This is a genomic window from Streptomyces sp. NBC_00523, from assembly GCF_036346615.1.
Classification (GTDB): domain Bacteria; phylum Actinomycetota; class Actinomycetes; order Streptomycetales; family Streptomycetaceae; genus Streptomyces.
The window spans coordinates 2108972-2164647 of sequence record NZ_CP107836.1 but is presented as its reverse complement, the minus strand read 5'-3'; the positions used below and the strand labels follow the sequence as shown (position 1 = coordinate 2164647).

Below are 55676 nucleotides of genomic sequence, written 5' to 3'. Positions count from 1 at the left end.
CGAGCCCCACCCCGACCGTGGCGAGCACCTGCTCGCGCGGCCGGGTGTAGAGCGGGCGGACGACCGCGAGTTCGAGGAGCACGGCGGCGACGGTGCCCACCGCCGTACCGAACAGGACCGCGAGGACGAACCCGGCGCCGCCGGGGCCCGCGCCGGGGAGATTCCCGGACGCGGCCCACCAGGTGCCGTACGCGCCGATCGAAAGCAGCGCCCCGTGCGCGAAGTTGAGCACGTCCATCAGGCCGAAGATCAGTGAGAGTCCGGACGCGACCAGGAAGTAGAGGGCCCCCAGACCGAGACCGGTCATGGTGAGCAGGACGAGGGTGGACATCAGGAATCCGCCTTCACGGAAGGGTGTGCGGTGACCGGGCCGTGGCCCACACCGAGCAGCGTGCGGGCCGCCTCCGGGTCGCCCAGCAGCTCGGCGGCCGGGCCCCGGTGGGCGGTGCGGCCGTCGGCGAGGACCACGCAGTGCCCGGCCAGCCGGCGCACCACGGCGAGGTTCTGCTCGACCAGGAGCACCGGCACCGCCTCGGCGGCCCGTTCCAGCACCTGGGCCACCTCGGTGACGACCTTCGGTGCCAGGCCCTTGGTCGGTTCGTCCGCGATGATCAGCCGGTTGGCGTTGAGCAGGGTGCGCCCGATGGCCACCATCTGCTGCTGACCGCCGGACAGCGTCCCGGCCAACTGCCGCGCCCGCTGCTTGAGTTCCGGGAACAGCTCGTGGACCAGGCCGTACGCGGGCTCGCCCGCGCCGCGCCGTTCGGCCAGGCGCAGGTTCTCCGCGACGGTCAGCCCGGCGAAGATGCCCCGGTCCTCGGGGGCGTAGCCGATGCCGCGCCGGACCAGCGCGTGCGTGGGCAGGCCCGCGGTCTCCTCGCCGTCGAGCCGGACGCTCCCGGCGCGCGGGACGAGCCCGAGGATGCCCCGGACCGTGGTGGTCTTCCCGGCGCCGTTGCGCCCGAGGAGCGCGGTGACGCCGTGCGCGGTGACGTCGAGGTCGACGCCGTGCAGGATGTGCCGGCCGCCGATCAGGACCCGCAGGTCCCGTACGTCCAGGAGGGGTTGCTCGGTCACAGGCCCTCCCCGAGGTACGCCTGCTGCACGACCGGGTCGGCGGTGACCGCCTCCGGGGTGTCCAGGGCGAGCAGCCGGCCGTGGTGCATCACGGCGAGCCGGTCGGCGAGGCCGAGCAGGACGTCCATGTGGTGTTCGACCATGAGGACCGTGCGCCCCTCCTCGCGGTGCAGGGTGCGGATGAGTTCGGTCAGCGCGGGGACCTCCTCGGCGCTCACCCCGGCCATCGGCTCGTCGAGCAGCATCAGCCGGGGTTCGCCCACCAGCAGCACGGCCAGCTCCAGCTTCCGCTTCTCGCCGTGCGACAGTTCGCCCGCCGTGGCCTTCGCCCGGTGGCCGAGGCCGGTGCGTTCCAGGACACCGGCCACGTCGGCGGTGTACGGGTCGGCGCGCCGCCACAGCCGGTACGAGCCGCCCCGGGCGGCCTGCGCGGCGAGCCGGACGTGGTCGGCGACGGTCATCGCGGGCCACAGGCTGGACGTCTGGAAGGTCCGGCCGACGCCGCGCCGGGCCCGGACGTGCGCGGGCCGGTCCGTCATCTCGGCGCCGTCCAGCTCGATCCGTCCGGCGGTCGGCAGGTTGAGCCCGCTGATCAGGTTGAACAGGGAGGTCTTGCCCGCCCCGTTGGGCCCGATGAAAGCCAGGAACTCGCCCTCGCGGACGCTCAGCGAGACGTCCTCGACGATGGTGGCGCCGCCGACGCTCCAGCCGAGTCCTTCCAGCCGGAGCACGGGCGTCTCCCGGTCCGCCGGGCTCGTCCGCCCGAGGGTGTGGGGTGCGGTCACGGTTCAGCCCGCCGCGGGCTTCACGGGCGGCGCGACGGCGTCCAGCTGCTCGGTGTCCAGCAGCTTCGGCTCGGCGGTCTTGCCCTTGCCGTCCAGCCTGGCCACGAACATCGGCTGGAGCAGCGCGTGGTCCTCGCCGCGCACCCGGGTCTGTCCCTTGACCCCGTCGAAGCTCCAGCCCTCCAGGGCCTTCACCATCGCGGCGGTGTCGGTGGCGCTGCCCTCCTCGACGGCGTGCACGATCATCTGGGCGGCCGTGAAGCCGTCCGGCGTGAACAGGTCGGGCTTGCCGCCGTCCTTCTTCACCGCGTCCAGCATCGCCTTCTCCACGGCGTTGTTCCCGCCCGCGCCCGGGAAGTAGTGCGCCAGGAACGACACCTTGGACCCGGCCGCGCCGAAGATCGGGTACGAGGCGGTGCCGGCCAGGCCGGTGACGACCTTGCTCGCGCCGAGCACGCCCTGCTGGTCGAGGGCGGTCCACAGCGCCGGGGCGGTGGAGCCGGCCCAGGCGACGAAGACCAGGTCGGGGCCGCCCGCCTTGACCTGCCGGGCGAACGGCGTCAGGTCCGTCGCGCTGGGCGGCGCCAGCACCGAGCCGACCTTGGCGCCCTTCCCGCCGAGCACCGCCTTCACGGCGGCCACGTTGGCCTGGCCGAAGGTGGAGTCCTGGGCGAGCACCGTGACCTTCTTGCCCTTGGCGTCGCCGAGCATCGTGCCCGCCGTGAGGATGTCCTGGTAGGACTGGCGGCCCGAGCGGAAGGTGTAGTCGTTGATCCCGGTCACCGCGTCGGTGGCGGCCGGTCCGCTGACGTACAGCACCTTGTTCTGCGCGGCGAGCGGGGCCATCTGGAGCGCGACGCCGGAGTCGGTGGTGCCGGCCAGCACCTTGTAGCCCTTGCCGATGAGGTTCTTCGCGGCGGAGACCGCCTTGCCCGGGTCGCCCGCGTCGTCCTGCTCGGTGACCTCGATGCGGTGTCCGGCGACCTCGCGGGTGCCCTTGGTGGCGTAGTCGAGCCCGGCCATGAAGCCGTCGCGGTACTGCTTGCCGTAGTCGGCGAGGAGCCCGGTCCTGGAGTAGACCAGGCCGACCTTGACGGCCGCGTCGTCGGCGGACTTCGCGGAGTCGGACCCGCCCGCCTTCCCGGCGGCGGTGCAGCCCGTCAGCAGCAGGCCGGCTGCGGCCAGGACGGCGACGGTACGGATGTCACTGAGGGATCTGCGGGCTCTGCTGGCGGTACGGCTGCGGGGCATGGTGACCGGCTCCTCGGCGTGTTCCTGTGATGTCGCCGAACCGTATGAACACCGCGCCGCCGTCGATATGGTGCAGGGCACCCCACCTCGCCCCCGGGGCGTGTGGGCGCCGCACATGGCAGTCGCCCGGACGGTCCTAGCGCGCGCCCGGGCCGACCAGCCGGCACACCGTCTCGATGTCCGTGCGCACCTGCGCGATCGACGCCCGGCCGGCGAGCCAGGTGATCAGCGCGGAGTGCCAGGTGTACTCGATCACCCGCACGGCGGAGAGCTGCCCCGGCGTCGGGTGGCCGGTGCCCATCGCGTCCAGGATGATCGCCGTCGTGAGCCGTGAGACCGCGTCGGCCTCGCTGCTCGCGGACCGGTCCGCGAACGTCAGGGCGCGCACCATGGCGTCCGCCAGCTGCGGTTCGCGCTGCATCGCGCGGAACGCCCGCAGCAGGGTCTCCGCGACCCGGGCCGCCGGGTCGTTCCCGGCCGGGGGGTGCTCGCGGAGGGCGGTGTGCAGAAGCTGGAGGCGGTCGCGCATGGTGGCGAGGAGGAGGTGGATCTTGGACGGGAAGTACCGGTACAGGGTGCCGAGGGCGACCTCGGCCGCCTCCGCCACCTCGCGCATCTGGACGGCCTCGAAACCGCCCTGGCCGGCCAGCTCGGCGGTGGCCCGCAGAATGCGGCGGCGGCGGGCCTCCTGGCGTTCCGTCAGGGGCGGCGATGCCGGTCTGGCTTCCGCTGTCATGTGTCCCGTCCCGTGGCCAGGGTGTCTGCCGTGGCGTGAATCACCTGATCCGGCCGTTGCACCGTCGCTACCTGCCGGTAGATTCGTAGCTCATTGAACTACCCAGTCTGAAACTTGTTCTAGATTAGCGCCAGCGGTTACGCTCCGGCGAACACGCAGTGAGAAGGGGGCCGAGTGTGACCGCTGAGGCCGTTGAGTCGGGCCCCCGTACGGGCGTCGCCGCACCGGGCACGGGCCCCGGCGACGGACCCCTGCGCATCGCGCTCCTCACCTACAAGGGCAACCCCTTCTGCGGCGGCCAGGGCGTCTACGTACGGCACCTCGCCCGCGAACTCGCCCGGCTGGGCCACCGCGTCGAGGTCATCGGCGCCCAGCCCTACCCGGTCCTCGACGAGGGCGTCCCGCTCACCGAGCTCCCCAGCCTCGACCTGTACCGGCAGCCCGACCCGTTCCGCACCCCGAGCCGCGGCGAGTACCGGGACTGGATCGACGCCGCCGAGGTCGCCACCATGTGGACCGGCGGCTTCCCCGAACCGCTCACCTTCAGCCTCCGGGCCCGGCGCCATCTCGCCGCCCGGCGCGGCGAGTTCGACGTCATCCACGACAACCAGACCCTCGGCTACGGGCTCCTCGCCGACCTCGGCGCACCCCTGGTCACCACGATCCACCACCCCATCACCGTCGACCGGCAGCTCGACCTGGACGCCGCGACGAGCCGCCGCCGCCGGGCCTCCGTGCGCCGCTGGTACGGGTTCACCCGCATGCAGAAGCGGGTCGCGCGCCGCCTGCCCTCCGTGCTCACCGTCTCCGGCTCCTCCAAGCAGGAGATCGTGGACCACCTCGGTGTCGACCCGCGCCGCATCCGGGTCGTCCACATCGGGGCCGACACCGATCTGTGGTCGCCGGACCCCTCGGTCGCCGAGGTCCCGGGCCGCATCGTCACCACGTCGAGCGCCGACGTCCCGCTCAAGGGCCTCGTCCACCTCGTGGAGGCCCTCGCCAAGCTCCGTACCGGCAACCCCGCCGCCCACCTCGTCGTCGTCGGCAGGCGCGCCGAGGACGGGCCGGTCGCCCGGGCCATCGAGCGGCACGGCCTCGCGGACGCCGTCGAGTTCGTCAAGGGCATCAGCGACTCCGAGCTGGTCGACCTGGTGCGCGGCGCGCAGATCGCCTGCGTCCCCTCGCTGTACGAGGGCTTCTCGCTGCCCGCCGCCGAGGCCATGGCCACCGGCACCCCGCTGGTCGCGACGACCGGCGGCGCCATCCCGGAGGTCGCCGGACCCGACGGGGAGACCTGCCTCGCGGTCGCGCCCGGTGACCCGGGGGCCCTCGCCGACGCGCTCGGCCGGCTGCTCGGCGACGCGGAGCTGCGCGCCCGGCTCGGGGCCGCAGGCCGTGAGCGGGTGCTCGCCCGGTTCACCTGGAAGCAGGCCGCCATCGGCACCGCCGAGCTCTACCGGCAGGCCATCGCCGCCCGCGCCGCCACCGGCCCCGGTGGCCGGCGGTGACCCCGGTCCTTGTGCCGGGCCCCTGATCCCGTTCCCCCGACCCACCCCCGACCGCGAAAGCAGGCACACGTGCTGACCGTGGACTTCACCCGCTTCCCGCTCGCCGCAGGCGACCGCGTGCTCGACCTCGGGTGCGGCGCCGGACGCCACGCCTTCGAGTGCTACCGGCGCGGCGCCCAGGTGGTGGCCCTCGACCAGAACGGCGAGGAGATCCGCGAGGTCGCGAAGTGGTTCGCCGCGATGAAGGAGGCCGGGGAGGCCCCCGAGGGCGCCACCGCCACCGCGATGGAGGGCGATGCGCTCAACCTGCCCTTCCCCGACGAGTCCTTCGACGTCGTGATCATCTCCGAGGTCATGGAGCACATCCCCGACGACAAGGGCGTCCTCGCCGAGATGGTCCGCGTGCTGCGGCCCGGCGGCCGGATCGCCGTCACCGTCCCGCGCTACGGCCCCGAGAAGGTCTGCTGGGCGCTCTCCGACGCGTACCACGAGGTCGAGGGCGGCCACATCCGCATCTACAAGGCCGACGAGCTCCTCGGTAAGATGCGCGGCGCCGGCCTCAAGCCGTACGGCACCCACCACGCGCACGCGCTGCACTCCCCGTACTGGTGGCTCAAGTGCGCGTTCGGCGTCGACAACGACAAGGCGTTGCCGGTGAAGGCGTACCACAAGCTCCTGGTCTGGGACATCATGAAGAAGCCCGCCCTGACCCGGGTCGCCGAGAAGCTGCTCAACCCGGTCGTCGGCAAGAGCTTCGTGGCGTACGCGACCAAGCCGCACCTGCCCCTCGCCGCCGCAGCAGCCGCCGAGGCCGAGGCGTGAGCCTTCCCGAGCGGACCGAACACCTCGTCCTGCCCGGAGTCCTCACCGCCGCGCAGGCCGCCGAGACCGTCGCCGCGGTGCGCGCCGTGCAGCGCCCGGACGGCGCCATCCCGTGGTTCCGCGGCCACCACCTCGACCCGTGGGACCACACCGAGGCCGCCATGGCCCTGGACGCGGCCGGCGAGCACACCGCCGCGGAACGCGCGTACGAGTGGCTGGCCCGCCACCAGAACGCCGACGGCTCCTGGTACGCCGCCTACCACGACGGCGACGCCGGTCAGCCGACCGACCGCAGCCGGGAGACCAACTTCTGCGCCTACGTGGCCGTCGGCGTCTGGCACCACTACCTCGCCACCGGCGACGACGCCTTCGTGGACCGGATGTGGCCCACGGTCCACGCGGCCGTCGAGTTCGTCCTGCGCCTCCAGCAGCCCGGCGGCCAGATCGGCTGGAAGCGGGAGGACGACGGCACGGAGGTGACGGACGCGCTGCTGACCGGGTCCTCCTCCATCCACCAGGCCCTGCGCTGCGCGCTGGCCATCGCCGAGCGCCGCGAGGAGCCGCAGCCGGACTGGGAGCTGGCGACCGGGGCGCTCGGCCACGCGATCCGCAGCCACCCGGAGCGCTTCCTCGACAAGAGCCGTTACTCGATGGACTGGTACTACCCGGTCCTCGGCGGCGCCGTCACCGGCGCGGCGGCCAAGGAGCGCATCGAGGAGGGCTGGGACCGCTTCGTCGTCCCCGGCCTCGGGGTGCGCTGCGTGCTGCCCAACCCGTGGGTGACCGGCGGCGAGAGCTGCGAACTTGCCCTGGCCCTCTGGGTGATGGGCGAGTCCGACCGGGCGCTCGACATCCTCCAGTCGGTCCAGCACCTGCGGGCCGAGGGCGGCATGTACTGGACGGGCTACGTCTTCGAGGGCAACCGCGCCTTCTGGCCCGAGGAGCACACCTCCTGGACGGCCGGTTCGCTGCTGCTGGCGGTGGCCGCGCTCGGAGGGGACGAGGCGACCACCGCCGTGTTCAGCGGGGACCGGCTCCCGAAGGGGCTGGAGCCGGACTGCTGCGGCTGAGCGGTTGACGGGGGAGCGTCAGCGCCGGACGCGGCCCGCGATGGCGTGCCCGATGAACAGGTACACCAGGGCGGCCAGGCCGTAACCGGCGACGACGTTGGCCCATGCCTTGTCGAACGTGAACAGGTCGTACGACCAGCCGGCGAGCCACCTGGCGGTGTCCCGCACGAACTCGACCAGCTCGTTGCCGCGGTTCGCGTCGAGCAGGTACATCAGGATCCACAGGCCGATGATGAAGGCCATGACGTCCGCCACGAGGGCGATGACACGTGCTGCGGTGAAGCCGTTGCCTCTGCTGTAGGACATGGTCTCCGCTTTGCCGCTCGGGCGCGGCCGAAACCCGTCGGCCGGACTCGTACGGCCGCGCAGCGGTGGCGGGTTGCCCGCGGCGCGGCGAGCCTGGCGGGGAGTGCCGGGCCCCGGCACCCGCCCCGCCCGGCCAGGGAGGCCCGCCGTGCCCCGACCCGTACCGCTCCGCCGCCTGCTCCTCGCGCTGCTGCTGGCCTGCGCCGTGCTGGCGGGCACCACCGCGTGCGGGAGCGACGACAAGGACGGCGGTACGAGCAGTTCGGCGTCGCCCACCGGCACCTCTTCGGCCGAGGCGCAGAAGTGGGCCAAGACGAGGTTCGTCGCCAACGCGGGGCTCGCCGCGGGCGCCACGTACCAGTGGGTCGTGAAGCCTTACCGGGCCGGGAAGTTCAAGAAGGGCGCCGACGGGCGCACCTTCGCCCTCGTCAAGGCCGGGCTCGCGGGCACCTTCGCCTACAACCGGCTGAAGGCCGCCACGGAGAACGCGAAGGGCGACCCGCTGCTGTCGAAGGCCGTCGCCCCGCTCACCGCGGGCATCGCCTCGCTCAAGGGGCTCTCCACCAAGCTCCGCAAGGGCGAGGCGGGAGCGGGCGACATCGGCATGTTCGAGGACGTCATCAGCGGCATCAAGGACGCCGGGAAGAGCGCGGGCGCCGAGGTGAAGGACAAGGTCCCGTCCACCTCGCAGCTCGGCGGATAACCGCATGTGAACCGGGGGCGGTCGCACTAGGGTGCGATCATGGGACTTCTGGCGCACGAGCGCTACTGCGATGAAATCGTCCGGCTCACCGGGGAGTTGAGGGCGAGCCTGCGCGGCGCCGATCTCGGCGCGACCGTGCCGACCTGCCCCGACTGGACCCTGCGCGAACTGGCCGAGCACGTCGGCCGCGCCCACCGCTGGGCCGGTGAGATCGTCCGCACCCGGGCCGCCGAGCCGGTGGCGGAGGAGAAGGTGCCGGACAACAGCCCCGGGAGCGACGACCCCGCAGCCCTCGACGCCTGGCTCGCCGAGGGTGCCGCCGGTACCGCCGACGCGCTGCGGGAGGCCGGGCCGGACACCGAGGTGTGGTCCTGGGCCTGGGACCACAGCGCGGGCTTCTGGGCCCGCCGCATGGCCCTGGAGACCGTCGTCCACCTCGCCGACGCGGCCCTCGCCGCGCAGGTCCCGTACACGATGACGCCCGAGCTGGCCGCCGACACCGTCGACGAGTGGCTGGAGATCGTGACCTTCGCGCAGGCCGACGGCGACCGCGAGGTCGCCCAACTGCGCGGGGCCGAGCGCTCCCTGCACCTGCACGCCACCGATGTGCCCGACGCCGAGTGGCTGATCGAGCTCGGCGCGGAGGGCGTCACCTGGCGCCGGGCGCACGGCAAGGCGGACGTGGCGCTGCGCGGGCCGCTCACCGAGGTCATGCTCGTCTTCAACCGCCGCCTCGCCCCGGACAGCGACCGGGTCGAGGTGCTGGGCGACGCCGGACTGCTGGACTTCTGGCTGGCGCGCACCTCCTTCGGCTGAGCGGGGCGCGCCCGGCCGGTGTGCGGGCCGGGCCCGGCTGGGCCAAGCTGGACGGGCGGCCGCCGGCCGTCCCGTCCCGCGAGGAGGTGCCGATGGACCCGGTCCGGGCCCTGGAACGGATCGCCTTCCTGCTGGAGCGCGGCAAGGCGGACACCTACCGCGTCCAGGCCTTCCGCACCGCCGCGCGCACCGTCGCCGCGATGGACGACGGCGAGGCGGAGCGGCGCGTGGCCGACGGCTCGCTGGAACGGGTCAAGGGCATCGGCCCCCGCACCGCCCAGGTCGTCCGCGAGGCCGTGGCCGGGGAGACACCCGGCTATCTGGACCGGCTCGAAACCGAGGCTTCCGAGGCCGGACCCCTCGCGCGGGGCGGCGAGCACCTGCTGTCCCTGCTGCGCGGCGACTGCCATACGCACTCCGACTGGTCGGACGGCGGCAGCCCCATCGAGGAGATGGGCCGCGCGGCGGCGGAACTGGGCCACGACTGGACGGTCCTCACCGACCACTCGCCCCGGCTCACGGTCGCGAACGGCCTCTCGCCGGAGCGGCTGCGCAGGCAGCTTGCCGAAGTGGCCGAACTCAACGAGCGCTGGGCGCCGTTCAGGCTGCTCACCGGCATCGAGTGCGACATCAACCTCGACGGCTCCCTCGACCAGGAGGAGGACCTGCTCGAACAGGTCGACCTGGTCGTGGTGTCCGTACACTCCAAACTCCGCATGGACGCCGCCCCGATGACCCGCCGCATGGTCGCCGCCGTCCGCCATCCGCAGGCGAACGTCCTCGGCCACTGCACCGGCCGCCTCCTCACCGGACGGGGCCGCCCCGAGTCGTCGTTCGACGCCGACGAGGTCTTCGCCGCCTGCGCCGATTCGGGCACCGCCGTCGAGATCAACAGCCGCCCCGAACGGCTCGACCCGCCCCGCGCACTCCTGCGCCGGGCCGTGGCGGCGGGCACCCTGTTCGCCGTCGACACCGACGCGCACGCACCGGGCCAGCTGGACTGGCAGGCGTACGGCTGCGCCCGCGCCGAGGAGTGCGAGGTCCCGCCGGAGCGCGTGGTCACCACCTGGACGGCCGACGAGCTGCTGCGCTGGACCCGGAAGGGCAAGGTCCCGAAGCGCGCGGCCGGCTGAGCGCGGCCCCGGGCACGGCAGCGGCCCCCCGCCCGGAAGGGGCAGGGGGCCGCTGGGACGGACAGGGGGCGGGCTCAGCCGCGCTGGATGCCCGTGGTGTCCTGGAGGACGCCGCGACGGCCGTCCTGCGTCTGGGCGATCAGCGCCGAACCGCGCTGCTCGACCGCGAGGTACCAGGTGCCCGGCGCCAGCTCGGCGATCGGGGACTGCGAACCGTCCTCGTTGTACAGCTGGCGGGCTACCGGCACCGCGAACCAGAACGGGGTGAAGTCACCGGAGCCGCCACCGGCCGCCGGCGCCGCCGGGGCCTTCTGCGCCTCGGGCTGACCCGGCTGGCCCGGCTGCTGCGCACCGTACGGCTGCGGCTGGCCCGGCTGCTGGCCGCCGAACGCCGGCTGCGGACCGCCCGGGTAGCCGTAGCCCTGGCCGGGCTGGGCACCGTACGGCTGCTGCACGGCCTGCGGGTTCGGGGCACCGGCGAGCGGGGCCTTGAGGGCCGGGACCAGCGGCGAGGCGACCGCGCCACCGGCCAGCGCCAGGGAGGCGATGAAGCCGAGGATCAGTCCGGCGCCCGCGTCGATCTGGCCCAGGTCGATGATCGTCCAGAACAGGTTCCACGCGGTGAACACCGTGGCGGCGACACCGAACTGGGCGAGGTCGAGACCCACGACCTTGCGCGGCTGGGGCTGGGAACGGGAGAGCACGATCAGCGCTGCGCCGATCACTCCGACCATGTAGACGCCGATGCCGTTGCCCAGCATGTCCCAGGAGTTGGGGGCGTCGGCGGCGGCGTTTCCGTAGTCGTAGTAGTCGAGGAACGAGGCGATGAACAGCACGACCGCTGCTCCGATCACCACGCCATCGCCTCGAGTGAGGGAGCGGATATTCACGTGAAGGTCCTTAGTCGATCGTCTCGTCGGGGCGGTCGTCGCTGCCGCCGGATACACGGCGGGCAAGGCTCGAAGCTCGGGAACGGCTCCCCATCGTAGGGATGAATCTATCGTCTGGCCCGGCGGGTTGTGTTCCTGCCCGGTTGGTGCGGGAACATCCTCCCGAATTCATCGCAGAATCACCCCTTGACTACCCCTTGAGGTAGCTGCTGATGCCGTCCGCGATGCCCTGGGCGGCCTTCTGGCGCCAACCCGGGCTGGTGAGCAGGGCGGCGTCCTTGGGATCACGCATATTGCCGCATTCGATGAAGACTTTGGGCACGGTCGACAAATTCAGTCCGCCGAGATCCTTGCGCACGTCCAAACCCGTTTTGCCGCCCACGTAATTGGAAGGGGAACTTCCGGTACTGCGCACGAACAGTCCGGCGATACGGGTGCCGAGATCGCGTGAAGGCTCAACGATCTTCGAGGTGTCCGCGCCCCCGCCGCGCACGAGTGCGGGAAGGATCACATGGAACCCGCGGTTTCCCACGGCCGATCCGTCCGCGTGCACCGAGACCACCGCGTCCGCGTGCGCCTCGTTGCCGATCCGCGCGCGCTCGTCCACGCACGGCCCGAACTCCCGGTCCCCGTCGTACGTCAGGAGCACCTTCGCGCCCTGCGCCCGCAGCAGGTCCCGCAGCCGGTGCGCCACGTCGAGGGTGAACTCCGCCTCCGCGTAACCCCCGTTGGTGGCGGTCCCGGTGGTGTCGCACTCCTTGTGGCCGGTGCCGATGTCGACCTGGCGGTTGATCGCGGCGGTGTGCAGGTGGTTGCGCGGGTTGTGCCCGGGGTCGATGACCACGGTCCTACCGGACAGCGGTCCGCCCGGAGCGGGCGGCGGCGTCGTGTGCGAGGGGGACTTCACCGGGGACTTCGACGGCGAAGGGGCGGCCTTCGTGGGCGCCGGTGACGGCGAGGCGGGTGCGGCCGGGGTGGTGGCCGCACCGCCGCTCGGCCCGGCCTGGGCCTGCGCGGTGCCGTCCCCGTCGCCGCAGCCGGCCAGGCCCAGGCACAGCAGGGCAGCGGCGGCGGCGATCCGGAGCGGGTGGCGCGGGGTGGGGGGAAGGCTCTCGTGGTGACGCACCCGGCGATGCTACCGGCCACCCCTTGCCCTGTCCGGGGCGTCCGCGGACCGGCCGGGAACGCCCGTAAACGGGTCTTTGTTGTCAGATGCCCGGTCCGGTGCGGCGCAGCACGCGCAGCGAGTCCGTGACGGAGACCTCGGTGAACGCGCCCGATTCCAGCGCCCCCAGATACACCCGGTACGGGGCCTGGCCGCCGTGGGCCGGGTCCGGGAACACGTCGTGGATCACCAGCAGCCCGCCTTCGGCGACGTGCGGGGCCCAGCCCTCGTAGTCGCCGTTCGCGTGCTCGTCGGTGTGGCCGCCGTCGATGAAGACGAAGCCCAGCGCGCCGCCCCAGACCGCCGCCACCTGCGGCGAGCGCCCCACGAGCGCCACCACGTGGTCCTCCAGGCCCGCCGCGTGCAGCGTCCTGCGGAAGGTGGGCAGGGTGTCCATCCGGCCGACCTCCGGGTCCACCACGGTCGGGTCGTGGTACTCCCAGCCGGGCTGCTGCTCCTCGCTGCCCCGGTGGTGGTCGACGGTGAGCGCGGTGACGCCGGCCGCTCGCGCCGCGTCGGCGATCAGGATCGTGGAGCGTCCGCAGTAGGTGCCGACCTCCAGCAGCGGCAGGCCCAGCGCGGCGGCCTCGGTGGCCGCCTCGTACAGCGCGAGCCCCTCGACCACCGGCATGAAGCCCTTGGCGGCCTGGAATGCGGCGAGAATCTCCGGCTTGGGCTCGGCGGCCACGGTGTTCCTCCTGGTGGGACGGGTAGGGCGCCATCGTGCCGTACGCCCCCGCCGAAGGTACCGGCGGGGGCCAGGGGGTGCCTGGCCAATCCCCGCAGGGGTGCCTGGCGTGGCTCGGGTCAGCAGCTCTGCCAGAGGCGGGTCATGACGCGGACGCCGAAGCGCAGGCCCTCCAGCGGGACGCGCTCGTCCACGCCGTGGAAGAGGCGGCCGTAGTCGAGGTCGTGCGGCAGCTTGAGGCCCTTGAAGCCGAAGCAGCGGATGCCCAGGTGGGTGAAAGCCTTGGCGTCCGTGCCGCCGGGGTTGCAGTACGGCACCGGGTGGCCGTCCGGGTCCTCCGCGCGGACCGCCGCGCACATCGCGTCGACCAGCGGGCCGTCGAACGGGGTCTCCATGGCGATGTCGTGGTTGACCCACTCCCGGCTCACCGAGGGCAGCAGCAGCCGGTCGATCGTGTCGATCAGCTCCTGCTCGTGGCCCGGCAGGAAGCGGCCGTCCACGCGGGCGGTGGCCTTCCCCGGGATCACGTTGGTCTGGTAGCCGGCGCTGAACATCGTCGGGTTCGCCGAGTTGCGCAGCACCACCTGCATGAAGTCGGCGACCGGGCCGAGGCGGGCGAGGCTGCCCTCGATGTCGTCCTCGTCGAACTCGACGCCGTAGAGCCGGGCGGCCTCTTCGAGCAGCGCGCGCACCGGCTCGATGAGCCGGACCGGGAAGGTCTCGCGGCCGATCCGGGTCAGCGACTCCGCGAGGTCGGTGACCGCGTTCTCGTCGTTGGGGGACGAGCCGTGGCCGGCCCGGCCGGTGGCGGTGAGCTCCATCCAGGCCATGCCGCGCTGGGCGTTCTCGATGGGGTACAGCCGCCGGGTGTCGTCGATCGCGAAGGAGAACCCGCCGCCCTCGCCGATCGCCTCGGTGACCCCGGCGAACAGCTCCGGGCGGTGCTCGACCAGCCAGTGCGCGCCGAACTTGCCGCCCGCCTCCTCGTCCGCGAGGAAGGCGAGGACCAGGTCGCGCGAGGGGGCCGTGCCGGTGCGGGCGAAGTGCCGGGCGGTGGCCAGCATCACCGCGACGGTGTCCTTCATGTCGATCGCGCCCCGGCCCCAGAGGTAGCCGTCGCGGATCTCGCCGGAGAAGGGCGGCACCTGCCACTCGGAGGCGTCCGCCGGGACCACGTCCAGGTGGCCGTGGACCAGCAGGGCGCCGCGCTCGGGGTCGCGGCCGGCGATCCGGGCGATGACGCTGGCGCGGCCGGGCGCCGACTCGACCAGCTCGGAGCCGATGCCCACCTCGGCCAGGCGGGCCACGACCCACTCGGCGCTCGCGCGCTCGGTGCTCGTCGGGTTGGAGGTGTCGAACCTGATCAGCTCGGCACAGAGGGCGATGACCTCGTCCTGGGCCTCGTCGGAGGCCGGGACGAGTGCGGTGCCGGGTGCGGTGCTCATGCTGCTCCCACAGGGGTGGTGGTGCGGGCGGCCGGGGCCGGGCCGTCCTGCTCGTCGGCGAGGACGGAGGTGCCGTAGGGCTTGATCCAGCCCAGCAGGCCCAGGGCGCTGTACAGGACGAAGGCGGTGGCCAGCGAGTTCAGGGCCGGGATGCCGCCGTCGTAGAACTTGCCGACGCAGAACGCGGCGATCCAGATCGCGATCGACATCGGCACCCAGGTCGGCGAGTGCGCCGGCAGGGTCTGGGCCTCCCGGGTCTCGTCCAGCGGCTTGCGCATCCGCTTCACGACCCAGTACTCGGCCACGATGATGCCGCCGATCGGCGGGATGGCGACGCCGAGGATCGTCAGGAACTCGGTGAAGTGGCTCATGATCCCGACGGCCGACAGGACCGTGCCCGCGATGCCCAGGACGATGGTGACCGCGCCGCGGTGGACGCGCTTGTTGAAGACCACCTGGAAGAAGTTGACGACGCCCAGCGAGGAGCCGTACAGGTTCCAGTCGTTGATCTTCGCCGTGGACATCAGGACGACGAGCACACCGAAGGCGCCGGAGGTGGAGAGCACGATGTGCGAGACCTCGTTGCTCTTCACCAGGTGGCCCAGGAGCACACCGGTCAGGCCGACGATGTACTCGGAGAGGATCATGGACGAGGCGCTCTGCAGGAAGACGTGCGAGCCCTTGCGGTTGTAGCGGGTCATCTCGGGGGAGACGATCGCGCCCGTCATGTAGCCGCCCGCGATGGCGGTGGCGGCGACGGCCAGCGGGATGGTGTCGCCCGGCGGCGGCGAGTGGACCAGGTCGCTGAACGAGTGGTCGTTCAGGGTCCGGATCACGGAGAAGGCGACCATGGCGAAGAACAGCGGCGTGACGACCTTCGCGAAGTTCGCCATGTACTTGAAGCCGAAGATCACCAGGGCCGTGATCGCGATGCCCGCGAGCACACACCACATCCAGGACGGACCGCCGACCAGCGCCGAGACGCTGTCACCGAAGATCTTGTTCTGGACGCCGAACCAGCCGACCAGGCTGACCGCGATCACGAAGCTGACCAGCGCCGAGCCGTTGCGTCCGAAGCCGACCCAGCGGGTCAGCATCGGCGTCGCCAGGCCCTCGCGCATCCCGGCCAGGCCGATCGCGAAGATCACCACCTCCAGGATCACCGCACCCAGCGTGAACGCGAGGAACGCGTCGCCGAAGGTCATCCCGACGCCGATGGTGGCGCCGAGCGTGAACTGCGAGATCGAACCGGACTGGGCCAGCCACTGGAGGAGCATCGACCAGAAGCCGAACCGCTTGTCGCGCGGGACGCGCGAGAGCGCGTAGTCGTCGCTGCCGATGCTCTTGGGCGCGGGCGCCACGGCACCGGACTGCGGGGCGGCTGCCATCAGGACTCCTGGGGGGTACGGCCGAAGGTCTGCAAGTGGGTCAGCGAGCCGTAGCGGCTGACGAGGTTGTCGAACTCCACCGCGTCGTGGAAGTCCAGCCGGCCGTCGCCGTACGCCTTGGCGACCTCGACGGCATAGCGGGCGGCGGACGCGATGTCGCTCTCGTGACTCGCGCCCGTCCCGCAGCCCGGCACCGCCGCGGCCGAGGTGATGGCGAGGCCGATCACGGGGGCCGCCGTCGCGGTGGAGGGCTGGAGGATCGAATTGATGTGGTGTGCCCCATTACCGTACGGGGTGATGTCCTGGGTGGTCACCGGGTACGTGACCAACGGCTCACCGGTCACCACGGCCAGCAGCTCCCCCAGCTGCTCGTTCACGCGGAGCACCCAGCCCTCCTTGACGGTGGGCGACAGGGCGAGGCCCTTGTGGTTGATGATGCGGTTGCCCTTGGTGGTGTCGATGGAGAGCACGGCCTCCATCTCGCCGGTCACCTCGTGCCGGTTCATCGTGGCGATGTCCACCGGCGAGCCCATGAACGGCACCGGGTCGTGCGGCTCGGTCGGCGCGTCCGGGCAGATGTGGGTGGCGATGATCACGTCGCCGGGCAGCACATCGCCCCGGCGGCGCATGTCGAGCAGCTTGGCGGCGGCGGCCAGCGCCGAGATCGCGCCGTCGGCGTCGGAGACCAGACCGGTCACCTCGGGCCGGGCGCCGATCCCGCCCAGCCGGCCGACGACGCCCAGGGTGCGGGCGTCGCCCCCGGCCGTACGGCCCCGGGAGCCGGGGATGCGGACCGACACGAAGTCCGTCGAGCCCCGCTCACCGGCGACCGTGGTGACCTGTGCGGACGAGCCCTCGGCCCCCGCCGCGGCGTCCAGGTACTCGACGGCCGTCTTGCCATTGGCCTGGGGGTCGTCGAGCAGCTCGACGAGGTCCAGTACGTACTTCAACATGGGGGCCTTTCTCGCGCATCCGTCACACCCGCCCGGAACCGGCCAGGGAGCCGCGGTTCCGGACGGGGTGCTGAGAGCAGATTCGGGATCGGATAGCGTTGAGCGCAATGATTTCCCGTTATCTGCAATTCACGTCTGAATGGTGAGATGGCCATGGCGGAGTTCGAAGTCGACCGGCGGACCCCCGCCGGAGCCCTCCAGACCGTCGACCGCGCGCTGCTCGTGCTGCTCGCGTTCGAGCGGACCCGGCCCGACTGGGGGGTGACCGAGGTCGCGGCGGAGTTCGGCTGGGACACCTCGGTCGCCCAGCGGCTCCTCGCCACGCTCGCGGGGCGCGGCTTCCTGGTCTCCGACCCCGCCACCCGGCGCTACCGCATCGGCCCCGCCGTGCTGCGCCTCGGCCGCCTCTGGGAGCGCTCGGGATCACTGGAACTGCTGGCCGGACCGGTCCTGGAGGAGCTGCGCCGGGTCACCGGCGACACCGTGCTCTTCTGCCTGCCCGACAGCTTCCACATGCGGTGCGTGGCCGCCGAGGAGGGCGAGGCGGGGCCGCTGCGCTACTACCCGCTGGTCGGCGAGCTCTACCCGGCCCACGCCGGGGCGACGAGCAAGTCCTTCTACGCGTACCTCCCCGACGAGCAGCGCCACCGGCTCTTCCGGGGCCGCCCGATGGCCCGCTTCACCGACCGCACCGTCACCGACCCGGACGCGCTGGAGCAGCAGCTCCTCCAGGTCCGGGCCCAGGGGTACGCGTGGACCGTCGGCGAGTACGACACCGGCATCGCGACCCTCGCCGTCCCCGTCTTCCTGGGCCGCGAACCGTACGGGAGCCTCAGCCTCGGCGGCGCCGAGGAGCGCTTCGATGGCGCGCCGGAGAACCGCCTCGACGCGCTGCGGAACGCCGCCGCGCTCCTGGAGAAGCGCCTCACTCACCCGCCGCAGCGCCCGAAGCCCCGGGCCCGCCGCGCCCCGTCCGCCTGATCCGACCCACCCCGAGAGGAACCCCGTGCACCTGCTCCTGCTCTCCAACTCCACCCAGTACGGCCGCGGCTACCTGGAACACGCCCTGGACACGGTCACCGCGTTCCTGCCCGCCCGCGCCCGCCTCGCCTTCGTGCCGTACGCGCTCGCCGACCACGACACGTACACCGCGCGCGTCCGCGGCGCCCTGGAACCGGCCGGGATCACCGTGCGCGGCGTCCACGAGCACCCCGAGCCGGCCGCCGCGCTGAAGGAAGCCGACGCCGTGTTCATCGGCGGCGGCAACTCCTTCCGGCTGCTCAGCGCGCTCCACCGGACCGGGCTGCGCGAGGCCGTCGCGGACGCCGTGCGCGCCGGGCTGCCGTACATGGGCGCCAGCGCCGGCACCAACATGGCGGCGCCCACCCTGCGCACCACCAACGACATGCCCATCGTGCAGCCGCCGTCCTTCGAGGCCCTGGGCCTCGTGCCGTTCCAGATCAACCCGCACTACCTGGACCCGGACCCCGCCAGCACCCACAAGGGCGAGACCCGCGAGGAACGGCTCACCGAATTCCTGGAGGAGAACGACGTCCCCGTCCTCGGCCTGCGCGAGGGCTCCTGGCTCCGCGTCGAGGACGAGGCGGCCCGCGTCGAGGGCGCCCGCCCCGCCCGCCTGTTCACGCGGGGCGCCGGGCCCCGGGAGCTGGCGGCCGGGACGGACGTGTCCTCGCTGTTCAGGACGGAACCGCGGTTCGACGCTCCGGCGCGCTGACCCCCGCGAGGACGAGGTCGGTGTCCACCGGTCCGTCGTTCGCCGCGCAGGCGGCCGGGCAGGCGCGCGGCGCGTGGCCGGTGGCCGACGCCGCCAGGACGAACGTGCCGGCCTCCGGGGCCGCCAGCGCCCAGCGGCCCCGGGCGTCCGTGGTGGTCAGCCCCGCCTGCCGGCCCTGCCGGTCGATCAGGGTCACATTGGCCCCGGCGACCGGCGCCCCATCCGCGTCCAGCACCCGGCCGCGGAAGCCCTCCGGGGCCGCGAGGGGGAGCGGTTCGGCGTCCTCGGCGGCGCGCCGGACCGCCTCGTCGCCCTCGCTGCTCGCCAGCAGGACCGGCGCGGTGGCCGTGCGCCGGGACGGCAGGAACGAGGCCAGGACGAGACCGGCGACCACGGCGCCCGTCGCGATGAGGAACGAGATCCGGAAGCCCTTCATCGTGGGCACCGCGACCGGACCCATCCGGGTCGAGGTGTGGGCCAGGACCATGCCGATCACCGCGCTGGACACCGAGGTGCCGATGGAGCGCATCAGGGTGTTGAGGCCGTTGGCCGCGCCGGTCTCCGAGGGGTCGACGGCGCCGATGATCAGGGCGGGCAGCGAGGAGTAGGCGAGCCCGATGCCGGCGCCGAGGAGGACGGCGATGATCACCGTCTGCCAGGCGGCGCTCATCAGGCCGAGCCCGGCACCGTAACCGATGGCGATGACCAGCATGCCGAGGATCAGCGAGACCTTCGGGCCCCTGCGGGCCGAGATCCGCGCGTACAGCGGGGCGACGAACATCATCGTCAGGCCGAGCGGGGCCACGCACAGCCCGGCGACCACCATCGACTGGCCGAGGCCGTAGCCGGTGGAGGCGGGCAGCTGGAGCAGCTGGGGCAGGACCAGCGAGACGGCGTAGAAGGCGACGCCGACCATGATCGAGGTCAGGTTGGTGAGCAGCACCTCGCGGCGGGCCGTGGTCCGCAGATCGACCAGCGGGGCGTCGCTGCGCAGCTCGAACAGGCCCCACAGCACCAGCACGACGAGCGAGGCGGCGATCAGTCCGAGCGTGGTGGGCGAGCCCCAGCCCCAGTCGCTGCCCTTGGTGATCGGCAGCAGCAGGAGCACCAGGCCGAGCGAGAGCCCGAGCGCGCCGACGACGTCGAACCGGCCGGGGGCGCGCAGCGTGGTCTCGGGCACCGCGAACACGGTCAGCGCCATGGCCAGCACGCCGAGCCCGGCCGCGCCGAAGAAGAGGGCGTGCCAGTCGGTGTGCTGGGCGACGAGCGCGGCGGCCGGCAGCGCGAGTCCGCCGCCCACCCCGATCGACGAACTCATCAGCGCCATCGCCGAACCGAGCTTCTCGCGCGGCAGCTCGTCGCGCATGATGCCGATGCCCAGCGGGATCGCGCCCATCGCGAAGCCCTGGAGGGCGCGGCCCACGATCATGACGACCAGGTCGTCGGTGAAGGCGCATATCAGGGAGCCGACCACCATCACGGCGAGGCTGGCCAGCAGCATCCCGCGCTTGCCGTACAGGTCTCCGAGCCGCCCCATGATCGGGGTGGCGACGGCTCCGGCGAGCAGGGTGGCGGTCATCACCCAGGTCGCGTTGGACGGGGCGGTGTGCAGAAGGGCGGGCAGATCCTTGATGACGGGGACGAGCAGGGTCTGCATCACGGCGACGGTGATACCCGCGAAGGCGAGCACGGGGACGATCCCCCGGCCCGCCTTCGCGCGCGGATCGGGAAGCTCCGCGCCGGGCTGTTCGTGCGTCGTCTGTGGCATGCGTGCGGCCTCCGGGCGGCGGTGGGAAGTGGGGCGGACGTGCGATTACGGCCGGTGCTGCGGTCAGCACCGACCGCCAAGTCTGTGCAGGGTGAACCTTCCTCGGCTACGGCGTATTCCGGGGCGCGGGGTGCGAATCCGGTCCGGCCGCGCGCGGGGCGCGTGACCGGGCGGCCTGACGTCGCGTCGATCAGGGCGCCGGTCCTATGCCGCTGGACCGAGAAGCGGGACGACCTGAAACCGATGTACGGGGCACATCGGGGCTGCGAGTATGACGCCCATGGCCGACGTCCCCCTGCTCGCAGCGCCCACCGACCGGAACTCCGTCCGCACCTGGGCGGTGATCCTCGCCGCCTGCGTCGGGCAGTTCCTCGTGGTGCTCGACGTGTCCGTCGTCAACGTCGCCCTCCCGTCGATGCGCGCGGACCTCGGGCTGAGCTCCACCGGACTTCAATGGGTGCTCAACGCGTACTCGATCGCCTTCGCCGGGTTCATGCTGCTCGGCGGGCGCGCCGCCGACCTGTACGGCCGCAAGCGGATGTTCCTCGTCGGCCTCGGCCTGTTCACCGCCGCATCGCTGGCCGGCGGGCTCGCCCAGGAGGGCTGGCAACTGCTCGCCGCCCGCGCCGCGCAGGGCCTCGGCGCCGCCGTCCTCGCCCCCGCCACCCTCACCCTGCTCACCGCCGCCGTCCCCGAGGGCCCCGCCCGCGCCAAGGCCATCGGCACCTGGATGGCGGTCGGGGCGGGCGGCGGCGCGGCCGGCGGGCTCGTCGGCGGCGTGCTCACCGACGCGCTGTCCTGGCGCTGGGTGCTCCTGATCAACGTGCCCATCGGGGTGCTCGTGCTGACCGGCGCCGCCCTCTGGCTCGCCGAGGGCCGCACGAACGGGCGCAGCCGCGTCGACCTGCTGGGCGCCGTCCTCGTCACGGCGGGCCTCGCCTCCACGGCGTACGGCATCGTGCAGACCGAGGAGGCGGGGTGGACCGCCGCCGCGACTCTGGTGCCGCTGCTCGGCGGACCCGTGCTGCTCGCCCTGTTCGCCCTCGTGGAGACGCGGACGGCGAAGCCCCTGATGCCCCTGCGGGTGCTGGGGTCGCGGGCGGTGGCCTCGGCGAACGTGGCGATGCTCGTCATCGGCTCGGCCACGTTCTCCATGTGGTACTTCATGACGGTGTACGCGCAGAACGTGCTGGACTACAGCGCGCTGGAGGCCGGGCTCGCCCTGATGCCGTCCTCACTGGCCGTGGTCATCGGCTCCAAGAGCGCGCCCCGGCTGATGGCCCGCGTCGGTGCGAAGAACCTGGCGCTGATCGGCACCGCCGTCACCGCGGCCGGTTTCGGCTGGCAGTCCACGATGACCGCGCACGGCTCCTACCTCACCGCGGTCTGCCTGCCCGGCGTGCTCATGATGGCCGGTGCCGGGCTCGCCTCGACCCCGCTCGCCTCGCTGGCCACGTCGGGCGCCGCGCCGGGGGAGGCCGGGCTCGTCTCGGGGCTCGTCAACACCTCGCGCACCATGGGCGGCGCCCTCGGGCTCGCCGTGCTCTCCACGGTCGCCGCCGCCCGCACCGGGGGCGGGGCCGACCCGGCCGCCCTCACCGCCGGCTACGCGCTGGCCTTCCGCACGGCGGGCTGCGTGCTGCTCGCCGGCCTGCTCCTCATGCTGCTGTGGCTCCCGCGCCACCGGCCGGAACGTCTCACTTCCGTTCGTACAGCGTCACCCGACGCCCCCGCACCCGCTCGTCCTCGATCACGGTGAAGTAGTCCCTCAGGACGGCCGCCTTCGCCTTCTCCCGCGGCCCGTTCTCCGGACGCGCCGCCTCCGGCGCGTCCGTGACCAGCAGTATCCGGCGCTGGGCGAGCATCGCGTCCCTTATCCGGGCCGGTGCCGCCTCCACTCCGTTCAGGGTCCCGGACGCGCGGGGGCCGCGGGCCAGCGCTATGTCCCGCAGACCGCTGAACGCCTCGGGCGAGACCAGCTCCGCGTCGCGCCGGGCGCCGGGCAGGAACACCACGGCGGTGCCCGGCTCCTTCATCCGGCGCACGTCCGCCGTCATGGCCAGCACGTCGTCCACCCGGCTCGACGGCGACCGCTTGGCCAGCGACTGCGGCAGCAGCGCCGCCACCGCGCAGGCCAGCAGCACCGGTACGAGCCACCGCGCCGCCGCCGGGAACCGGGGCGCCACGACCCGTACCGCCGCGCCCAGCAGGGAGCCGATGAGCAGCGCCAGGCCGAGCAGGCTGAAGAGGATGTAGCGGTCCAGGAAGAGCGGCTTCTCCAGCGAGACGGCGGCCAGCCCCAGCTGGGGGACCGCCAGCAGCGGCAGCCCGACCGAGGCCACCGAGAGCCGGCGCCCGCCCGGCCGGTCCACCAGGGCCCCGATACCGCCGACCGCCAGCAGCACCGCGGGGCCGATCATCATGTGCCAGGTCAGCGGCGGTATCCAGGACACCTGCTTGGACTGGCCCGACGTGAACAGGATCAGCGGCAGCGCCCCCGCGACGGCCGCCGCCGAGGCCGCCGTCCAGCGCGCCCACACCCGGCGCCCGGCCCCGCTCCACGCCAGCGTCGCCGCGTGCGCGGGCAGGATCAGCAGCGAGAACCAGTTCAGCAGCGCGCAGACCAGCACCGTCCCCGCGTACGCCGCCCAGCGCCCCCAGCGGTCACGCCCGCCGAGCAGCGTCACCAGGAGCAGCGTCGAGCCCCCGGCACCCGCCGCGACCAGCGCGTACGGGCGGCCCTCCTGCAAGTAGAACTGCACGGCCGGCAGCAGACCGAGCGCCATCCCGCCGCCCAGGCCCGCCCATCTCCCGGCCAGCCGCTCCCCGATGACGGTCACACAGCCCGCCGCCACCGCCGTCGCCAGCACGGAGGGCAGCCGCAGGGTCGTGGTCGTCGGCCCGAACCAGTCGAAGAGCCCGTGCATCAGCAGGTAGTAGAGCCCGTGGACCGCGTCCACGTTGGCCAGCATGGCCCGTATCCCGGCGGCGGACCGCAGCGCCACCTGCCAGGTCGCCGCCTCGTCCCGCCACAGGCTGCCCTGTCGCGAGAGCCCCCAGAGCCCGAGGCCCAGGGTCCAGAGTGCCGGCACGAGCCAGAGCGGAACAGCGCGCCGGAGCACGGGTATGTGAGACGGCATGAAGCGGACGGGCCCCCGGGTGTTGACGGCAAGGACAAGGTGCGGACGCGGTCAGAGCCAGCCCTGCTGCCGGGCCGCGCGGACCGCCTCCATGCGGTTGCGCGTGCCCGTCTTGCCGATCGCCGACGACAGGTAGTTGCGGACCGTCGATTCCGACAGGTGCAGCTTGGCGGCGATGTCGGCGACCGTCGCGCCGTCCGCCGACGCGACCAGCGCGTCCCGCTCCCGCGCGGTGAGCGGACTCGCCCCCGAGCTGAGCGCGGCGGCCGCAAGGGCCGGATCGACCACCGTCTCCCCGCCGAGCACCCGGCGGATCGCCTCGGCCAGATCCTCGACCGGGCCGTCCTTCACCAGGAAGCCCGCCGCCCCCGCCTCCATCGCCCGGCGCAGATAACCGGGCCGGCCGAAGGTGGTGAGGATCAGCACCCGGCAGTCCGGGACCTCCTCGCGCAGGTCGGCCGCCGCGTCCAGACCGCTGCGCCCCGGCAGTTCGATGTCCAGCAGGGCAACGTCCGGCCGGGAGGCCAGCGCGGCCGCCACGATCTCGTCGCCCGCGCCGACCTGGGCCACCACCTCGATGTCCGGTTCGAGCCCGAGCAGCAGGGCGAGCGCGCCGCGCATCATCCCCTGGTCCTCGGCGAGCAGGACGCGGACGGACTTGGCCGGGGGGTGCTCCTGAGGCATCTCGTTCACCGGCCCAGGGTAGGCGAGCAGGCCGGATCGTCCCCGGCTCCCGGCATCGGCGTCGCGTCGGCGTCGCCGTCCTCCTCGCCGCCCGCGTCCACCGGGAGCTCGGCGGTCACCACGAAACCGCCGTCCGGGCCGGGGCCCGCCACCAGGGAGCCGCCCGCCGCCGCGAGCCGTTCGGTGAGCCCCTTCAGACCGGTGCCGCCGATGCCCGGGGTGGGCGCGGGGCCCTCGGGCCTGCCCCGGCCGTCGTCGGTCACCGTCAGCCGGACCTTCTCGCCGGTCCCGCTGACCTCGAACACGCAGCGCGTCGCCGTCGAGTGCCGCACCACGTTGGTGACGGCCTCCCGCACCACCCAGCCCAGCAGCGCCTCGGTCTGCGGGGAGAGCGGCGGCCCGGAGCGCCGGACGACCGGTTCGACCGAGGCGGCCGTCAGCGCGGATCTGGCCCGGTCCAGCTCGGTCGCGAGGCTGCCCTCGCGGTAACCGGTGACGGCCTCGCGGATCTCGGTGAGCGCCTGCCGCCCGACGGACTCGATGTCGGCGACCTGGGAGAGCGCCGCGTCCACGTCGCGCGGGGCGAGCCGGCGCGCGGCCTCCGACTTCACCACGATGACCGAGAGCGTGTGGCCCAGCAGGTCGTGCAGATCGCGCGAGAACCGCAGCCGCTCCTGCTCGACGGCGGCCCGGGCCAGCTCCTGCCGGGTGGCCCGCAGCTCCGTCACGGTCTCCGCCAGCCGGAGGATCGCCGACGTCACGGCCCCGGAGATGAACGTCCCGTACCCCAGCGTCCACGGCGGCGAGGCGCTGTCGTCGCGCCAGACCGCGACCGCGCAGGCGGCGACCGCGAGCCCGAGCAGCCCGACCGCCAGCAGCCGGTGGCGCAGGACGGTGCCGGCGGCCAGCGAGAGCAGCGGGAAGAACAGCAGCCAGCTGCCCCCGTAACCGATGGCCAGGGCGAAGGTGACCGCGGCCAGCGCGCCCAGCAGGACGTACGTCACCGGGCTCTCGCGCTTCTCCTTGCTGAAGCCCCGGAACACCACCGAGATGTACAGCGAGTTGAAGGCCAGCAGACCGGCTCCGGCGATCCACGGGGTGGGGGTCTCGCCCTGGAAGAGGTTGGAGAAGGCGCCCAGGCCCATCAGCAGCCACGGCAGCAGCGCGTACGGCGAGGGCGGTCCCGGCCTGCGGTTCTCCTTCCGCATCCGGCGGCGCTCCCTGAACGATGGTCGTCCGGTCCCCGGCATGTTCACTCCTGTCACACGGTCCTGGCGGACCGACGGTACGAGATCACCGCGTACGCGCCGAACAGCAGGAGCCACGCGGCGAGCACGCCTATGGTCACGGCGCCCGGCGCGTGCCCGTCGGTCGTCGCCCAGCCCAGGTCCGCGAACCGGTTGGCCGGGGTGAACCGGCCGACCGAGCGCAGCCACTCGGGCAGCATCTCCAGCGGGAACCACAGCCCGCCGACGACCCCGAAGCCCATCAGGCAGGCGACGTTGACGACGCCGGTGCCCTGCGGGGTCAGCCGGTAGCCGTTGCCCAGGCCGAGCAGGGTGAAGGGCAGCGCGCCGATCCACAGCAGCAGCACCAGCACCGCCCACTGCCAGGCCGCCATCCGCACCCCGTTGAGCAGCCCGCCCGCCAGCAGCACGGTCAGGATCACCGGCAGCACGGTCACCGATCCGCTGACCGCCCGGCCCACCACCACGTGCGACGGGGAGAGCGGGGTGACCCTCAACTGCTGGAGCCAGCCGAGGGACTTGTCGGAGGCGACGCCCGTACCGATCGACATCGCGGAGCCGAGCGCGCCGTAGGCGGCCATGCCGACCATGGAAGCGGTCTTCCAGCCGTCGGCGCTGTCGTCACCGATGTTGGTGAAGATCAGGTACATCATCACCGGCATGCCCGTGCCGAAGATCAGGAATCCGGCGTCACGCAGGGTCCGGCGCATTTCGAGCAGGATGTAACGGAACATCAGACGGTCTCCTTCTCGGTGCTGGGCGCGGTCCTCGCGCGGGCGGTGTCCCCGAGCGGGGCGATGTCTTCCGGTGCGGGCTCCCCGGGCGCGGTGAGCGCCAGGAAGGCGGTCTCCAGCGTGGCCCGGGAGACCTGGAGGCCGCGGACCAGACCGAGGCGGGCCAGCTCCACGACCGTCGCGTCCGAGTCGTCGGTGCGCAGCAGGGCGCGGTCGCCGGTCACCTCGACGGTGACGACACCGGGCAGCCGGTCCAGGCCCTCCGTGGAGCCGCCGACGAGGTCGAAGGAGACCTGGCTGTGCCCGGCCGCCTCCTTGATCGCCTCGCCGCTGCCGTCCGCGACGACCCGGCCCCGGTCGATGACGACGATCCGGTCCGCGTTCTCGTCGGCCTCCTCCAGATAGTGCGTGGAGAAGAGCACGGTGTTGCCGCGCCGGGCGTAGGCCCGCATCGACTCCCAGAACGCGCGCCGCCCCTCCACGTCCAGCGCGGCGGTCGGCTCGTCCAGCACGATCAGCTCGGGATTCCCCGCCAGCGCGACGGCGAACCGCACCCGCTGGGTCTGGCCGCCCGAGAGCTTGTCGATGCGCCGGTCCGCGTACTCCGTGACGCCCGCCAGGGCCAGCGCCTCGGCGACCGGCAGCGGACGCGGGTAGGTCGAGGCGACGAAGGCGACCAGCTCGCGCACGGTCACCCTGGGTATCGGCCGCCCCTCCTGGAGCATGGCGCCGACCAGCCCGGCCCGCACCGCCTGCTCGGGGGAGCGGCCCAGGACCCGCACGGCCCCCTCGTCCGGCTCGTTCAGCCCGAGCAGCAGCGAGATGGCGGTGGACTTCCCCGCCCCGTTGCGCCCCAGCAGGGCCACGGTCTCGCCGCGCCCGATCCGCACGTCCACCCCGTCGACGGCCCGTACGCTCCGTCCGGCCCGCCCGAACGTCTTCACCGCCCCGGTGAAGACCACCGCGGCCTCGTCGTCCCTTGTCTGCGTCATGTCTACGACGTTACGCAGCGTGAGCGCGCGGCGGCAGATGTGTATGTACTCGGTCCGCCATGACATTTGTCATCGCGGACGCGGAGGGTCCGCCTCCGCTCGATTCAGGGGCGGACAGAGCGGTGCCCCCGTCGCCCGGGATGGTCTCCCGGGCGACGGGGGCACCGCTTTCCCCTCCTCGATGCGGTCAGGCCGCCGCCGCGCCGCTCTCCTCGGCGGGGCGGCGATGACGGCCGGCCGGCGTTGCCGTCGTGTCGTCCGTCGCCACACCCCCTCGGTGCTTTCCGGAGCCGCCGGCGTCGCCCCGCTGCGCGTCCGCCGCGGGCGGGAACGTCTGGGTCGTGTCGGTGCGGGCTTCAGACATGTGGGAAGTCACCCCGTTGTGATCGCTTACGTGTGTGCCAACCGGAGCGTCACGCCGCCGCCCGTCCGGGAAAAGGCCACGGTCGGTGACCGAGACGCACGGTGCGTGAGCCCGGTCCCAGCTTAGTCAGGGACCGTACGCCCCACGAGAGGCGCCTGCCCCAGTGGTACCGGTGTACACACAGGAGGATTCATCGCCGGGGCGGAAGGTTGCGTACCGCTTGTGCCGCATGCCGGTTCCGCCTCCTCCGGCATCTCCAGCAGGGCCACCGCGCACGCCGTGTCCCCGTCCGCGTAAGGGAGCTTCAGCACCCCGTCGCGCGACCAGACCCCGCTGCCCGCCAGCCAGCCCCCGGGCGCCGCGAGCTGGTGCAGCCGGCGGCCCGACGGGCGCCACAGGCCGATCCAGCGGCCCGCCGCCCCGTCGATCCGGAGGGCCACCGCACAGCTCTCCGGCATCAGCATCTGCCCCGGCTGCACGGCGAACGGCTCCACCGAGCGGTCCGGCAGCCGCAGGCACTCCGGGAACCGCACCGGCAGGCAGCTGCCGAGCACCCCCCAGCCGAGCCGGTCGTGGCCGGGCGCGTCCGAGCGGATCAGCAGCAGCCCGCTGTCCGGGTCCGCGAGCAGCAGCCGGTCGTCGCTGTCCGGCGCGATCTGGAGCAGCGGGGTCATCTCGGCTCCCCGCCCCAGGTCGACCGCGACCGTCTTCACCGGACCGCCCCCGGCCGGTTCCCGGTCCAGGGCCAGCATCCGCCCCGCCCGGTCCAGCCAGACGCCGCCGGAGCAGCGCCCCGGCAGGTCCGCGAGGTGCTCGGGACCGGCCGTCCCGCCCGCCACCCGCCACAGCTCCGTGGAGTACGCGCCGACCGCCAGGGCGTACGCGCTCACCCCGTCCGGCGACGGCGGCAGCAGGGCGAGCGCGTCCCGCTCGACGGCCCCGAGCAGCAGCTCGCCGGTGCCGGGGCCGGTCGGGTAGAGCAGCGAGAAGGTGTGCCGCTCGGCGACCCGGCGCCGGATCAGCACCCGGCCGTCGGCGAGCGGCACCAGCTGCGCCTCGGCCTCCTCCGGCTGGTCGGTGGGCAGCGGCACGGCATACGGCTCGGGCCCGTCGAGTGTCCAGCGCTCGGCGTACCAGGCGGTGTCGGCGCCGGGCACCGGGGCGGCGGTGAGCCGCGCGCCGTACGCCCCGTCGGTGGTGAGCGTGAAGGCGGGCAGAACCGTTTCGGCGGGGACGTCCGCCTGGGGCGCGGCGGCCGGTACGACGGCCTCCGGCGCCGGGGCGTCCTCCGCCGGGCCGGTCTCCGCGACGGCACCCTCGGGGTCGCCGGGACCGGGCTCCGGCTCCGGCTCCGCCGGTCCGCCGTCACCCGTGGTGGCCCCCTCCTCGATGGCACAGGCAGTCATCGACTCATCACCTCCGGCAACCGAAGCTAGTTTTCGCACTTCCAGCCGAACAACACGACCTCCCCCACTTCACACATAAGGGTGGTGATGGCCGGATTTCGCTGTACGACCGAGCGTGCGTGTGCTGTGCGGGGCCGGGCTGCGGGCGGCCCGTTCCCGGGGCTCCCCGGGGCGCGGCGGGCAGGTAGCCTTTCCTCCGTGCCCCGTCTGTCTGAAGTCATCTCCGAGCTCGACGCCCTCTGGCCGCCCGAGCGGGCCGAAGGATGGGACGCGGTCGGCACCGTCTGCGGTGATCCGGACGCCGAGGTCCACCGGGTGCTCTTCGCCGTCGACCCCGTCCAGGAGGTCGCCGACGAGGCGAAGGAACTGGGCGCGCACCTCGTCGTGACCCACCACCCGCTCTACCTGCGCGGTACGACGACGGTCGCGGCGGACACCTTCAAGGGCCGCTTCGTGCACACGATGATCCGCGACGGCATCGCGCTGCACGTGGCCCACACCAACGCCGACACCGCCGATCCCGGCGTCTCCGACGCCCTGGCCGCCGCCCTCGACCTGCGCGTCGAGCGGCCCCTCGTCCCGGACCCGGCGGACCCGTCGGGCCGCCGGGGGCTCGGCCGGATCTGCGTGCTCGACCACCCCGAGACCCTGGGCGCGTTCGCCGCCCGCGCCGCCGCCCGGCTGCCCGCCACCGCGCAGGGCATCCGCCTCGCCGGGGACCCGGAGGCGCTGGTGCGCACCGTCGCGGTGAGCGGCGGCTCCGGCGACAGCCTCTTCGACGCGGTGCGCGCCGCCGGTGCGGACGCCTTCCTCACCGCCGACCTGCGCCACCACCCGGCCTCCGAGGCCACCCAGCACTCGCCGCTCGGCCTGGTCGACGCCGCGCACTGGGCCACCGAGTGGCCGTGGTGCGAGCAGGCCGCCGCACAGCTCGAAGCGATTTCCGACCGCCTCGGATGGGACCTGAGGGTCCACGTCTCGAAGCAGGTCACCGACCCCTGGACCGCCCACCACTCTTCTGGAGCCCCCAACTGAACGCCGCGCCCGCCGACCAGATCCGACTTCTCGACGTCCAGGCGCTCGACCAGCGCCTCTCCCAGCTCGCGCACCGCCGCACGTCCCTGCCCGAGCACGCCGAGATCGAGTCGCTGACGGCCGACCTCGCCCAGCTCCGCGACCTGCTCGTCGCCTCGACCACCGAGGAGAGCGACACCGCCCGCGAGCAGACCAAGGCCGAGCAGGACGTCGACCAGGTCCGCCAGCGCGCCGCCCGCGACCGGCAGCGCCTGGACTCCGGCGCGGTCACCTCGCCGAAGGACCTGGAGAGTCTCCAGCGCGAGATCACCTCGCTCGCCAAGCGCCAGGGTGACCTGGAGGACATCGTCCTGGAGGTCATGGAGCGCCGCGAGTCCGCACAGGAGCGCGTCGCCGAGCTGACCGACCGGGTCGCCGCCGTGCAGGCCAAGGTGGACGACGCCACCGCCCGCCGTGACGCCGCCACCCAGGAGCTCGACGCGGAGGCCGCCACGGTCACCAAGGAGCGCGAGGTCGTCGCCGGCTCGGTCCCTGCCGACCTGCTGAAGCTGTACGACAAGCTCCGCACCCAGCAGGGCGGGGTGGGCGCCGCCCGCCTCTACCAGCGCCGCTGCGAGGGCTGCCGCCTGGAGCTCAACATCACCGAGATCAACGACGTGAAGGCCGCGTCCCCGGACACGGTGCTGCGCTGCGAGAACTGCCGCCGCATCCTGGTCCGCACCGCCGACTCGGGCCTGTAGTGAGCCTGCCGCGCCGGTTCGTGGTCGAGGCCGACGGCGGCTCCCGGGGCAACCCGGGCCCCGCCGGCTACGGCGCGGTCGTCATCGACCCGGACACCGGCGAGACGCTGGCCGAGACCGCCGAGTACATCGGCGTCGCGACCAACAACGTCGCCGAGTACAAGGGCCTCGTCGCCGGCCTCCGCGCGGTGGGCGCCCTGATCGCGGACGGTCCGGTGGGCACCGGGGTCCAGGTGCGCGTCCGGATGGACTCCAAGCTCGTCGTGGAGCAGATGTCCGGCCGCTGGAAGATCAAGCACCCGGACATGAAGCCGCTCGCGGCCGAGGCGGCGGCGGTCCTGCCCGGCGCGGACCTCACCTACGAGTGGATCCCGCGCGAGCGGAACAAGCACGCCGACCGGCTGGCCAACGAGGCGATGGACGCGGGCGGGCGCGGCGAACGGTGGGAGCCCTCGGCGTCCACGGCCGCCCTGGACACCCCGCGCGCCCCGGTGGCCGCCGACCCCGTCACCCCGCAGGTGGGCTGGGGCCCGGCGCCCGACCTGGGCGCGCCCGCCACCCTCGTCCTGCTGCGGCACGGCGAGACGGCCCTCACCCCGCAGAAGCGGTTCTCCGGAAGCGGTGGCACCGACCCCGAGCTCTCCCCGGCGGGCCTGGAGCAGGCCGAGCGCGCGGCCACGGCGTTCGCGGCGCGCGGCACCGTGCAGGAGATCGTCAGCTCACCGCTGCGCCGCTGCCGCCAGACGGCCGGGGCGGTCGCGGCCCGGCTCGGCCTGGAGGTCCGCGTCGAGGACGGGCTGCGCGAGACGGACTTCGGGGCCTGGGAAGGGCTCACGTTCGGCGAGGTCAGGGAGCGGTACGGAGACGACCTGGACGCCTGGCTCGCCTCCCCGGACGCGGCCCCCACGGGCGGCGGCGAGAGCTTCGCGGAGGTCGCCGGGCGGGTGGCGGTCGCCCGGGACGGCCTCGTCACGCGTTACGCGGGGCGCACGGTCCTCGTCGTCACGCACGTCACCCCGATCAAGACCCTGGTCCGGCTCGCCCTGGGAGCGCCCCCGGAGGCGCTGTTCCGGATGGAGCTGTCGGCGGCGTCCGTCTCGTCCGTCGCGTACTACGCCGACGGCAACGCCTCCGTACGCCTGCTGAACGACACGTCCCACCTGCGGTAGAGGCACCGGGACAGCACTCGGCCCCACCGGCGGGGGGAAGGCCGGTGGGGCCGAGGCGGTTCCGGCGGGTCGGGGGATTACCGGCCGGAACCCGGGTCACCCGGCATGCGGGCTACGTCCCCTGTAGAGGTCGTGCCCCGAATACCGGGGAGCATGCACGACGAGGTGCGACGGGTTCTCCCGCCGCCCCGTTCAGCCCCGCAGCGCCGCCGCCCCGGCGGCCAGCCGCTCCACGCGCGCCCAGTCCCGGGCCGCCACCGCGTCCCCCGGCACCATCCAGCTCCCGCCCACGCAGCCGACGTTGGGCAGCGCCAGGTACGAGGGGGCGGAGGCGGCCGAGATGCCGCCCGTCGGGCAGAACCGGGCCTGGGGGAGCGGGGCGGAGAGGGCCTTCAGATAGGCCGTGCCGCCCGCCGCCTCGGCCGGAAAGAACTTCATCTCGGTGACTCCGCGCTCCAGCAGCGCGACCACCTCGGAGGTGGTCGAGACGCCCGGCAGGAACGGCAGCCCGGACCCCTTCATGGCGTCCAGCAGCGCGTCCGTCCAGCCGGGGCTGACCAGGAACCGGGCCCCCGCCGCCACGGTGTCCGCGACGTTGCGGGCCGAGATCACCGTGCCCGCCCCGACGACCGCGTCCGGGACCTCCGCCGCGATGGCCCGGATCGCGTCCAGGGCGGCGGCGGTGCGCAGGGTCACCTCGATCGCCGGAAGCCCGCCCGCGACCAGGGCACGGGCGAGCGGCACCGCGTCGGCCGCGTCCTCCAGGACGACGACGGGCACGACGGGGGCGAGGTCCAGCACGGAGGAGGTCATGCGCCCATCCTGCCCGGTCTGCGGCGCAGTGCGCAACGAGCGTTGCGGAGGGTGCAACGTATGGTCAGTGAATCTCCGTCACGACCACATCGAGTTGCCACGGCCGCCCCGCCCGCGCGGGTGCCTCGGCCTCGACGGTGTAACCCAGGTCCCGCAGGACGGTGACCAACTCGGCGGGACCGGCCGGGCGGGCGCCCGCGAGCAGCAGGTCGCGCACCATGCGGCCCTTGGTGGCCTTGTTGAAGTGGCTGACCACGGACCGCTTCTCCACCCCGTCCACGAGCTGCGCGTGCAGCACCCGCACACTCGCCGTGCGCTCCGCGACCGCCCCCTTCGGCTTCCACGCGGCCGTGTAGGCGGACGAGCGCAGATCCAGGACGAGCCCTTCGCCCGCCGACTCCGGCATCACCTCCGCCATCGGCGTACGCCAGAACGCCCCGAGGGCGCCGAGCCCCGGCAGCTTCACGCCCATCGAGCAGCGGTACGGCGGAATCCGATCGCCGACCCGCACCGCGCCCCACAGCCCGGAGAACACCAGCAGGGACTTCCCGGCGAGGCGGCGGGCGGCCGTGTCGAGCGAGTCCAGGCCGAGGGCGTCGTACAGCACACCGGTGTACAGCTCCCCGGCCGGACGCGTCCCCGCCGTCCGCAGCCCCGCGTTCTTCGCGATCTCGCCCCGCAGCCCCTCGCTGAGCCCCAGCACCTCCCGCGCCTTCTCCTCGTCGGCCACGCACAGCTCCACGAGCGCGTCCAGCACCTCGGCCCGCGCCCCGGCGAGACCGGGCAGCGACAGGGACTCGGGCTTCAGGGGTGCCCCGCGCCCCGAGGCGGCCTTTCCTTCGGAGGGCGGCAACAGCACGAGCACGGCGGATCTCCTTCGTACGTACGGGGAGGCGCGGCGGTGTGCGGACCGCACGGACGCCCCAGGTCAGCGTACGGGGGTGGCGGGGGCGCACCGTACGGGCACAAAGGCCTCCGTTCGGAATGCCGTGCTCCGCGCCCCGCCCTACGCTCGGGACCATGCCCCGCCGCCATCTGCACATGACCGGCGCAGCCCGGACCCCGCTGCGGGCGGCCCTGCGCGGCCTGCGCACCGAGCTGTCGCTCCCCGACGACTTCCCGCCCGAGGTGCTCGTCGAGGCGGCGGACGCCGCGCGGAGCCCGGAGCTCGCCGGGCACGCGGACGCGACGGACCTCCCCTTCCTCACCATCGACCCGCCCACCTCCACGGACCTCGACCAGGCGATGCACCTGGAGCGCCGCGGCCACGGCTACCGCGTGCACTACGCCATCGCGGACGTGGCCGCGTTCGTGCGCCCCGGCGGCGCGCTCGACGCGGAGGCCCACCGCCGGGTGACGACGCTCTACCTCCCGGACGGCCGGGTGTCCCTCCACCCGGAGGTCCTGTCCGAGGACGCCGCCAGCCTGCTGCCCGGCCGGGTCCGCCCCGCGGTCCTGTGGGAGATCGACCTCGACCCGGAGGGCGCGGCGGTCGCGACCCGGGTGCGCCGGGCCCTCGTACGCAGTCGCGCCAAGCTGGACTACGCGGGCGTGCAGCGGCAGATCGACGCGGGCACCGCCGAGGAACCGCTCGCCCTGCTCCGGGACATCGGCACGCTCCGCGAGGAGCAGGAGGTGGCCCGGGGCGGTATCTCGCTCAACGTGCCCGAGCAGGAGATCACCGAGCACGACGGCACGTACGGCCTGGAATACCGCGCCCCGCTCCCCGCCGACGGCTGGAACGCCCAGGTCTCCCTGCTCACCGGCATGGCGGCGGCCCACCTCATGGCGGAGAGCGGCACCGGCATCCTGCGTACGCTGCCCGTCGCGCCCGACGGGGCGGTGGCCCGGCTGCGGCGCAGCGCCGAGGCCCTGCACATCGACTGGCCGCACCACGTCCCGTACGCCGAACTCGTCCGCTCCCTCGACCCGGGGCGCACGGACCACGCGGCGTTCCTCCAGGACTGCACGACGCTGCTGCGCGGCGCGGGCTACACGGTCTTCGACGGCGGCGAGCTGCCGGTGCCCGCCGTGCACGCGGCGGTGGCCGACCTGTACACGCACTGCACGGCGCCGCTGCGCCGCCTCGTGGACCGTTACGCCTCCGAGCTGTGCGTCGCGGCCTGCGAGGACCGGGACCCGCCCGAATGGGTCCTGGCCGCCCTGCCCGCGCTGCCCAAGGAGATGGCGGAGGGCACGCGCCGGGCCAACACGGTGGAGCGGGAGTCCGTGGACCTGGTCGAGGCGGCGCTGCTCAAGGACCGGGTGGGCGAGGTCTTCGACGGTTACGTGGTGGACGTGAAGGAGAACGAACCGGCCACCGGCACCGTCCACATCGACGCCCCGGCGGTCGTCGCCCGCGTGGAGGGCACCGCGCCCCTGCCCTTGGGCGAGCGCCTGCGGGTCCGCCTCGCCCAGGCGGCCCCGGGCACGGCGAAGGCCCTGTTCGTTCCGGCCTGACGGCGTCTCGTACGATCGCGAGTTCGGCCCCCGCGCCCCGCGCCCGTACGACGGAAGGACCGGCGTGACCGACCGTGCCCGCCAGCACCAGATCCTGGCCGCCGCCCGCATGCTCCTGGAGCAGGAGGGCCCGGAGGCGCTGACCATGCGCAGGCTCGCGGGCCTCCTTGGCATCACGGCCCCGTCCCTCTACAAGCACTTCCCGGACAAGTCCTCGGTGGTCGACGCGCTGGCCGACGCGATGCTGACGGAGACGGCCGAGGCCCTGGAAGCGGCGGAGACGGCCGCCCCGGGCTCCTTCCCGGCCCTGGCCACGGCCTACCGCGCCCACGCCCTGGCCCACCCCCACCTCTACCGCCTCACCACGTCCCGCCCCCACCCCCACGACCTGGAGGACCGCGCCGCCGCCCCCCTCTTCCGCGCCCTGGCCCCCGACGACCACCTGGCCCGCGCGGCCTGGGCCTTCGCCCACGGCATGGTCATGATGGAACTGAACAACCGCTTCCCCACCCCGGAGTCGGTCACCACGGCCTGGACAGCAGGCATCACCGCGCTGGCGTCGAGCCGCCTCTGACCGCGCGGGGCCCTCCTGTGCCACGATGGCCCATTCTGGGTGAGTGACCGAGGAGAGGCGCCACATGTCAGCTGTTCCGCATGAACGGCTCTCGCAGGCGGACGTACTGCTGGAAGGCTTCGAGGCTCTGGACCCACCGGAGGGCTTCCGGGCGGAGTTGCTCGAAGGGGAGATTGCCCTGAAGCCGCCGCCGGACGGCGATCATGAGGACTGCATCGCCCTGATCCTTGAACAAGTGCTCGGGCGTGCGAAGACGGACATGGACTTTTCGGCAAACAAGGGTCTGAAGCTGAGAGGCGGCAGGGGCTGTCCAGCGAACCACGTCATCCCCGACGGCACGTTCGCCCCCCATGCCCTGCGCCTGTACCGGGGCGCGGCCCCATGGATGCCGTGCGAGGGAGTGGCGCTGGTCCTGGAGGTCACGTCGTCCAAGCCGGCCGCCGACCGCGAGGCCAAGCGGCACTGTTACGCGAGGGGCCCGGTTCCCCTGTACTTGCTGGTCGACCGGGAGGACTCGTCGGTGACGCTGTTCAGCGACCCGGAGGGCGACGACTACCGCCAGCACCGCACCGTGCCCTTCGGGAAGGCGGTCCGCCTTCCGGAGCCGTTTTCGTTCGACCTGGAGACGGCGGAGTTCATGTAATCCGGCCAGGTAGCATGGGCGGCACGGCAGACGAGCCGGGCGGACGGTCGCGTGGGGGTTTTCGGATCCTCCCGAGGAACGTCCGGGCTCCACAGGGCAGGGTGATGGCTAACGGCCACCCGGGGTGACCCGCGGGACAGTGCCACAGAAAACAGACCGCCCGGGACCTCGGTCCCGGGTAAGGGTGAAACGGTGGTGTAAGAGACCACCAGCGCCTGGGGCGACCCAGGCGGCTAGGTAAACCCCACCCGGAGCAAGGTCAAGAGGGGCCGTCGCGAGACGGCCCTGCGCGAACGTTCGAGGGCTGCCCGCCCGAGTTCGCGGGTAGACCGCACGAGGCCGGCAGCAATGCCGGTCCTAGATGGATGGCCGTCTCCCCGGCCGCCGCGAGGCGACCGGGCGACAGAACCCGGCGTACAGCCCGACTCGTCTGCCCCACCTTCCTTCCGGCCGCCGTGGCCCCGACGCGAGAGCCCCCGCCGGTGCGCGCACCGGCGGGGGCTCTCAGAGGGTCAGGGTGTTCAGCAGGCGCCCTGGTCCTTCCAGACGCCCCAGTCGCCGGTGCTGCCCGGGGTCTCGTTCTGGGTCCACCACTGGGCCTTGTACTTCCGGCCGTTGTAGGAGACCTCGTTGCCCGCGTTGTAGACCGTGCCGGCCACGTACGCCGGGACCGAGCCGCAGTCACCGGCGGGCGGGTCCGTGGGGTCGGTGGTGGGCGGGGTGGTCGGGTCCGTGGGGTCGGTGGTCGGCGGGGTGGTGGGCTCGGTGGTGGAGCCGCCGATCGCGGTGTTGATCTGGTTCAGCAGGGTGGCCTTGTCGTCCAGGCCGAGCAGGGAGTACATCATCGCGCCGGCCAGGCCGCGCTGCTTGGCGTAGTCGGCCCTGGCCTGGATGGACTTCTGGTCCAGGCCGGTGAAGAACTCGCCGTCCTTGTAGAAGTAGGACGCCTTCGCCTCGTCGTCCCAGTACGTCGTCGCCGGGTTGTCGACGATGCCGCCGAGCTCCTTGTAGTGGGCGATGCCGGCCTGCTGGCTCAGCGGGCGGGCGGCGGAGCCGCCGGTCGCGGACTGGGCCAGGCCGTGGGTGGTGCCCTCCGGGACGCCCTTCCAGCCGCGGTAGTAGAGCTCGTAGCCCAGGGTCAGCTTGTTCGCGGGGAAGCCGCCGGCGATGCCGTAGGCCGGCTTGCCGTCGAGCCAGGAGTCGACCGCGTTGTCGATCGAGTACTTCTCGGTGCCGGGCGCGACCGGGTCGGACGGGTCGTTGGCGCCGGAGTAGAGCGGCGACTGGTGGTACGTCGGCCCGTCGCCGTCCCAGGCGCCGTGCATGTCGTACGTCATCAGGTTCGCGTAGTCGAGGTACTGGCCGATCTTGTCGGTCTCGATGTTCGCGATCTTGTCCTGGCCGGCCCCGAAGGCCGCGGTGAGCAGGTACTTCTTGCCGCCGTTGGCAGCGCCGTACGCGTCGAGCTGCTTACGGAACTCCGCCAGCAGCAGCGTGAAGTTCTGCTTGTCCTCGGGGGCGTAGTGGTTGCCAAGGTGGCCGCCCGCGGAGGCCGGGTACTCCCAGTCGATGTCGATGCCGTCGAAGATGCCGGCCGCCGAACCGGCGCCGCCGAAGCCGCCCTCGACGGGCAGGTTGCCCTTGATGTACTGGTCGATGCAGGAGGAGACCAGTTTCTTGCGGCTCGCGTCCGTCTTCGCCGCGTCGCTGAAGTACTTGGAGTACGTCCAGCCGCCCAGCGAGATGTTGATCTTCAGGTGGGGATACTTCGCCTTCAGTTCCTTGAACTGGTTGAAGACGCCCACGATCGGCTGGTCCCACTTGTCGGCCACGCCGTCGACGCTGTCCGCCGCGCTGAAGGACTTCTGGTAGTCGGCGTACGAGTCGCCAGCACCGTCACCCGCGTTGGGGTTGTTGTCGTCGCCCGCCGCCTTGTTGGCCTCGAAGCACGTGAGGTCGGTCGGGTGGATGTTGCCGAACGAGTAGTTGATGATGTCCAGCTTGCCGGCGATGCCCCGGGTGTCGAGCTGCTTCGGGTAGAAGGCGTTGCCGTACACGCTCCACTGGTCGTAGTACGCGATGCGCACACCGCCCGCCGAAGCGGAAGCAGGTGCGTCGGCCGCCTGGGCCGAACCGATGCCGACGGTCGCGGCGAGGCCGCCGGTGGCGAGGGCCGTGCTCAGGAGCGCGGCGATCAGAGTTCTACGGGGGTGCACGTGCGGCCTCCAGCGGGGGAGCGGGTGGTGCTGTGGATGGGCTGGAGCAGTGATAACCGGCCCGTGACCTGCACGTCAACGATTCCAGCGAGATTAGGACTAGACCAATTTGACGGTTCATGGGCCGCACGGAGGGCGCACCCGCGCCGGGTGGCCGCCGGACGCCACCGGTGACCAGCGGCTTAAGGATCACTTAAAAATGGTGCCGCGAGTGGTTCGGTGACGAACCACTCGACGTCGAAAAGTGGAGGCGTGAACCGACGTCGCTCGTCCCCCTTGACCGGACCCCGTCCGTCACTAAGGTCTAGACCTGCATTGGCCAGGTCTGGACCAAGGGTGCCCGCCATGCGCAGGCGGCCGCCCAACCCCCGTACGAGCGAAGGAAGTGACGTGGCATGAACACCAAGCGACGGTTGGCCGTTTCCATCGGAGCGCTGGTCGCCCCCGTGCTCGCCCTCGGCATCCAGACGGGCACCGCCAGCGCCCACGGCTGGGTCACCGCGCCGACGAGCCGCCAGGCCCAGTGCGCCGCCGGTGTGGTCGACTGCGGCCAGATCAAGTACGAGCCGCAGAGCGTCGAGGGCCCGAAGGGGCTCAAGAGCTGTAGCGGCGGCAACGCGGCCTTCGCCGAGCTGGACGACGACAACAAGGGCTGGGAGGTCACCCCGGTCGGCCACAAGTTCACCTTCACCTGGCACCACACGGCCCGTCACGCCACCGAGAACTGGCAGTACTTCATCGGCGACCGGAAGATCGCCGAGTTCGACGGCAACCACGCCCAGCCGCCCGCCGACGTGAGCCAGGAGGTGGACTTCGGCAGCTTCACCGGCCGCCAGAAGGTGCTCGCCGTCTGGAACGTCGCCGACACGGCCAACGCCTTCTACGCGTGCGTCGACGTCAACATCGGCGGGACCGGCGGCGGCGACGACGGCGGCACCCCCGGCGGCGGTGACGGCGACGGCGGCGAGACCGGCGAGCCGGGCGCCTGCGCCGTGCCGCTGTGGAGCACCGAGGCCGTGTACACCGGGGGCGACACCGTCTCGTACGACGGCCACACCTGGCGCGCCAAGTGGTGGGTGCAGGGCGACAAGCCCGGCACCACCGGTGAGTGGGGCGTCTGGGAGGACCTCGGCGCCTGCGCCTGACCGCAGGCCCGGCCCGGCGGGGGGACCCCATGCCTCCGCCGGGCCGTCTCCGTCACCTCAGAAGCTCACCGGCTCACGGATCAGCGGGCACGTCATGCAGTGCCCGCCGCCCCGCCCCCGGCCGAGCTCCGCGCCCACGATCTCCAGCACCTCGATGCCCGCCTGCCGCAGCAACGCGTTGGTCTGGGTGTTCCGGTCGTAGGTGAAGACGACGCCCGGCTCGACCGCGACCGCGTTGTTCCCGCTGTCCCACTGCTGGCGCTCGGAGGCGTACACATCGCCGCCCGTCTCGATCACCCGGAGCCCCGGCAGCCCGAGCGCCCCGGCGACCACCTCGGTGAACGGCCGTGACCCCTCGTCCACGATGTCCACGGGCACCGCGCCCCCGCCCGGCCGCAGCGAGAAGCTGTGGATGGCGTCCACGATGCGCGGGTAGAGCGTCACGACGTCCCGGTCCGCGAAGGTGAACACGGTGTCCAGGTGCATCGCCGCCCGCAGCTTCGGCATGCCCGCGACGACGACGTGGTCCGCCGCGCCCTGCTCGAAGAGGGCGGCGGCGACCTGCGTGACGGCCTGGCGCGAGGTGCGCTCGCTCATGCCCATGAGGACGACGCCGTTGCCGACGGGCATGATGTCGCCGCCCTCGAACGTGGCCTGGCCCCAGTCCCGTTCCGGGTCGCCCCACCACACCGTGGCGTCCGTGAAGTCGGGGTGGAAGCGGTAGACGGCCTTCATCAGCAGGGTCTCGTCGTGCCGGGCGGGCCAGTACAGCGGGTTGAGCGTCACTCCGCCGTACAGCCAGCACGTGGTGTCCCGGGTGTACAGCGTGTTGGGCAGCGGCGGCATCACGTACTCGCGGACCCCGGCCGACTCGCGGGCCAGGGCGACGTACGGCGGGCGGTAGTCGTCGGGGAGGTCCGTGGTGGCGAGGCCGCCGATCAGGAACTCCGCGAGCGCGCGCGGGTCCAGGGTCTCCAGGAAGGCCCGGGTGGAGTCGATCAGCCCCAGGCCCGCCTCGTTGGCGGTGATCTTGCGGTCGAGCAGCCAGTCCCGCGCGCCCGGCACGGCCATCGTCTGCGCCAGGAGGTCGTGGAGCTCCACGACCTCGACCCCGCGCGCGGTGAGCGCGGCCACGAAACCGGCGTGGTCCCGCTGGGCGTTCTCCACCCACATCACGTCGTCGAAGAGCAGATCGGCGGCGTTGGTCGGGGTGAGCCTGCGGTGCGCGAGGCCCGGCGCGCACACCAGGACCTTGCGGAGCCGGCCGACCTCGGAGTGGACTCCGAGCGGGGTGCGGGAGGTGCTGTCACCGGTCATGTGCGGTCCTTCGCGTACGGGTCGGGGTGCGGTACGGCTCAGAGGCTGATCCAGCCGGCCGCCAGGGCGATCACGCCCATGACCGCACCGGCCACCGAGACGGCGCAGATCAGCAGCTCGCGGGGGGAGAAGGGGCGCCGCCCCTGCTCGCGGCGGGCCATGACGAACAGGATCGTGGCGGGGGCGTAGACGATGAAGGAGAGCAGGACGAACCGGAGCCCGGCCGCGTACAGCAGGAACGCCGTGTAGACGGTGGCGAGCACGGCGACGGCGAGGTCGCGCCCGGTCGTCCGCCCCTGGGCCAGCGGGTCCGTCGTGAGCGCGATCTTCAGCGCGAACGCGGCCGCCAGCAGGAACGGGATGAGCGTCAGCGCGCTCGTCATGTCCAGCGCGAAGTTGAACGCGTCGTCCGAGAGCAGCGTGACGACCAGCACCACCTGGACCAGCACGGTCGTCATGACCAGGGCCGGGACCGGCACGTCGTCGGCGGTGGCGCGGCGCAGGAAGCGCGGCATGTCGTGGTCCTGCGCGGCCACGTACAGCACCTCGGCGGCCATCAGCGTCCAGGCCAGATAGGCGCCGAGGACGGAGACGATCAGGCCGACGCTGACGAAGACCGTGCCCCAGGTGCCGACGGCGTGCTCCAGGACGCCCGCCATCGAGGGCTGGCGCAGTCCGGCGATCTCGCTCATCGGCATGATGCCGTACGAGACGATGGTGACCGAGGCGAAGACGGCGAAGACGCTGAGGAAGCCGAGGACCGTGGCCCGCCCGACGTCCTTGCGGCGCTTGGCGTGGCGGGAGTAGACGCTGGCGCCCTCGACGCCGAGGAAGACGAAGACGGTGGCCAGCATGGTGCCCCGCACCTGGTCGAACAGCGAGCCCGCGTAGTCGGCGCCGCCCCAGTTGTCGGCGAACACACCGGTGTCCAGGTAGAACAGCGCCAGCACGACGAAGACCAGGATCGGGACGACCTTGGCGACCGTGACGATGCGGTTGATCGCCGCGGCCTCCTTGACGCCCCGGCGGATCAGCAGGAAGAAGCCCCACAGCCCGACCGAGGACAGTGCCGCGGCGAGCACGGTGTCCCCGTCGCCGAGCGCCGGCCAGAGCGTGCCGATGGTCGACATGATCAGCACCCAGTACGTCACATTGCCGACGCAGGCGCTCGCCCAGTAGCCGAACGCCGAGAAGAACCCGAGGTATTCGCCGAACCCGGCCTTCGCGTACGCGTACACCCCGGCGTCCAGGTCCGGGCGGCGCACCGCCAGGGACTGGAAGGCGAAGGCCAGCATCAGCATGCCCGTGCCCGCGATGGTCCAGGCGATCAGCGCCCCCGCGACCCCGGTCTCCTCCGCGAAGCGGCGGGGCAGCGAGAACACGCCCGCGCCGACCATGGAGCCGACGACCAGCGCGGACAGCGTCATCAGCGAGAGCTTCGCCGTGTGCGGCTGCTCCTCGGTGACTGCGGACATGGTCGGGCCCTTCCTGGTGCGGGGGCTGCGGTCGCAGAGGGCGGGCGGGGCCCGGCAAGGCGCCCCCATGGGGGTGAAATGTACCTTTCGTTACGGTGCTGGGCCCCGCTGCCGGGCCGGTGTCCCCGGATCGGGGCGCGGCTTGACCCTCCCCCTGCGTCAGGCTCGATGATCGGTTGCGAGGAAGGGGCGGGTGGATGAGCTATTCCGTGGGGCAGGTGGCGGCCTTCGCCGGAGTGACGGTGCGCACGCTGCACCACTACGACAAGGCGGGGCTGCTCTCGCCCAGCGGGCGCAGCCGGGCCGGCTACCGGCTCTACGGCGAGGCGGACCTGGTCCGGCTCCAGCAGATCCTCTTCTACCGCGAACTGGGCTTCCCGCTGGACGAGATCGCCGCGATCTTCCAGGACCCGCGGGCCGGTGTCCTGGACCACTTGCGGGCCCGGCAGGAGCAGCTGGAGGCGGAGATCGCCAGGCTCCGGCGGCTCTCCGAGGTGGCCCGGCAGGCGATCGAGGTGGAGCGGACCGGGGTCGAGCTGACCCCGCAGGAGCGCTTCGAGGTGTTCGGCGAGATCACCGCCGACCTGAGTTACGCCACCGAGGCGGCGCTCAAGTGGGCGGACTCACCGGGGCAGCGGGAGTCGATGGCCCGGGCCGCCGCGCACACCAAGGAGGACTGGCGGCGACTCATGGGCGAGGCCACGGCCTGGCGCGCGGAGCTGCTGGCGGCCTTCGACGACGGCGAGCCGAGCGACGGCGAACGGGCCATGGACCTCGCCGAGGAGCACCGGCTGCACATCTCCCGCTGGTTCACCGCCTGCCCGCCCGCCATGCACCGGCGCATCGCGGACGACTTCGCCGCCGACCCACGCGCCTTCGCGCTGGTCGTACCGCCGTCCCAGCAGCGCCCCGGCCTGGCCGCGTACCTGGGCAAGGCCGTCCACGCCAACGCGGCCCGGCGGACCGATGAGCCCGAGGAGAACCGATGAGAATTCTGATCGCCGCCGCCGGATCGCGCGGTGACGTCGCCCCCTACACGGGCCTGGGCGCCGCACTCTGCGCGGCCGGCCACGACGTCACCCTCGCCACGACGGATACCTTCGCGCCCCTGGTCCGCGCCGCCGGGCTGGACTTCCGCGCCCTCCCGGGCAACCCGGCGCAGGGCGGCGGCGGGAGCGGCGGCAAGCGGGAACTCATGCGGGCCGCCTCCGCGTTCATCGCCGGCCTGGGCCAGGGGTTCGCCGACGCGATGACCGACGGCACGGACCTGCTGCTGCTCTCGGCCACGACCGCCCCGCTGGCCTGGCACCTCACCGAGGCCACCGGCACCCCCGGCATCGGCGTGTACCTCCAGCCCACCGCGCCAACCGGCGACTTCCCGCCCGTCGTCATGGGCACCCGCTCCCTGGGCCGCCCCGGCAACCGCCTGGCCGGGCGCTTCGCGCTCCGCATGACCGACCGCCTGTACGCCCCGGCGGTGACCGCGCTCCGCGAACGGCTCGGGCTGCCCCCGGCCACGCCCTCCGCCACGCGCCGCCGCCAGGAGCGCGCCGACTGGCCCGTGCTGCACGGCTTCAGCACCGTCCTGGTGCCCCGGCCCGCCGACTGGCGCCCCGGCCTGCGCGTGGTCGGCAACTGGTGGCCGCACCACGACCCGGACGCGCAACTGCCGCCGGAGCTGGCGGACTTCCTGAGCGCGGGAGCGCCGCCCGTCCTCATCGGCTTCGGCAGCATGGCGGCCGGCGAGGGGGAACGGCTCAGCGAGCTCGCCGTACGGGCCCTGCGCCGCGCGGGCCTGCGCGGCGTCCTCCAGTCCGGCAGCGCCGGTCTGGCCGCCGAGGGCGACGACGTGCTCACCGTCGGGGACGTACCGCACGCCCTGCTGTTCCCGCACCTGGCCGCCGTGGTCCACCACGCCGGGGCCGGGACCTCGGCCGCCGCGCTGCGGGCCGGGGTCCCCGCGGTGACCGTGCCCGTGACCGCCGACCAGCCGTTCTGGGCCGGACGCCTCGCCGCCATCGGCGCCGCCGACGAGCCGATCCCCTTCCGCGCCCTCACCGCCGACCGCCTCGCCGACGCCCTCGACCGCGTGGTGCGGCAGCGGGTCCACCGGGAGGCGGCCGCGAAGGCGGCGCAGCGGATGGTCGCGGAGGACGGGGCGGAGGCGGCGGTGGAGGCGGTGCGGCGGCTCAGCGGTGCGTCAGTACGTTGACCACGCGGCCGTTCGGGTCGCGTACGAAGAAGCGGCGGACACCCCACTCCTCGTCGTGCGGGCCGTACACGATCTCGGCCCCCTCGCGGACGAGCGCGGCGTGCACCGCGTCCACGTCGGCCACCTCCACGCTGAGGTCCGGGTTGACCGGGCCGGTTTCGTCCTTGGTCATGAAGCTGATCTGGGCGGCCGGCTGGGTGGGCGAGGCAAGGGTCATGATCCAGCCATGGTTCATGACCTCCTCGAAGCCGAGCAGGCCGTAGAAGGCGCTGTTGGCCCGCAGGGCGGACGCGTCCGTCCCGGCCTCCACCGGGATGTTGGGGACCACACGGTGCACGGACATGAGGCACTCCTGTCACACGGATGACTTCGGTCGCCCGACTCACCCTAGGGCCCGGCTCCAGGGAGACTCGAGAGGCTGCTGGGAGGGTGGCTGGAAACTGTGGGTCGGGCCGGGGCAAACTGGCCACGTCACAGCCGGGCCGGGGGCAACCCGGCCCATCGAACCGCAGTCTCCCGGGGGCGCCCCATGGTCCATTTCTCCTCACGCGTCACCGGGGAGGAGCTCGGGCGGATGGCCCACCGTCCGGACGCCCGGGACCTCTTCCCGACCGGCGTGGCCCGGCTGGGCGACACCCGGTTCTGCGTGCCCGCGCGCTGGCCGCGCGCCCACCGCTTCTTCGCCCCCGTCGCCGGCCACCAGGACCCGTTGCTGATTGCGGAAACGATGCGGCAGGCGGCCATGCTGGTCTGCCACGCCGAACTCGGGGTGCCGCTCGGCGACGCGTTCGTGATGTGGGAGCTGCGCTACACCACCGCCGCCGGACAGCTCGTGCTCGGCGACGACCCGTGGGACGTCATGGTCGAGGTGAACTGCTCCGACGTCCGCCGCCGGGGGAGCGGCCTCGCCTCGATGCGCGTCGACTTCGTGCTGCGCCGGGGCGGGGCGGTGCTCGCCGTCTGCGGCTCGCGGATCAGCTGTACCTCGGCCGCCGCCTACCGCCGCCTGCGCGGCGACCGGTCCGCCGCCGTCGCCGCGCCCCCGCTCCCGGCGCTCGCGCCGCGCACCGCGGGCCGCGCCGCCGAGCGGGACGTCGTCCTCGCGCCCCCCGTCGCGCCCGGGCGCTGGCCGCTGCGGCTCGACACCGGGCACCCGACGCTCTTCGGCCGCCCCAACGACCATGTGCCCGGCATCCTGCTCCTGGAGGCGGCCCGGCAGGCGGCGAACGCCACCGTGCCCGGCTTCCTCCCGGTCACCCTGCGCTCCGACTTCCTCCGGTACGTGGAGCTGGACCGACCCTGCTGGATCGAGGCGACGACCGCTCCGGGCGGGGTGCGGGTGCGGGCGGTGCAGGACGGTGAGCCCGTCTTCACCTGCACGCTCGGCGAGGCCGGCGGTCCCGGACTCCCGGATGCCTGAACGCGGATCAGGCCGGGTCCGGCAGCCGGGTGCCCGTCCCGCTCACCCGCACCCGCGCGTCGCCCGCGCCCAGCGTCACGGTGAGCGTGCCGGGGCGGCCCATGTCCTCGCCCTGGTGCAGGGTCAGCACGGCGGCCTCCGGCACGAGGGCCAGCTCCCGCAGGTACGCTCCGAACGCGGCCGCCGCCGCACCCGTCGCCGGGTCCTCCACCACACCGCCGACCGGGAACGGGTCGCGGACGTGGAACACCGCGTCGGAGGCCCGCCACACCAGCTGCACGGTCGTCAGGTCCAGCCGGTGCATCAGCGCTTCCAGGCGCGCGAAGTCGTAGTCCAGCGCGGCCAGCCGCTCCCGGGTGCCCGCCGCCAGCACGAGGTGCCGGGCCCCGGCGTACGCGATCCGGGGCGGCAGGGCCGGGTCCAGGTCGGCGGCCGGCCAGTCCAGCGCGGCCAGCGCCTCCGCGAGGTCGCCCGCGGCCACGTCCTCGACGCGCGGTTCCACGCTGGTCAGCGTCGCCCGCAGCTCGTCGCCCTCGCGGACCACGGTGACCGGCACCGTACCGGCGGGGGTGGCGAACTCCACCTCGCCCGGCCCGTCCCGCTCGGCGAGCGCGAGGGCGGCGGCGACCGTGGCGTGACCGCAGAACGGCACCTCGGCCTTCGGGCTGAAGTAGCGGACCGCGTAACCGCGCGCACCGGGCTCCGCCGCCTCGGTCCGCCCGGTCAGGAACGCGGTCTCGCTGTAGCCGAGGTCCGCCGCCACGGCCAGCATGGCCGCCTCGTCGAGACCGGAGGCGTCGAGCACCACCCCGGCGGGGTTGCCGCCCTCGGGGTCGGCGGAGAAGGCGGTGTAGCGCAGGATCTCGGGAAGGTCGCTCATGAACCGCTCAACCGCTCGCCGGGCGACGGCATTCCCGCACCAGCGCGGCCGGGACGGCCCGCACCGTGCGCCCGGATCCGGCGCGCCCGCGCGCCCCCTCAGCCCCGTCCCACGTACGGCATCGCCGTTGCCATCACCGTCGCGAACTGGACGTTCGCCTCCAGGGGCAGCTCCGCCATGTGCAGCACCGTGCGGGCCACGTCACCGGCCGCCATCACCGGCTCCACGGCGAGTTCGCCATTGGCCTGGAGGGTGCCCGTCCGCATCCGTTCGGTCATCTCCGTCGCCGCGTTCCCGATGTCGATCTGGCCGCAGGCGATGCGGTACGGACGCCCGTCCAGCGACAGCGACTTCGTCAGGCCGGTGATCGCGTGCTTCGTCGCGGTGTACGCCACCGAGTGCGGGCGCGGGGTGTGCGCGGAGATGGAACCGTTGTTGATGATCCGTCCGCCCTGCGGGTCCTGCTCCTTCATCTGCCGGTACGCCGCCTGCGCGCACAGGAACGCCCCCGTCAGGTTGACGTCGACCACCGCGCGCCAGTCCTCGTACGCCAGCTCCTCGACGGGCCCGCCGGGGCCGAACGTCCCCGCGTTGTTGAAGAGCAGACCGAGGTGGCCGGCCCACTCCCGTACGGAGGAGAACAGCGCGTCCACGTCCTCGGGGCGGGTCACGTCGGCCGGGACGGTGATCACCCGGGCGTGCTCCCCGGCCAGGGCCGCCGTCTCGGCCAGGGCGTCCGGCCGGCGGCCCGCGAGCGCCACCGACCAGCCCGCCCCGGCGAGCGCGAGCGCCACCGCGCGGCCGATCCCGGACCCGGCACCCGTGACCACCGCCACCTTCGACGGGGAGTTCTCCGCGGTATTCAACAGATTGTTGCTCATGCTGCCGCAGCGTACGCGCAGCCCCGGCGGGGTGATTCCGCGCGCCGGTCCGGCGATTCCCGCGCCGCCGCGACCGGCGTAGATGATCATGGATTTGGCCGCGAACGCGGAGTTTGCCCCTGGGGGCACCATCCTGCCGCACTCCTCATCCGGGCGACGCCCGCGCGACGCGAACACGTCAGCCTCCGGATGCGCCGGGCCGCTGGACTTCCCCCACACCACCAGTCAGGGGAGGGACAGATGACGCACTCATCGCCACAGCAGGAGCTGCGCGACGCCGCCCGGCACACCGACCGCCGCCGCTTTCTCACCGTCACCGGAGCCGCCGCCGCGCTCGCCTTCTCGGTCGGCCTGCCCGCCGCCGGGACGGCCGGCGCCCGCGAGATGGAGGCCCGGAGGATCGGCGAGGACCCGTTCACGCTCGGCGTCGCGTCCGGCGACCCGCTGCCCGGCTCCGTGCTGCTCTGGACCCGGCTCGCGCCCCGTCCGTTCGAACCCGGCAGCGGCCTCCCCGACGCCCGCGTCGAGGTCCGCTGGGAGCTGGCGTACGACGAGCGGTTCCACCGCGTCGTCCGGCGCGGCACCACGTACGCCCACCCGGAGTTCAACCACAGCGTCCACGTCGAGGTGCAGGGCCTCGCCCCGGACCGCGTCCTCTACTACCGCTTCCGCGCCGGACAGTGGACGAGCCCCGCCGGCCGCACCCGTACGGCACCGGCGCCCGGCGCCCGCAAGCGGGAACTGGCCCTGGCCGCCGTCTCCTGCCAGGCGTACCACGACGGCTACTTCACCGCGTACAAGCACCTCGCGCAGGAGGACGTGGATGTCGTCTTCCACCTCGGCGACTACCTCTACGAGTACGCCGTCACCGCGACCGGCGGCGCCCGCAACTACACCGACCGCACGCTGCCCGCGCTGTTCAACCGGGAGACGGAGACGCTGGAGGACTACCGGCTGCGGTACGCCCTCTACAAGTCCGACCCGGACCTGCGCGCCGCCCACGCCGCGCACCCCTTCGTCGTCACCTGGGACGACCACGAGACCGAGAACAACTACGCGGGCGACATCCCCGAGAACGACGTGCCGCCGGAGGAGTTCCTGATCCGCCGGGCCGCCGCCTACCGCGCGTACTGGGAGAACCAGCCGCTGCGCACGCCCCAGCGGCCGACCGGCCCCGACATGCGGCTCTACCGCCGCCTGAGCTTCGGCCGGCTCGCCCAGTTCGACGTGCTCGACACCCGGCAGTACCGCAGCGACCAGGCGTACGGCGACGGCTGGCAGACGCCCGGACCGGAGTCCGAGGACCCGAAGCGCACGCTGACCGGCGCCACCCAGGAGCGCTGGCTCATCGACGGCTGGCGCCACTCGCACGCCACCTGGAACGTCGTGCCGCAGCAGGTCACCTTCGCCCAGCGGCGCGACGTGCCCACCGACGCGTTCAAGCTGTCCATGGACTCCTGGGACGGCTACCCGGCCTCCCGCGACCGCATCCTGCAGGGTGCCGAGCGCGTCGGCGTGGACAACCTCATGGTCCTCACCGGCGATGTGCACGTCAGCTACGGCTTCGACATCAAGCGGGACTTCGACGACCCGGCGTCGCGCACGATCGGCACCGAGATCGTCACCACGTCCATCACCAGCGGGAAGGACGGCTCCGAGAAGCCGTCCAACTACAACAACCTGATGGCGGCCAACCCGCACCTGAAGTTCTACAACGGGCGCCGCGGCTACGCCGTCGTCACCCTCCAGGAGCGGGCGGCCCGCGCCGACTTCCGTACGGTGTCCGCCGTCACCACGCCGGGCGCCCCCGTCACCACCGCCGGCTCCTACGTCACCGAGGCCGGCCGCCCGGGCCTCAAGCCCGCCTAGACGGCATCCACGGGATAGCGGACGCCGATGCGGTCACGGACCGCGTCGAGCGTCCGCATCACCGCGAGCGAACCCTCCAGCGGGACGAGCGGGGACTCCGTCTCGCCCGCCAGGACCGCGCGCATCACCTCGACCGCCTCGTACTGCATCCCCGAGAGCCCCTGCGGACCCGGGCCCGAGGTGATCTCCTCCGGCTCGGCGCCCGTCCGGTGCAGCACGAAGCCCTCCGGGTGGAAGAAGCTGTGCGGGATGTCGATCCGCCCGGCCGTCCCGATCACCGTCGCGGCCGTCGGGTGGTGCCCGACGATCGAGCAGGACAGCAGCGCGTTGGCCCCCGAGTCCCAGCCCAGCAGCATCCCGGTGTTCAGGTCCACGCCCTCCGGCGACAGCAGGGCGTCCGCCTGCACCCGGTCCGGCTCGCCCAGCAGCAGCTGCGCGAACGACACCGGGTACACGCCCAGGTCCAGCAGCGCCCCGCCGCCCAGCCGGGGATCGCGCAGCCGGTGCTCCGGGCCCAGGTCCGCCGCGAAGCCGAAGTCGGCCTGCACGGTCCGGATCTCGCCGATCGCCCCGTCCCGCACCAGCTCGGTGAGGCGCCGGATCACGGGGTTGCAGTAGGTCCACATCGCTTCCATCAGGAAGACCCCGCGGTCCCGGGCCAGCTTCACCAGCTCCCGCGCCTCGCGCTCGTTCAGCGTGAACGCCTTCTCGCACAGCACGTGCTTCCCGGCCTCCAGCGCGAGCGCGGCGGCCTCCCGGTGCGCGGAGTGCGGCGTGGCCACGTACACCACGTCGACCTCGTCGTCCGCGACCAGACCCGCCCAGTCGCCGTACGCCCTCGGTATCCCGAACCGCTCCGCGAACGCCCGTGCCGAGGCGTCCGAGCGGGACGCCACGGCCACCACCTCCGCACCGGGCAGTGCCTGCAGATCGGCGGTGAACGTCGCCGCGATCCCACCGGTCGCCAGCACGCCCCAACGGACAGTCCTGCTCATGCACGCTCCCAAAAGGTGTCGACCATCCCCGCCGAGCTGAGAGCATAGAGCCGGATTCAACAACTATGGAGATGAGAATGCCGGAGAGCGGCGTCAGCCGGGCCCAGCAGATACGCACCACCGACACCGCCCCGCAAGGGGCACCCCTTCCCGGCAAGGCCACTGCCGCCGCCCGGCGCACCGGCCTCCTCGTCACCCTCGTCCTCGGCGGCCTCACGGCGCTCCCGCCGCTGTCGATGGACATGTACCTCCCGGCGCTCCCCGCCGTCACCGACTCGCTGCACGCACCCGCCGCCACGGTCCAGCTCACCCTGACCGCCTGCCTCACCGGCATGGCGCTCGGCCAGGTCGTCGTCGGACCGATGAGCGACCGCTGGGGCAGGCGCCGCCCGCTGCTCCTCGGCATGGCCGTCTACGTGCTGGCCACCGCGCTCTGCATCTTCGCCCCGTCCGCCGGACTCCTCATCGCCTTCCGCCTGATCCAGGGCCTCGCGGGCGCGGCCGGCATCGTCATCTCCCGTGCCGTGGTCCGCGACATGTACGACGGCGTCGCGATGGCCCGGTTCTTCTCGACGCTGATGCTGATCTCCGGCGTCGCTCCCGTCATCGCCCCGGTCATCGGCGGCCAGGTCCTGCGGCTCACCGACTGGCGCGGCATCTTCGGCGTGCTGACCGGCGTCGGCCTGCTGCTCACCTTCGTCGTCTGGAAGTGGCTCGGCGAGACCCTGCCGCCCGCCGAGCGCCACACCGGAGGCATCGGCGACGCCCTGCGCACCATGCGCGGCCTGCTCGCCGACCGCGTCTTCACCGGCTACATGATCGCGGGCAGCCTCGCCTTCGCCGCCCTGTTCGCGTACGTCAGCGCCTCGCCGTTCGTCATCCAGGAGATCTACGGCGCCTCACCGCAGACCTTCAGCCTGCTCTTCGGCATCAACTCCGTCGGGTTGATCACGGTCGGCCAGATCAACGGCAAGCTGCTCGTCGGCCGGGTCAGCCTGGACAAGGCCCTCACCTTCGGGCTCGTCGTCATCGTGGCCGCCGCGACCGCGCTGCTCCTGATGACCTCCGGGGTCTTCGGCGACGTCGGGCTCGTGCCGGTGGCCGCCGGGCTCTTCGTGTTGATGTCGGCGATGGGTCTCGCGATGCCCAACACCAACGCCCAGGCGCTGATGCGCACCAAGCACGCCGCAGGCTCCGCCTCCGCGCTGCTCGGCACCTCGCAGTTCCTGATCGGCGCCATCGCCTCCCCGCTCGTCGGGATCGCCGGCGAGGAGACCGCGGTCCCGATGGCCGTCGTCCAGCTGGTCTGCGCGGCCGGAGCCCTCGTCTGCTTCCTGGGCCTGTGCCGCCCCCAGGGGGTGTCTCCCCGGCCATGACCGGGTCCGCGGCGTCCGGCACGGCACCTCGCGGCGTTGTCGTCAATCACCAACGCTCCGCGTTGTCTCAATCCTCCGCCTTGCGATGCACCGCACCAGACGCCGCGGCCAGACCGGCCCTGACCGGCGAGACACCCCCTGGCAGCGTCCCTCGGCGATCTGACGGCCGCCCCCGCCCGCCTACAATTCACCGGTGATCGCCACCCTCCCCACCGCGGACGCCCTGCGCGCGGCCCTCGCCGGACTCCTGGACGGGCTGCCGCCCAAGCAGGCCGGCCAGGCCGTCGACCGGCTCATCGCCCACTACCGGGGCACCATCCCCACCGACGCCCCGGTGCTCCGCGACCGCTCGGACGTGGCCGCGTACGCGGCGTACCGGATGCCCGCCACCTTCGAGGCGGTACGGTCCGCCCTCGGCGCGCTCCGCGAGGCCGCCCCCGACTGGGCGCCCGCCACGCACACCGACGTCGGCGGCGGCACCGGGGCGGCGAGCTGGGCCGTCGCGGGGGAGTGGGAGGGCCACCGCACCACCGTCCTGGACTGGGCCGAGCCCGCGCTCGCCCTCGGCCGCGAACTGGCCGCCGCCTCCGGAGCGTCCGCCCTTCGCACCGCCGACTGGCGGCGGGCCCGCATCGGCGAGGACCTCGACCTCGCCCCGGCGGACCTGGTCACGATCTCCTACGTGCTCAACGAGCTGACCGTCCCCGCCCGCACCGCCCTCATCGACGCCGCCGCCGCGGCCGGCCAGGCCGTCGTGGTCGTCGAGGCCGGCACCCCCGGCGGCTACGCCCGGATCATCGAGGCCCGCGACCGGCTGACCGCCGCCGGGCTCACCGTCGCCGCGCCCTGCCCGCACAGCGGCGCCTGCCCCATCGAGCCGGGCACCGACTGGTGCCACTTCTCGGCCCGGGTCAGCCGCTCCTCGCTGCACCGGAAGGTGAAGGGCGGCTCACTGGCGTACGAGGACGAGAAGTTCAGCTACGTCGTCGCCACCCGGTTCACGCCCCTGCCCGTGGCCGCCCGGGTCGTCCGCAGGCCCCAGATCCGCAAGGGGCAGGTGCTCCTCGACCTCTGCACCCGCGACGAGGGCCTGCGGCGCGACACGGTCACCAAGCGGCACGGCGCCCTGTACCGCGCCGCCCGGGACACCGACTGGGGCGACGCCTGGCCGCCCCCGGAGGACGCGGCCTAGCCATTCGCCTCCCGGCCGCGCAGCTCCTGCGTACAGCACTTCACGCTGCCGCCGCCCTTCAGCAGCTCGCTCAGGTCCATCGGCACCGGATCGAAGCCGCGCGCCCGGAGCGGGTCGAACAGCCCCGTCGCGGCCTGCGGCAGCAGGACGTGCAGCCCGTCGCTCACCGCGTTCAGACCGAGCGCCGCCGCGTCCGCGTCCCCGGCGATCAGCGCGTCCGGGAAGAGCCGCGCCAGGACCGCCCGGCTGCCCGGCGAGAAGGCGGGCGGGTAGTACATGACCTCGTCGGCCGCGTCGTCCAGCACGCACAGGGCCGTGTCCAGGTGGTAGTAGCGCGGGTCCACCAGGTCGAGGCCGATCACGGGGCGCCCGAAGAACTCCTGCGCCTCCGCGTGCGAGAGCGGTGACGACCGGAAGCCCCGGCCCGCCAGCACATAGGAGGCGGTCACCGCGAAGTCGCCCTCGCCCTCGTTGACGTGGTCCGGCTCGTGGAACTCGGTGAAGCCGTGGCCGAGGAACCAGTCGCGGTGGGCGGCCGCCTCCTCGAACCGTTCCTGGTAGGCGAAGCGGGCGCCCAGCACCCGGCCGTCGATCACCGTGGCCCCGTTCGCCGCGAAGACCATGTCCGGCAGACCGGGGTGCGGCTCCAGCAGGTCGACGGTGTGGCCGAGGGCCCGGTAGCGGTCGCGCAGGTCCTCCCACTGGGTCTGCGCCAGCGGCAGATCGACCGGCTTGCTGGGATCCATCCACGGATTGATGGAATACGTCACCTTGAAGTGGGCAGGGGCACACATCAGAAAGTGCCGGGGTGTGGCTTCACGAGGCATTCAGGCTCCTCACGAATCGTCGCGGCGGCTGGTGGCCGCTGCGGCCGGTGCGTCGCACGGGTGTGTGCGTGCACTCATGGTGCGCCGTCCGGGCCCCCGGCGCTGTGGTCCGAACGGGTGGTTCGCGCGGACGCGGACCCCGGGCGCGTGACGCGGCCCGCCCGGGACCGGTCACCACACGTGCTCTTTCATGACAAAGCGTGTGATAGTGCCCTCCATGCGGCATCGGCCGTCCCACCCCGCTTCCGGACTCTGGCCACCCGAGGCGCAGGATGGTGGGACCATGGGCAGGGGCAACGCAAAGGCAAGGGGATAGATGGGCGCCGATTTCGGCCGTAATCGCGGCTCAGAGAGCAAGATTTCCCAGTGGCTGCGGCGACGACCCAAACCGCAGCAGCGCGAGGTCGACGACTCCGCACGGGAGGCGCTGCTCCTGGCTGTCGCCGAGGCCGGAATGCCGATCGCACCCGCCGCCCACCCGGTCGGCTACCGATGTTCGTGCGAGCGCATCGGCTGTCCCACCCCGGCCCGCCATCCGCTCTCCTTCGCCTGGCAGACGCAGTCCACCACCGACCGCGCCCAGATCGAGCGCTGGGCCCGCAGCCAGCCGCAGGCCAACTTCATCACCGCGACCGGCATGATCCACGACGTCCTCGACGTCCCGCTGGCGGCCGGTGAGCAGGCCCTGGAGCGGCTCCTCGCCGCCGGGGTCGAGGTGGGGCCCGTGGCCCGCTCCGGCGACGACCGGATGCTGTTCTTCACCGCGACGCGCGGCACCCCGGAGGACGAGGACGAGTGGTGGCCGTGCGAGCTGGACTGCCACCCCGAGACGATGGACGAGCACCCGGGCCTGCGCTGGCACTGCCGGGGCAGCTACGTCCTGCTCCCCCCGGCCCAGCTCCCCGGTGAGCTGGACGTCGCCTGGCTGCGCGGCCCCGAGCACCCGCTGCCCGACCCGCTGACGCTCCTGGAGACCCTGACGGACGCCTGCGCGCGGTTCGTCGGCTCCGAGGGCCAGAGCGAGGTCGACCACGAATCGGTGGCCTGGCCGCTGCGCCGGTAGCCGGGGCCGGTGGGCTTTGCGTAAGCCCCCTACGAACCCTTCGCCGAGGTCAGCCCGGGCAGTCGGCTGAGCACGGTCACCTTGCCCGTGCCGGCGCCCTTCTTCGGCACGTACACCAGCTGGCTGGAAACCCGCTCCTTGGTCAGCGTGCTCTTCACCTCGCCGGTGAGCAGCGCCTCCACATCGGGGTCGACCGCCGGGCGCAGCCCCTGCGCGGCGGTCTGCCGCTCGAAGTGCCTGCTGCTGAAGAAGACCAGCGCCCCGCCGTCCTCGGTGGCCACCCCCAGCGGGGCGTACGCGCCACCGTCCAGCGGCTGGTCGGCGTACTGGTACGAGAACCCGGCCCGCCGGGTGTTCAGCCGCGCGTCCCGCCACTGCGAGGTGGCCGCCCCCGGGGCGAAGACGTCCGGGGCGCCCTGCTGGAGGTACTGCGTGTACCGCGTGCCGAGATCGCGCGGGGCCACGGCCAGGCCCGGTCCGTCCGCCGCGACCGGGGCGGCGTCCTTCGCGACGGCGGGCAGCTGGTTCTTCGTGACGACCGACAGATAGGCGGCCTTCCAGCCCGCGT

54 protein-coding genes and 1 other RNA gene (2 of these 55 running past the window's edge) are annotated in these 55676 nt (G+C 73.2%); 24 read left to right on the top strand and 31 right to left on the bottom strand.

Translation table 11 applies throughout. The features are described 5' to 3' along the window. The 5 genes from OHS17_RS09755 to OHS17_RS09735 all read right to left on the bottom strand — a co-directional run. Positions 1–331, bottom strand: partial view of a branched-chain amino acid ABC transporter permease gene (locus OHS17_RS09755; protein ID WP_330311848.1) — the 5' end (the start) only. 557 nt of this gene lie to the left of the window's left edge; 331 of the gene's 888 nt are visible here — the first part of the coding sequence; the start codon lies at positions 329–331; its stop codon lies off the left edge, out of view. Continuing rightward, positions 331–1077 carry an ABC transporter ATP-binding protein gene (locus tag OHS17_RS09750; RefSeq protein ID WP_330311847.1) on the bottom strand — a complete coding sequence of 249 codons (747 nt, stop codon included), beginning with the start codon at positions 1075–1077 and terminating at the stop codon, positions 331–333. The genes OHS17_RS09755 and OHS17_RS09750 overlap by 1 nt, the downstream gene beginning before the upstream one ends. Further along, positions 1074–1862 (bottom strand): ABC transporter ATP-binding protein, encoded by a 789-nt coding sequence (locus OHS17_RS09745; protein WP_330311846.1) that lies wholly within the window; start codon positions 1860–1862, stop codon positions 1074–1076. Before OHS17_RS09745 ends, OHS17_RS09750 begins: the two co-directional genes overlap by 4 nt. 3 nt (positions 1863–1865) lie before the next feature. Beyond that, on the bottom strand, positions 1866–3113 hold the full coding sequence (locus tag OHS17_RS09740; protein ID WP_330311845.1) for a substrate-binding domain-containing protein: 1248 nt from the start codon (positions 3111–3113) through the stop codon (positions 1866–1868). Between the two features lie 136 nt (positions 3114–3249). Beyond that, positions 3250–3849 carry a TetR family transcriptional regulator gene (locus tag OHS17_RS09735; RefSeq protein WP_330311844.1) on the bottom strand — a complete coding sequence of 200 codons (600 nt, stop codon included), beginning with the start codon at positions 3847–3849 and terminating at the stop codon, positions 3250–3252. Positions 3850–4025: 176 nt separating this feature from the next. Here OHS17_RS09735 and OHS17_RS09730 point away from each other — a divergent pair, with 176 nt between their 5' ends. From OHS17_RS09730 to OHS17_RS09720, 3 genes are all read left to right on the top strand, one after another. After that, positions 4026–5357 carry a glycosyltransferase family 4 protein gene (locus OHS17_RS09730; protein WP_330311843.1) on the top strand — a complete coding sequence of 444 codons (1332 nt, stop codon included), beginning with the start codon at positions 4026–4028 and terminating at the stop codon, positions 5355–5357. Between the two features lie 69 nt (positions 5358–5426). Then, positions 5427–6179, top strand: a complete 753-nt coding sequence (locus tag OHS17_RS09725; RefSeq protein WP_330311842.1) for a class I SAM-dependent methyltransferase — start codon at positions 5427–5429, stop codon at positions 6177–6179. Continuing rightward, a complete protein-coding gene (locus OHS17_RS09720) occupies positions 6176–7249 on the top strand; it encodes a prenyltransferase (RefSeq protein ID WP_330311841.1) in 1074 nt (357 codons plus the stop codon). Before OHS17_RS09725 ends, OHS17_RS09720 begins: the two co-directional genes overlap by 4 nt. Positions 7250–7267: 18 nt before the next feature. On the opposite strand, the gene OHS17_RS09715 is transcribed toward OHS17_RS09720, so the two are convergent. Next, entirely contained in the window at positions 7268–7555 is a 288-nt protein-coding gene (locus tag OHS17_RS09715) for a hypothetical protein (RefSeq protein WP_018103415.1), read from the bottom strand. Positions 7556–7703: 148 nt separating this feature from the next. Between OHS17_RS09715 and OHS17_RS09710 the strand changes: the two genes are divergently transcribed. The 3 genes from OHS17_RS09710 (at position 7704) to OHS17_RS09700 (ending at position 10207) form a co-directional block, all read left to right on the top strand. Beyond that, a complete protein-coding gene (locus OHS17_RS09710) occupies positions 7704–8258 on the top strand; it encodes a hypothetical protein (RefSeq protein ID WP_018103416.1) in 555 nt (184 codons plus the stop codon). Between the two features lie 39 nt (positions 8259–8297). Next, positions 8298–9074 carry a maleylpyruvate isomerase family mycothiol-dependent enzyme gene (locus OHS17_RS09705; protein WP_330311840.1) on the top strand — a complete coding sequence of 259 codons (777 nt, stop codon included), beginning with the start codon at positions 8298–8300 and terminating at the stop codon, positions 9072–9074. A 92-nt stretch (positions 9075–9166) separates the two neighbouring features. After that, entirely contained in the window at positions 9167–10207 is a 1041-nt protein-coding gene (locus OHS17_RS09700) for a PHP domain-containing protein (protein WP_330311839.1), read from the top strand. A 74-nt stretch (positions 10208–10281) separates the two neighbouring features. Here OHS17_RS09700 and OHS17_RS09695 read toward each other — a convergent pair whose 3' ends face one another. The 6 genes from OHS17_RS09695 to OHS17_RS09670 form a co-directional block, all read right to left on the bottom strand. Then, a complete protein-coding gene (locus OHS17_RS09695; RefSeq protein WP_330311838.1) occupies positions 10282–11064 on the bottom strand; it encodes a hypothetical protein in 783 nt (260 codons plus the stop codon). Between the two features lie 223 nt (positions 11065–11287). Further along, positions 11288–12223: an N-acetylmuramoyl-L-alanine amidase gene (locus OHS17_RS09690; RefSeq protein ID WP_330311837.1), complete on the bottom strand. Its 936-nt coding sequence runs from the start codon at positions 12221–12223 to the stop codon at positions 11288–11290. Between the two features lie 82 nt (positions 12224–12305). Beyond that, complete coding sequence (locus OHS17_RS09685) at positions 12306–12950, bottom strand: class I SAM-dependent methyltransferase (protein WP_330311836.1); 645 nt, start codon at positions 12948–12950, stop codon at positions 12306–12308. Positions 12951–13069: 119 nt separating this feature from the next. Further along, positions 13070–14395, bottom strand: a complete 1326-nt coding sequence (locus OHS17_RS09680) for a M20/M25/M40 family metallo-hydrolase (RefSeq protein WP_330311835.1) — start codon at positions 14393–14395, stop codon at positions 13070–13072. Then, positions 14392–15783 (bottom strand): cytosine permease, encoded by a 1392-nt coding sequence (locus tag OHS17_RS09675; protein ID WP_073863383.1) that lies wholly within the window; start codon positions 15781–15783, stop codon positions 14392–14394. Before OHS17_RS09675 ends, OHS17_RS09680 begins: the two co-directional genes overlap by 4 nt. After that, positions 15783–16736, bottom strand: coding sequence for a DUF1177 domain-containing protein (locus tag OHS17_RS09670; RefSeq protein WP_073863382.1), 954 nt, complete (start codon positions 16734–16736; stop codon positions 15783–15785). The genes OHS17_RS09675 and OHS17_RS09670 overlap by 1 nt, the downstream gene beginning before the upstream one ends. 147 nt (positions 16737–16883) lie before the next feature. Between OHS17_RS09670 and OHS17_RS09665 the strand changes: the two genes are divergently transcribed. Both OHS17_RS09665 and pepE read left to right on the top strand, forming a co-directional pair. Further along, positions 16884–17717, top strand: coding sequence for an IclR family transcriptional regulator (locus OHS17_RS09665; protein ID WP_330311834.1), 834 nt, complete (start codon positions 16884–16886; stop codon positions 17715–17717). A 25-nt stretch (positions 17718–17742) separates the two neighbouring features. Further along, a complete protein-coding gene (gene pepE / locus OHS17_RS09660) occupies positions 17743–18471 on the top strand; it encodes a dipeptidase PepE (RefSeq protein WP_330311833.1) in 729 nt (242 codons plus the stop codon). Here the strand turns inward: pepE and OHS17_RS09655 are convergent. Continuing rightward, positions 18434–20239, bottom strand: coding sequence for an MFS transporter (locus OHS17_RS09655; RefSeq protein WP_330311832.1), 1806 nt, complete (start codon positions 20237–20239; stop codon positions 18434–18436). The genes pepE and OHS17_RS09655 overlap by 38 nt on opposite strands. A gap of 271 nt (positions 20240–20510) precedes the next feature. Between OHS17_RS09655 and OHS17_RS09650 the strand changes: the two genes are divergently transcribed. Continuing rightward, entirely contained in the window at positions 20511–21998 is a 1488-nt protein-coding gene (locus OHS17_RS09650) for an MFS transporter (RefSeq protein WP_330311831.1), read from the top strand. On the opposite strand, the gene OHS17_RS09645 is transcribed toward OHS17_RS09650, so the two are convergent. From OHS17_RS09645 to OHS17_RS09615, 7 genes are all read right to left on the bottom strand, one after another. Next, entirely contained in the window at positions 21937–23379 is a 1443-nt protein-coding gene (locus OHS17_RS09645; protein WP_330311830.1) for a hypothetical protein, read from the bottom strand. The genes OHS17_RS09650 and OHS17_RS09645 overlap by 62 nt on opposite strands. Positions 23380–23430: 51 nt before the next feature. After that, the gene (locus OHS17_RS09640; protein WP_161206975.1) at positions 23431–24063 is read right to left on the bottom strand and encodes a response regulator transcription factor; all 633 of its coding nucleotides are present in this window, start codon (positions 24061–24063) and stop codon (positions 23431–23433) included. A 5-nt stretch (positions 24064–24068) separates the two neighbouring features. Continuing rightward, the gene (locus tag OHS17_RS09635; protein WP_330311829.1) at positions 24069–25271 is read right to left on the bottom strand and encodes a sensor histidine kinase; all 1203 of its coding nucleotides are present in this window, start codon (positions 25269–25271) and stop codon (positions 24069–24071) included. A gap of 53 nt (positions 25272–25324) precedes the next feature. After that, positions 25325–26044 carry an ABC transporter permease gene (locus OHS17_RS09630; RefSeq protein WP_330311828.1) on the bottom strand — a complete coding sequence of 240 codons (720 nt, stop codon included), beginning with the start codon at positions 26042–26044 and terminating at the stop codon, positions 25325–25327. Continuing rightward, the gene (locus OHS17_RS09625; protein ID WP_330315205.1) at positions 26044–27006 is read right to left on the bottom strand and encodes an ABC transporter ATP-binding protein; all 963 of its coding nucleotides are present in this window, start codon (positions 27004–27006) and stop codon (positions 26044–26046) included. Before OHS17_RS09625 ends, OHS17_RS09630 begins: the two co-directional genes overlap by 1 nt. Before the next feature lie 217 nt (positions 27007–27223). Further along, on the bottom strand, positions 27224–27400 hold the full coding sequence (locus OHS17_RS09620) for a hypothetical protein (RefSeq protein WP_198957020.1): 177 nt from the start codon (positions 27398–27400) through the stop codon (positions 27224–27226). A gap of 122 nt (positions 27401–27522) precedes the next feature. Next, a complete protein-coding gene (locus tag OHS17_RS09615; protein ID WP_330311827.1) occupies positions 27523–28806 on the bottom strand; it encodes a hypothetical protein in 1284 nt (427 codons plus the stop codon). 198 nt (positions 28807–29004) lie between these two features. Between OHS17_RS09615 and OHS17_RS09610 the strand changes: the two genes are divergently transcribed. The 3 genes from OHS17_RS09610 to OHS17_RS09600 are packed head-to-tail and all read left to right on the top strand — an operon-like array spanning position 29005 to position 31750. After that, on the top strand, positions 29005–29841 hold the full coding sequence (locus tag OHS17_RS09610) for a Nif3-like dinuclear metal center hexameric protein (RefSeq protein ID WP_330311826.1): 837 nt from the start codon (positions 29005–29007) through the stop codon (positions 29839–29841). Beyond that, the gene (locus OHS17_RS09605) at positions 29838–30581 is read left to right on the top strand and encodes a zinc ribbon domain-containing protein (protein ID WP_330315204.1); all 744 of its coding nucleotides are present in this window, start codon (positions 29838–29840) and stop codon (positions 30579–30581) included. Before OHS17_RS09610 ends, OHS17_RS09605 begins: the two co-directional genes overlap by 4 nt. Next, entirely contained in the window at positions 30581–31750 is a 1170-nt protein-coding gene (locus OHS17_RS09600; protein ID WP_330311825.1) for a bifunctional RNase H/acid phosphatase, read from the top strand. Before OHS17_RS09605 ends, OHS17_RS09600 begins: the two co-directional genes overlap by 1 nt. Positions 31751–31942: 192 nt before the next feature. Here the strand turns inward: OHS17_RS09600 and eda are convergent, their stop codons facing one another. Both eda and yaaA read right to left on the bottom strand, forming a co-directional pair. Further along, positions 31943–32563, bottom strand: a complete 621-nt coding sequence (gene eda / locus OHS17_RS09595; protein ID WP_330311824.1) for a bifunctional 4-hydroxy-2-oxoglutarate aldolase/2-dehydro-3-deoxy-phosphogluconate aldolase — start codon at positions 32561–32563, stop codon at positions 31943–31945. Between the two features lie 64 nt (positions 32564–32627). Then, the gene (gene yaaA, locus OHS17_RS09590) at positions 32628–33428 is read right to left on the bottom strand and encodes a peroxide stress protein YaaA (RefSeq protein WP_330311823.1); all 801 of its coding nucleotides are present in this window, start codon (positions 33426–33428) and stop codon (positions 32628–32630) included. Positions 33429–33604: 176 nt separating this feature from the next. Between yaaA and OHS17_RS09585 the strand changes: the two genes are divergently transcribed. The 4 genes from OHS17_RS09585 (at position 33605) to rnpB (ending at position 36673) form a co-directional block, all read left to right on the top strand. Further along, positions 33605–35023 carry an RNB domain-containing ribonuclease gene (locus OHS17_RS09585; RefSeq protein WP_330315203.1) on the top strand — a complete coding sequence of 473 codons (1419 nt, stop codon included), beginning with the start codon at positions 33605–33607 and terminating at the stop codon, positions 35021–35023. A gap of 64 nt (positions 35024–35087) precedes the next feature. Further along, positions 35088–35597, top strand: a complete 510-nt coding sequence (locus OHS17_RS09580; RefSeq protein ID WP_330311822.1) for a TetR/AcrR family transcriptional regulator — start codon at positions 35088–35090, stop codon at positions 35595–35597. Positions 35598–35661: 64 nt separating this feature from the next. Next, positions 35662–36240 (top strand): Uma2 family endonuclease, encoded by a 579-nt coding sequence (locus tag OHS17_RS09575; RefSeq protein ID WP_330315202.1) that lies wholly within the window; start codon positions 35662–35664, stop codon positions 36238–36240. A gap of 31 nt (positions 36241–36271) precedes the next feature. After that, an RNA gene (gene rnpB / locus OHS17_RS09570) (RNase P RNA component class A) lies at positions 36272–36673 on the top strand. An 88-nt stretch (positions 36674–36761) separates the two neighbouring features. Here the strand turns inward: rnpB and OHS17_RS09565 are convergent. Continuing rightward, on the bottom strand, positions 36762–38456 hold the full coding sequence (locus OHS17_RS09565; protein ID WP_330311821.1) for a glycosyl hydrolase family 18 protein: 1695 nt from the start codon (positions 38454–38456) through the stop codon (positions 36762–36764). A 395-nt stretch (positions 38457–38851) separates the two neighbouring features. Here OHS17_RS09565 and OHS17_RS09560 point away from each other — a divergent pair, with 395 nt between their 5' ends. Then, positions 38852–39601, top strand: coding sequence for a lytic polysaccharide monooxygenase (locus tag OHS17_RS09560; RefSeq protein WP_330311820.1), 750 nt, complete (start codon positions 38852–38854; stop codon positions 39599–39601). Between the two features lie 57 nt (positions 39602–39658). On the opposite strand, the gene OHS17_RS09555 is transcribed toward OHS17_RS09560, so the two are convergent. Both OHS17_RS09555 and OHS17_RS09550 read right to left on the bottom strand, forming a co-directional pair. Then, positions 39659–40918: an arginine deiminase gene (locus OHS17_RS09555; RefSeq protein WP_330311819.1), complete on the bottom strand. Its 1260-nt coding sequence runs from the start codon at positions 40916–40918 to the stop codon at positions 39659–39661. 38 nt (positions 40919–40956) lie between these two features. Next, positions 40957–42393, bottom strand: coding sequence for a basic amino acid/polyamine antiporter (locus tag OHS17_RS09550; protein ID WP_330311818.1), 1437 nt, complete (start codon positions 42391–42393; stop codon positions 40957–40959). A 197-nt stretch (positions 42394–42590) separates the two neighbouring features. On the opposite strand from OHS17_RS09550, the gene OHS17_RS09545 reads away from it, so the two are divergent. After that, positions 42591–43382: a MerR family transcriptional regulator gene (locus OHS17_RS09545; RefSeq protein ID WP_330311817.1), complete on the top strand. Its 792-nt coding sequence runs from the start codon at positions 42591–42593 to the stop codon at positions 43380–43382. Then, positions 43379–44605 (top strand): glycosyltransferase, encoded by a 1227-nt coding sequence (locus OHS17_RS09540; protein ID WP_330311816.1) that lies wholly within the window; start codon positions 43379–43381, stop codon positions 44603–44605. Before OHS17_RS09545 ends, OHS17_RS09540 begins: the two co-directional genes overlap by 4 nt. Here OHS17_RS09540 and OHS17_RS09535 read toward each other — a convergent pair. Further along, positions 44583–44948 carry a VOC family protein gene (locus OHS17_RS09535; RefSeq protein WP_018103449.1) on the bottom strand — a complete coding sequence of 122 codons (366 nt, stop codon included), beginning with the start codon at positions 44946–44948 and terminating at the stop codon, positions 44583–44585. The two genes, OHS17_RS09540 and OHS17_RS09535, sit on opposite strands and share 23 nt — an antisense overlap. Before the next feature lie 231 nt (positions 44949–45179). Between OHS17_RS09535 and OHS17_RS09530 the strand changes: the two genes are divergently transcribed. Beyond that, the gene (locus OHS17_RS09530; protein WP_330311815.1) at positions 45180–46025 is read left to right on the top strand and encodes a ScbA/BarX family gamma-butyrolactone biosynthesis protein; all 846 of its coding nucleotides are present in this window, start codon (positions 45180–45182) and stop codon (positions 46023–46025) included. Positions 46026–46032: 7 nt separating this feature from the next. Here OHS17_RS09530 and OHS17_RS09525 read toward each other — a convergent pair whose 3' ends face one another. After that, positions 46033–46905 (bottom strand): PhzF family phenazine biosynthesis protein, encoded by an 873-nt coding sequence (locus OHS17_RS09525; RefSeq protein WP_330311814.1) that lies wholly within the window; start codon positions 46903–46905, stop codon positions 46033–46035. A gap of 98 nt (positions 46906–47003) precedes the next feature. Then, the gene (locus OHS17_RS09520) at positions 47004–47786 is read right to left on the bottom strand and encodes an SDR family oxidoreductase (RefSeq protein ID WP_330311813.1); all 783 of its coding nucleotides are present in this window, start codon (positions 47784–47786) and stop codon (positions 47004–47006) included. A gap of 240 nt (positions 47787–48026) precedes the next feature. Here OHS17_RS09520 and OHS17_RS09515 point away from each other — a divergent pair, with 240 nt between their 5' ends. Then, entirely contained in the window at positions 48027–49655 is a 1629-nt protein-coding gene (locus tag OHS17_RS09515; protein ID WP_330311812.1) for an alkaline phosphatase D family protein, read from the top strand. On the opposite strand, the gene OHS17_RS09510 is transcribed toward OHS17_RS09515, so the two are convergent. Beyond that, entirely contained in the window at positions 49652–50650 is a 999-nt protein-coding gene (locus OHS17_RS09510) for a Gfo/Idh/MocA family protein (RefSeq protein WP_330311811.1), read from the bottom strand. The two genes, OHS17_RS09515 and OHS17_RS09510, sit on opposite strands and share 4 nt — an antisense overlap. A 77-nt stretch (positions 50651–50727) precedes the next feature. Here OHS17_RS09510 and OHS17_RS09505 point away from each other — a divergent pair, with 77 nt between their 5' ends. Both OHS17_RS09505 and OHS17_RS09500 read left to right on the top strand, forming a co-directional pair. Then, positions 50728–52026, top strand: coding sequence for a multidrug effflux MFS transporter (locus tag OHS17_RS09505; RefSeq protein WP_330311810.1), 1299 nt, complete (start codon positions 50728–50730; stop codon positions 52024–52026). 193 nt (positions 52027–52219) lie between these two features. Then, on the top strand, positions 52220–53218 hold the full coding sequence (locus OHS17_RS09500; protein WP_330311809.1) for a small ribosomal subunit Rsm22 family protein: 999 nt from the start codon (positions 52220–52222) through the stop codon (positions 53216–53218). Here the strand turns inward: OHS17_RS09500 and ddaH are convergent. Then, positions 53215–54045 (bottom strand): dimethylargininase, encoded by an 831-nt coding sequence (gene ddaH, locus OHS17_RS09495; protein ID WP_330311808.1) that lies wholly within the window; start codon positions 54043–54045, stop codon positions 53215–53217. The genes OHS17_RS09500 and ddaH overlap by 4 nt on opposite strands. 316 nt (positions 54046–54361) lie before the next feature. Here ddaH and OHS17_RS09490 point away from each other — a divergent pair, with 316 nt between their 5' ends. Then, positions 54362–55108 carry a bifunctional DNA primase/polymerase gene (locus tag OHS17_RS09490; protein WP_330311807.1) on the top strand — a complete coding sequence of 249 codons (747 nt, stop codon included), beginning with the start codon at positions 54362–54364 and terminating at the stop codon, positions 55106–55108. A 29-nt stretch (positions 55109–55137) separates the two neighbouring features. Here OHS17_RS09490 and OHS17_RS09485 read toward each other — a convergent pair whose 3' ends face one another. Then, a protein-coding gene (locus OHS17_RS09485) for a hypothetical protein (protein WP_330315201.1) crosses the window boundary here: on the bottom strand, positions 55138–55676 show its 3' portion. 364 nt of this gene lie beyond the right edge of the window; 539 of the gene's 903 nt are visible here — the last part of the coding sequence; the start codon falls outside the window, past its right edge; its stop codon occupies positions 55138–55140.

What these genes read in the sequence shown, in the direction of transcription:
- OHS17_RS09740 (WP_330311845.1), bottom strand. Translation starts at nt 3,113, where the DNA reads ATGCCCCGCAGCCGTACCGCCAGCAGAGCCCGCAGATCCCTCAGTGAC.
- OHS17_RS09735 (WP_330311844.1), bottom strand. Translation starts at nt 3,849, where the DNA reads ATGACAGCGGAAGCCAGACCGGCATCGCCGCCCCTGACGGAACGCCAG.
- OHS17_RS09715 (WP_018103415.1), bottom strand. Translation starts at nt 7,555, where the DNA reads ATGTCCTACAGCAGAGGCAACGGCTTCACCGCAGCACGTGTCATCGCC.
- OHS17_RS09705 (WP_330311840.1), top strand. Translation starts at nt 8,298, where the DNA reads ATGGGACTTCTGGCGCACGAGCGCTACTGCGATGAAATCGTCCGGCTC.
- OHS17_RS09700 (WP_330311839.1), top strand. Translation starts at nt 9,167, where the DNA reads ATGGACCCGGTCCGGGCCCTGGAACGGATCGCCTTCCTGCTGGAGCGC.
- OHS17_RS09680 (WP_330311835.1), bottom strand. Translation starts at nt 14,395, where the DNA reads ATGAGCACCGCACCCGGCACCGCACTCGTCCCGGCCTCCGACGAGGCC.
- OHS17_RS09675 (WP_073863383.1), bottom strand. Translation starts at nt 15,783, where the DNA reads ATGGCAGCCGCCCCGCAGTCCGGTGCCGTGGCGCCCGCGCCCAAGAGC.
- OHS17_RS09670 (WP_073863382.1), bottom strand. Translation starts at nt 16,736, where the DNA reads ATGTTGAAGTACGTACTGGACCTCGTCGAGCTGCTCGACGACCCCCAG.
- OHS17_RS09665 (WP_330311834.1), top strand. Translation starts at nt 16,884, where the DNA reads ATGGCCATGGCGGAGTTCGAAGTCGACCGGCGGACCCCCGCCGGAGCC.
- OHS17_RS09655 (WP_330311832.1), bottom strand. Translation starts at nt 20,239, where the DNA reads ATGCCACAGACGACGCACGAACAGCCCGGCGCGGAGCTTCCCGATCCG.
- OHS17_RS09650 (WP_330311831.1), top strand. Translation starts at nt 20,511, where the DNA reads ATGACGCCCATGGCCGACGTCCCCCTGCTCGCAGCGCCCACCGACCGG.
- OHS17_RS09645 (WP_330311830.1), bottom strand. Translation starts at nt 23,379, where the DNA reads ATGCCGTCTCACATACCCGTGCTCCGGCGCGCTGTTCCGCTCTGGCTC.
- OHS17_RS09640 (WP_161206975.1), bottom strand. Translation starts at nt 24,063, where the DNA reads ATGCCTCAGGAGCACCCCCCGGCCAAGTCCGTCCGCGTCCTGCTCGCC.
- OHS17_RS09635 (WP_330311829.1), bottom strand. Translation starts at nt 25,271, where the DNA reads ATGCGGAAGGAGAACCGCAGGCCGGGACCGCCCTCGCCGTACGCGCTG.
- OHS17_RS09630 (WP_330311828.1), bottom strand. Translation starts at nt 26,044, where the DNA reads ATGTTCCGTTACATCCTGCTCGAAATGCGCCGGACCCTGCGTGACGCC.
- OHS17_RS09620 (WP_198957020.1), bottom strand. Translation starts at nt 27,400, where the DNA reads ATGTCTGAAGCCCGCACCGACACGACCCAGACGTTCCCGCCCGCGGCG.
- OHS17_RS09615 (WP_330311827.1), bottom strand. Translation starts at nt 28,806, where the DNA reads ATGACTGCCTGTGCCATCGAGGAGGGGGCCACCACGGGTGACGGCGGA.
- eda (WP_330311824.1), bottom strand. Translation starts at nt 32,563, where the DNA reads ATGACCTCCTCCGTGCTGGACCTCGCCCCCGTCGTGCCCGTCGTCGTC.
- OHS17_RS09585 (WP_330315203.1), top strand. Translation starts at nt 33,605, where the DNA reads ATGACCGGCGCAGCCCGGACCCCGCTGCGGGCGGCCCTGCGCGGCCTG.
- OHS17_RS09575 (WP_330315202.1), top strand. Translation starts at nt 35,662, where the DNA reads ATGTCAGCTGTTCCGCATGAACGGCTCTCGCAGGCGGACGTACTGCTG.
- OHS17_RS09560 (WP_330311820.1), top strand. Translation starts at nt 38,852, where the DNA reads ATGAACACCAAGCGACGGTTGGCCGTTTCCATCGGAGCGCTGGTCGCC.
- OHS17_RS09555 (WP_330311819.1), bottom strand. Translation starts at nt 40,918, where the DNA reads ATGACCGGTGACAGCACCTCCCGCACCCCGCTCGGAGTCCACTCCGAG.
- OHS17_RS09550 (WP_330311818.1), bottom strand. Translation starts at nt 42,393, where the DNA reads ATGTCCGCAGTCACCGAGGAGCAGCCGCACACGGCGAAGCTCTCGCTG.
- OHS17_RS09545 (WP_330311817.1), top strand. Translation starts at nt 42,591, where the DNA reads ATGAGCTATTCCGTGGGGCAGGTGGCGGCCTTCGCCGGAGTGACGGTG.
- OHS17_RS09540 (WP_330311816.1), top strand. Translation starts at nt 43,379, where the DNA reads ATGAGAATTCTGATCGCCGCCGCCGGATCGCGCGGTGACGTCGCCCCC.
- OHS17_RS09535 (WP_018103449.1), bottom strand. Translation starts at nt 44,948, where the DNA reads ATGTCCGTGCACCGTGTGGTCCCCAACATCCCGGTGGAGGCCGGGACG.
- OHS17_RS09530 (WP_330311815.1), top strand. Translation starts at nt 45,180, where the DNA reads ATGGCCCACCGTCCGGACGCCCGGGACCTCTTCCCGACCGGCGTGGCC.
- OHS17_RS09525 (WP_330311814.1), bottom strand. Translation starts at nt 46,905, where the DNA reads ATGAGCGACCTTCCCGAGATCCTGCGCTACACCGCCTTCTCCGCCGAC.
- OHS17_RS09520 (WP_330311813.1), bottom strand. Translation starts at nt 47,786, where the DNA reads ATGAGCAACAATCTGTTGAATACCGCGGAGAACTCCCCGTCGAAGGTG.
- OHS17_RS09515 (WP_330311812.1), top strand. Translation starts at nt 48,027, where the DNA reads ATGACGCACTCATCGCCACAGCAGGAGCTGCGCGACGCCGCCCGGCAC.
- OHS17_RS09510 (WP_330311811.1), bottom strand. Translation starts at nt 50,650, where the DNA reads ATGAGCAGGACTGTCCGTTGGGGCGTGCTGGCGACCGGTGGGATCGCG.
- OHS17_RS09505 (WP_330311810.1), top strand. Translation starts at nt 50,728, where the DNA reads ATGCCGGAGAGCGGCGTCAGCCGGGCCCAGCAGATACGCACCACCGAC.
- ddaH (WP_330311808.1), bottom strand. Translation starts at nt 54,045, where the DNA reads ATGCCTCGTGAAGCCACACCCCGGCACTTTCTGATGTGTGCCCCTGCC.
- OHS17_RS09490 (WP_330311807.1), top strand. Translation starts at nt 54,362, where the DNA reads ATGGGCGCCGATTTCGGCCGTAATCGCGGCTCAGAGAGCAAGATTTCC.